The sequence below is a fragment of the Nonomuraea sp. ATR24 genome, assembly GCF_041950485.1.
In the GTDB taxonomy this organism is placed as follows: domain Bacteria; phylum Actinomycetota; class Actinomycetes; order Streptosporangiales; family Streptosporangiaceae; genus Nonomuraea; species Nonomuraea ceibae.
On record NZ_JBGNUU010000017.1, the window covers coordinates 1 to 55,448 of the forward strand.

Here is a 55,448-nt window from a genome sequence, read left to right on the forward strand (position 1 = left end):
TCACGTGATCGTCCAAGTAGACATAGAGTGCGGTCAGAAGGGCGTCCAAGTCTGTCTTCACACACCGACCATGGACGCCCTTCGTCACGCCCGCAGCCGATCACCAAATTTCACATCAGCGATCTAGCGGCTGACCAGGTCACGCAGCGCGCCGACCAGCCGGTCGACGTGCTCCTGGGTGGTGCCGATGCCGATGGAGGCGCGCACCGCCGAGGCCGTGTCGTCCTCGCAGCCGCCGTCGGCGGTGCCGAGCAGGTGCCGGACGAACGGATGGGCGCAGAACTTCCCGTCCCGCACGCCGATGCCGTACTCGCTCGACAGCGCCTCGGCGACCTCGCGCGCGCTGTAGCCGTCGACGGTGAACGACACGATGCCCACGCGCGGGTGCTCCGGCCCCCACAGCGACAGCTCCCGTACGCCCTCGATGCCGGCCAGGCCGGCGCGCAGCCGGGCGATCAGCCGCTCCTCCTCGCGCAGCAGCGGCGTCCAGCCGGTGGCGGTGAGGGCGTCGCAGGCGGCGGCCAGCGCGATCGCGCCGAGCACGTTCGGGGTCCCGGCCTCGTGCCGGGGCTCGGCGTCGTCGTGCCACTCGGTGCTCTCCCCGACCGAGCGCACCGCGCCGCCGCCCTTCAGGTACGGCGTGCCCGCCGACAGCCAGTCGCGCCGGCCGACCAGCACTCCGGCGCCGAACGGCGCGTACAGCTTGTGGCCGGAGAAGGCCACGTAGTCGAGGTCGAGCGCGGTCAGGTTGACCGGCCGGTGCGGCACGAGCTGGGCGGCGTCCACGAGGATGCGGGCGCCGTGCCGGTGCGCGATGTGGGCCAGCGCGGCGATGGGCCACAGCTCGCCGGTGACGTTGGAGGCAGCGGTGACGACGAGCAGCTTGGGTCCGTCGATCGCGGCCAGCGCGTCGTCGGCGGCGCGCACGGCCTCGCCGGGGAAGGCGGGCGGGGCCAGCCGCACGGCGTCCGGCCAGGGCAGCAGCGAGGCGTGGTGCTCGGTGTCGAAGACGACCACGGTGGTGCCCTCGGGCAGGCAGCCGGCCAGCAGGTTCGTGGCGTCGGTGGTGTTGCGGGTGAAGATGACGGCGTCGTCGGTGCGGGCGCCGACGAAGGCCCGTACGGTGTGGCGGGCCTGCTCGTAGCGGGCGGTGGTGAGCTGGGAGGCGTAGCCCGCGCCGCGGTGGACGCTGGAGTAGGCCGGGAGCGCGGCGGCGACGGCGGCGCTGACCGGCTCCAGACAGGGGGCGCTGGCCGCGTAGTCGAGGTTGGCGTAGCCGACGAGCTTGCCGCCCTTGACCGGCACCTCCAGGTCGGCGCCGACGACGGCGGGGATGGCGCGGGCCTGCTGGACGGGGGCCGGCTTCTCGGCGGCGGTGGTGCGGGCGGCGTTGAAGATCGTCAGGGTGGACACGGCGAACCTCCTCGGGGTCATCGGACCCCTGGAGCAGCCAGTGAGCCCGCGCTTGCCCGCCACACCTCGTGACGGACCAGGTCTTCACCCGGGGCACCCCGCCGCGGACGCGAGGGTTGCCGGCCAGCGAGCCGGGGCTTGGCGCTGGCACTCATGACCTACGTCGGCACTATAACCGACACCCACCCGTAAAACGCAACCGCGAACTTATCGGCCCGTTGACTCGTTGCTTCCTCGACATCCCCCGATAGCAGGAGGTAACCGATGTTGGACTGGGTGGCAGATCCCCAGATCTGGATAGGGTTCTTCACCCTTGTGGCCCTGGAGATCGTGCTGGGCATCGACAACATCATCTTCATTTCCATCCTGGCAGGGAAGCTGCCGCCGGAGCAGCGCGACAGGGCGCGGGTGCTCGGCCTGGCGGCGGCTCTGATCAGCCGGCTGCTCCTGCTGCTGGCCCTGTCGTGGGTGGTGCGGCTCACGGAGCCGCTGTTCGAGGTGCTGGGGCAGGAGATATCGGGACGGGACCTGATCCTGCTGCTGGGCGGGCTGTTCCTGCTCGCCAAGAGCGTCACCGAGATCGGCCACACGATGGACGTGGGCGAGAAGGACGGCAAGAAGGCCGTCGCGGCGTCGTTCGCCTCAGTGATCGCGCAGATCATGGTGCTGGACGTGGTGTTCTCGCTCGACTCGGTGATCACCGCGGTCGGCATGGTGGACGAGCTCGGCGTGATGATCGCGGCGGTGGTCGTGGCGGTGCTGGTGATGCTGTTCGCCTCCGGGCCGATCAGCCGGTTCGTCGACACGCATCCGAGCATCAAGATGCTGGCGCTGGCGTTCCTGGTGCTGATCGGCGTGGTGCTCATCGCCGAGGGGCTGGACCAGCACATCCCGAAGGGCTACATCTACTTCGCGATGGCGTTCTCGGTCATCGTGGAGCTGCTCAACATCCGGGTGAGGAGCAGGCGGGCGAAAGCTTCTAGTATTGAATAGTGCGCTTTGACCCGTGGAATCCGGATTTCGTCGCTCACCCGTACGGCGTCTACGCCGAGCTGAGGCGCGAGGCGCCGGTGAGCTTCTTCGAGCCGACCGGCCAGTGGCTGGTCGCCCGGCACGCCGACGTGAACGCCCTGCTCAGGGATCGCCGCCTGGGCAGGTCGTACCTGCACGTGGCGACGCACGAGGAGTTCGGCAAGGAGCCCGAGCCGGAGTTCCAGGAGCCGTTCTGGCGGGTGATCCGCGCGGGCATGCTCGACGTGGAGCCGCCGGTGCACACCCGGCTGCGCCGCCTGGTCTCCAAGGCGTTCACGCCCCGCATGGTCGAGTCGCTGCGCCCGCGGGTGCGCGCGATCGCCGAGGGCCTGGTCGACGCGTACGTGGAGCGGGGCGGCGGTGACCTGATCGCCGAGGTCGCCGAGCCGCTGCCGGTGACGGTGATCGCCGAGATGCTCGGCATCCCCGACGCCGACCGCCACCTGCTGCGCCCCTGGTCGGCCGACATCTGCGGGATGTACGAGCTGAACCCGTCGGAGCAGGCGCAGCACACCGCCGTCAGGGCGGCGTCGGAGTTCGCGGCGTATCTGAAGGAGCTGGCCCGCGAGCGCAAGGAGCGGCCCGGCGACGACCTGATCAGCGCGCTCGCGGCGATCGACGAGCTGACCGAGGACGAGCTGGTCGGCACCTGCGTGCTGCTGCTCAACGCCGGTCACGAGGCCACGGTGAACGTGACGGGCAACGGCTGGTGGTCGCTGTTCCGCAACCCGGGCGAGCTGGCGCGGCTGCGCGCCGACCGCTCGCTGCTGCCGACGGCCGTCGAGGAGCTGATGCGCTGGGACACGCCGCTGCAGATGTTCGAGCGCTGGGTGCTGGAGGACATCGAGGTCGGCGGCGTCGCCATCCCGCGCGGCGTGGAGGTGGCGCTGCTGTTCGGCTCGGCCAACCGCGACCCCGAGGTGTTCGACGACCCGGACCGGCTGGACGTGGGCCGGGTGGACAACCCGCACATCTCCTTCGGCGCGGGCATCCACTTCTGCCTGGGCGCGCCGCTGGCCAGGATCGAGCTCATCGAGTCGTTCGGCGCCCTGCTGGAGCGGGCGCCGAAGCTGGAGCTGGTCCGCGAGCCGGTGTGGAAGCCGGGGTACGTGATCCGCGGCCTGGAGTCGCTGGACCTCAGCGTCGCCTGACCGGCTCTGACCGTTTCACCGGTTCTGGTCGTTTTCACCGGCTCTGGCTGAGCCAGCCGAATCCGCCGAGGCCCCCCGGATCGATCAGCTCCGCCTCCTCGGAGGCGCGGGCCAGCGCGCGCAGATAACCCCGCGGATCGGTGCGGGCCAGGTCGAGGGGCGGGCGGTCGCCGGTGATGCCCAGAGCGCGCAGCGCGGCCCGCTGTGTGGACAAGCCTGTGGATATCCCGCCGGCCTTGCGGCCCGCCTCGGCGCACGCGTCGAGCGCGACGTGCGCCGTGATGTCGCAGGTGCCGTCGGGTACGGGCGAGACGACCGCTCCGTCACGGTATCCGGTGAGCGTGCCGTGCATCGGCCGGTTATCCACAGGGTGTGCATAATCGATGGCGATCGCCCGGCCTCTGGAGAGCCGGTTCAGCACCGCCGCCCAGGCGGCGTCGCGCGGCCAGCCGATCTCCGCCCGCGAGCCCACGCACGACAGCGGCCACCACCGCGCCAGCCACTCCAGGTCGGCCCCCTGCGGCGGGTCGCCGAGCCGCTCCTCGCCGGTCTCGGTGTCGACCATCACCAGTCTCGGCCCGTCGGACGTCTGCTCGGCCACGTCCAGCGGCACGTTGTCGAGCCACTCGTTGGCGATCGCCAGGCCCTGGATGCCGGACGGCAGCCGCGGCTGCCAGGCGATCCGCTCGGGCAGCTCGTCGGGCCGGGGCGACAGGTCGACGGCGGTGATGCGCAGCCGGTCGCGCAGCGAGGGGCCGGCCGCGTCGAGCACGCGGCGGACCAGCGTGCCCTCGCCGGCGCCGATGTCGACCAGGTCGAGCCGGTCGGGCGAGCCGAGCCCGGCGTCGACCTCCTCCAGCAGGGCCAGGACCGCGTCGGCGAAGGCCGCCGAGGCGCTGACCGAGGTGCGGAAGTGCCCGGAGGGGCGTTCGCGCAGGTAGAAGCCGCTCTCGCCATAGAGCGCGCGTTGCATGGCGGCGCGCCAGGTGAGCCACATCCCAGGACTATCTCACGACTCCGGGCGAACACGTGGCGCGATTTCTTTACTACGCGGTGTTGCGATCTTGCGCTACCGTTTACATACAGTAGTCGAGTGACTGCTGATTGTCAGCATCCGGCAGTCGTCCCGAAAAGGAGTCCCTCGTGTTCAAGAAAGCCATCGTCGTCGCGGGTGCGTTCGGCATGCTCTCGGTGGCCGCCCCGGCCTACGCCCACGGCCCCGGTCACGGCGACATCACCAGCGGACGCAGCGGCGTGCTGTCCGGCAACCAGCTCTTCCTGCCCATCACCGCGCCGATCAACGCCTGCGGCAACGGGGTGGGGGTCGCCGGTGTCGGCATCGCCGGCTGCAAGGGGGGCTCCAGCGCTCACGTGCATCGCTGACATGCCGGAGCTCGGACCGGTCCGAGAGTGAACCGGTCCGAGCCCCGTACCCGGGCCGGCCAGTCGGCGATGGCGGCCAGGGTGCACCTCCAAGGAGTTCGTCACAGTGCGGGCGTCGGGTCCAGCTCAGGACTCGGCGCCCGCTGAATGCGATGTACCCCTCTCCTCATCATCATTCCCGACAGGGGGTGCACGGTTTATATGCCCTTGTCCGTTTTGTCGCTAACGCAACATGCGGCAAAGCCCAGGTCACGCCCCCGTGGCAACTCGGCCGTTACGCTGGGCGGCAGCGTCTTCCGGGGTGCTCGACAGGGGTGGGACATGGACGCAGCAGATCGCCCGGCACGGCTGGCCGTCGGCGTGCTGGGATCGGGCAAGGTCGGCTCCGCGCTCGGCGCTGCCCTGGCGCAGGCCGGGCACCGGATCGTGGCTGCCAGCGGGGTGTCCGACGCCTCCCGGCGGTGGGCCGCCGACCGGCTCGGCGTCGAGCCCGTCCGCCCCGAGGAGGTCGTCGAGGCGGCGGAGCTCATCCTGCTCACCGTCCCCGACGACGCGCTGCCCGACCTCGTCAGCGGCCTGGCCGCCACCGGCGCCGGCCTCCAGGGCAAGCTGCTCGTCCACACCAGCGGCGCCTACGGCCTGTCCGTGCTGCGACCGGCCGCCGAGGCGGGCGCGCTGCCGTTCGCCCTGCACCCGGTCATGACGTTCACCGGCAGGGACGACGACCTCAACCGGATCACCGGCTGCTCCTTCGGCGTCACCGCGCCCGAGCCGCTGCGTCCCATCGCCGAGGCGCTGGTCATCGAGATGGGCGGCGAGCCGGTGTGGATCGCCGACGCCGACCGCGCCCTCTACCACGCGGCCCTGGCCAGCGCCGCCAACCACATGGTCACGCTCATCGCCGAGTCGTCCGACCTGCTGGGCCGCATCGGCGTCGAGCACCCGGGCCGCATGCTCGGGCCGCTGCTCGGCGCCGCCCTCGACAACGTGCTGCGGCTCGGCATCGGCGGGCTGACCGGCCCGGTGGTGCGGGGCGACGCGGGCACCGTGCGCAAGCACGTCGACGCGCTCATCCTGGCCGCGCCGGAGGCGGCCGACGCCTACGTCGCGCTGGCCCGGCTCACCGCGGACCGGGCGCTGGCCGCCGGCCTGCTCAAGCCGGAGGAGGCCGAACGCTTGCTCGACGCCCTGGGTGGCAACATATGGACGTGACCGTGACCGGCATGGCACGGATCCGCATGACGCCCCCGGAGGCCGCCTCATGGACCCCATCGTCGCCAGGAACCGCACCGACCTGATCAAGGCTCGCGGTGACGGCTCCGTCGCCCTCGTGCCCACCATGGGCGCCCTGCACGAGGGGCACCGCTCCCTCATCAGGGCGGCCCGCTCGCGCGCCGACCACGTGGTGGTCAGCATCTTCGTCAACCCGCTGCAGTTCGGCCCCGGCGAGGACTTCTCCCGCTATCCCCGTACGTTCGAGGCCGACCTGGAGGTGTGCCGCGCCGAGGGGGTCGAGGTGGTGTTCGCCCCGGCCGCCGAGGACATGTACCACCCGGACCGGCAGGTGAGCCTGCGGTCCGGCGAGATGGGCCGGGTCGTCGAGGGTGCGGTGCGGCCGGGGCACTTCGACGGGATGCTGACGGTGGTGCTCAAGCTGTTCAACCTGGTCCAGCCGGACCTCGCGGTGTTCGGGCAGAAGGACGCCCAGCAGCTCGCGCTGATCCGCCGCATGGTGGCCGACCTCGACGTGCCGGTGGAGATCGTCGGCGCGCCGACGGTGCGCGAGCCCGACGGGCTGGCGCTGTCGAGCCGCAACCGCTACCTGTCGCCGGCCGACCGGGAGGTGGCCCTGGCGCTGTCCCGGGCGCTGCGCGCGGGCGCGGCCGAGAGCGTGCCGTCGCGCGTGATAGCCGCCGCCCGCGAGGTGCTGGAGGCCGCCGCCCCCGAGCTGGCGCTGGACTACGTGGTGCTGGTCGATCCGGCCACGTTCGCCGAGGTCGCGGAGCCGTACACGGGTGAGGCGGTGCTCGCGGTGGCCGGCCGGGTGGGCACCACCCGGCTGATCGACAACGCGGTGCTGTCGTTCTAGGCGAACCCCGGGGAAGGGAAGCGGCGGCCGGGGCGTTATCGTCATATTGACGAGATTCCCTCCTCCGAGGAGACCCCATGAGTGCACCGGCCATTCCCCTGCGGCTGGCGGCGCCCGAACCCGGGTGGAACGTCGAGGCCGACCTGGTCGTGGTGGGCTCCGGCATCGCCGGACTGACGGTTGCGCTGCACTACGCCGAGCTCGAACCCAGGGCCAGGGTCCTGGTCGTCACCAAGGACGTGCTGTCGGCCGGGTCCACCCGGTGGGCCCAGGGCGGGATCGCCGCCGTCCTGGACCCGGCCGACACCCCCGACGAGCACCTCGGCGACACCCTGGTCGCCGGGGTGGGGCTGTGCGACGCCGAGGCGGTCCGCGCGCTGGTGACCGAGGGCCCGGGCGCGCTGCGGCGGCTGATGGGCCGGGGCGCCGAGTTCGACCGCACCCCCGACGGGCACCTCCAGCTCACCCGCGAGGGCGGCCACCGGCGTCACCGCATCGTGCACGCGGGCGGCGACGCCACGGGCGCGGAGGTGCAGCGGGCGCTGGTCGAGGCGGTGCGGGCGAGCGGGATCGAGGTGATCGAGCACGCGCTGGTGCTCGACCTGCTGAAGGACGCGAACGGCCGGGCCAGGGGCGTGACGCTGCACGTGATGGGCGAGGGCGCGGGCGACGGGGTCGGCGCGGTGCGCGCCCGCGCGGTCGTGCTGGCCACCGGCGGCATGGGCCAGGTCTACTCCTCCACCACGAACCCGGTGGTGTCCACCGGCGACGGCGTGGCGCTGGCGCTGCGGGCCGGGGCCGTGGTGCGGGACCTGGAGTTCGTCCAGTTCCACCCCACCGTGCTGTGGCTGGGCGCGGGCGCGACCGGCCAGCAGCCGCTGATCTCCGAGGCCGTACGCGGCGAGGGCGCGTTCCTGATCGACCACGAGGGCAACCGGTTCATGACCGGCGTGCACGAGCTGGCCGACCTGGCGCCGCGCGACGTCGTGGCCAAGGCCATCACCCGGACGATGCGCGAGAGCGGGCGCGAGCACGTCTACCTGGACGGCCGCCACTTCGGCGAGGACAAGTGGCGCACCCGGTTCCCGACGATCTACGCGGTCTGCCGCGAGCACGGCATCGACCCGGCCGCCGAGCCGATCCCGGTGGCTCCCGCCGCCCACTACGCCAGCGGCGGCATCCGTACCGACCTGCGGGGCCGTACCAGCATCGAGGGCCTGTACGCGTGCGGCGAGGCGGCGTGCACGGGCGTGCACGGCGCGAACCGGCTGGCCTCGAACTCGCTGCTCGAAGGGCTCGTCTTCGCCGAGCGCATCGCCGAGGACATCCATCGCGTACGGCCCGAACCGGGCGAGCCGGTGGTGTCCGGAGCGCCCGCCGGGCTGATCGACCCGAGGGCGCGCGGCCCGATCCAGGCGCACATGAGCGCCGGGGCGGGCGTGCTGCGAAGCCGCGCGTCGCTCACCGCCACCGCCAAGGCGCTGTACGACGCCCGGTGGACCCCGGTCCACGTGGCGTCGTGCACCGAATCGTGGGAGACGACGAACCTGCTCACCGTCGCGACCGTGCTGACCGGCGCGGCGGCGGCGCGGCAGGAGACGCGCGGCTCCCACTGGCGGGAGGATTTCCCCGACCTCGACGACGAATGGCTGGGGCACCTGGACGTGACCCTGACGGAGGAGGGCGTGCACATGACCTACACCCCGCACGGTGACGCGATGCCGCGGCGCCTGGCGCAGGAGCTGGCCGCCGCCGGCGTGGACCCGGCCGAGACCGACGCGGTGATCGACCGGGCGCTGGCGGAGGACCTGCAGGCGGCGGGCGACGTGACGAGCCTGGCGACGATCCCGGCCGGGCACCGCTCGGTGGCCGACGTGGTGGCGCGGGCCGACGGCGTGGTGGCCGGGCTGGCGGTGGCCGAGGCGGTGTTCGCGCGGTTGGGCGCGGGCCAGGCCGAGCGGCGGGTCAAGGACGGCGAGCGGGTGCGCAGGGGCGACGTGCTGATGACGGTGGAAGGCCCGACCAGGACCCTGCTGACCGCCGAGCGCACCGCGCTGAACCTGCTCACCCACCTGTCGGGCATCGCCACGCTGACCGGGCGCTGGGTGGCGGCGATCAGCGGCACCGGGGCGCGGGTGCGCGACAGCCGCAAGACGCTGCCGGGTCTGCGGGCGCTGGAGAAGTACGCGGTACGCTGCGGCGGCGGCGTCAACCACCGGATGTCGCTGTCGGACGCGGCCCTGATCAAGGACAACCACGTGGTGGCGGCCGGCGGGGTCGCCGAGGCGTTCCGCGCGGTGCGCGAGCGCTACCCGGACGTGCCGATCGAGGTGGAGGTCGACAGCGTCGAGCAGCTTGAGGAGGTGCTCGCCGAGGGGGCGGACCTGATCCTGCTGGACAACTTCACGGTGGAGCAGACCGCTCAGGCCGTACAAATCGCTAAAAATGGGGCGAAAAACGCGGTTGCGCTGGAGTCCAGCGGGGGATTGACCTTGGAATTGGCGCGTGATGTGGCCGAAACTGGCGTGGACTACCTTGCGGTGGGAGCGCTGACCCACTCGGCGCCCGCCCTGGACGTCGCACTGGATCTACGGGGGTAATCGATGCTGCTCACGATCGACGTCGGCAACACGCACACGGTGCTCGGGCTCTTCGAGGGCGAGGACGTCATCGAGCACTGGCGGCTGGCCACCGACGCCCGCCGCACCGCCGACGAGATCGCCGTCGTCCTGCAGGGGCTGCTCGGCCAGTCGCCCCTGCTCAAGGGCGCCGACGTGGGCGGCATCGCGATCTGTTCCACCGTGCCCAGCGTGCTCAACGAGATGCGCGAGATGTGCCGCCGCTACTACGGCGACGTCACCGCCGTGGTCGTCGAGCCCGGCGTCCGCACCGGGGTGCCGGTGCGGATGGACAACCCCAAGGAGGTCGGCAGCGACCGCATCGTCAACGCGCTGGCCGCCATCGACCAGTACGGCGGGCCGTGCATCATCGTCGACTTCGGCACCGCGACCTCGTTCGACGCCGTGTCGGCCAAGGGCGAGTACGTCGGCGCCGTCACCGCGCCCGGCATCGAGATCTCCGTCGACGCCCTCGCCGCGGCCGGGGCGCAACTGCACAAGGTCGAGCTGATCCGCCCCCGCTCGGTGATCGCCAAGAACACCGTCGAGGCGCTCCAGGCCGGCATCATCTACGGCTTCGCCGGCCAGGTCGACGGCATCGTCGAGCGGATGGCCGCCGAGCTGGCCGACAACCCCGACGACGTGACCGTGGTCGCCACCGGCGGCCACGCCGCGCTCGTGGTGGGCGAGTCGCGCTGCATCGACGTGCACGAGCCCTGGCTGACGCTCATCGGCCTGCGCCTGATCTACCAGCGCAACACCGCGTGAAAGCGGGCGGCCCCCCGCTCGGGAAGGGAGCCGCCCGCCGTCCGGGGTGGATCACTCGCTCTCGGCCGCGTACAGGTGGTCCCAGTGGCCGCACTTGCTCACCCAGTGCTTGTACGGGTGCACCTGGCAGACCTTGACCCGCAGCGCGGAGACGTCGTCGACGCTGAAGCCGAACTTCTTCGAGCCCGGGTAGCCGCAGTGCTTCCTGCTGTAGACCTCGTCCCACTCGTGGTCGAAGCCGGCGGCCTGGAACTTGACGTAGGCGCACCTGCCGCCCTGCCCGTAGCCGCGCGAGTCCAGGTCGTACAGCCGGCCCTTGACGTGGACGGTGTTGGACTCCTGGTGCTCGTCCCACTCGACGCCCACCCAGCCCTTGGCCTTGGCCAGGTGGTGCCTGGCGTGGACGGGGCCCCACTGGTCGCTCTGGTCGTAGGGGCCCGGCGAGGCGGCGGCGGCCGGCGCGGTCAGAGCCAGCGTGCCGGTCGCGGCGGCGGCGAGGAGCGCGATCGCGATCTTCTTGAACATGATCTCTCCTTGAGCTCCTTCCCGACCCGGCGCCCTACCGGTTCCGCTGAGCTCGTGAGTCATGGGTAACTCCGCGTGGTTGCAGCACCCCTTCACCGGGCCGACGAGAACTTGCAGGCGGCCGTATCCCCTACGCTTTGATGCTGTGAGCGACGAACTTCCCGAGCAGATGCGCATCCGGAGGGAGAAGCTCGACCGCCTTCGCAGCGAAGGCGTCGACCCTTACCCGGTGAACTTCCCCCGTACGGCCACCAACGCCGAGGTCCGGGAGAAATACCAGGGCCTGGAGCCCGACACCCAGACCGGTGACCGGGTGGGCGTCGCCGGGCGCGTCATGCTCAACCGCGTCGGCGGCAAACTCTGCTTCGCCACGCTGCGCGACGGCAGCGGCGACCTGCAGGTGATGATCTCGCTCGACAAGGTGGGCGAGGAGTCGCTGGCGGCCTGGAAGCGCGACGTCGACCTCGGTGACCACGTCGGCGTCGAGGGCGAGGTGATCACCTCACGGCGCGGCGAGCTGTCGATCCTCGCCGACAGCTGGCAGATCACCGCCAAGTGCCTGCGCCCGCTGCCGGAGAAGCACGTCGGCCTCACCGACCCCGAGGCGCGGGTCCGCCAGCGCTACGTCGACCTCATCGTCAACGACGAGGCCCGCGAGATGGCGCGCATCCGCAGCGCCACCGTGCGCGCGGTCCGCGACTTCTGGCACGAGGAGGGCTACCTGGAGGTCGAGACGCCGATGCTCCAGCCGATCCACGGCGGCGCGGCGGCCCGGCCCTTCAAGACCCACATCAACGCCTACGACATGGAGCTCTACCTTCGCATCGCGATCGAGCTCTACCTCAAGCGGCTCGTCGTGGGCGGCATCGAGAAGGTCTTCGAGATCAACCGCAACTTCCGCAACGAGGGCGCGGACTCCACGCACAACCCCGAGTTCACCATGATCGAGGCCTACGGGACCTACCTCGACTACAACGACATGGCCGACCTGACCCAGCGCATGTACCAGAAGGCCGTGGTGGCCGCGCTGGGCACGACCGTGGTGGTGCACGGCGGCGTCGAGGTCGACCTGGGGCTGCCCGAGTGGCCGAGGGTGAAGCTCTACGACCTGGTGTCCGGCGCGGTGGGCGAGGAGATCACCACCGATACGCCGCTGGAGCGGGTGCGCGCTTTGGCCGACAAGCACGAGGTGCACTGGGACGCCAAGTGGGGCCAGGGCAAGCTGGTCCAGGAGCTGTTCGAGGAGCTGGTCGAGCACACGCTGATCCAGCCCACGTTCGTCATGGACTACCCGCTGGAGACCTCCCCGCTGACCCGGCAGCACCGCGACAACCCGCTGCTCACCGAGAAGTGGGACCTGATCGGGTTCGGCACCGAGCTGGGCACCGCCTACTCGGAGCTGGTCGACCCGATCGAGCAGCGCCGCCGCCTGGTCGAGCAGTCGCTGCTGGCGGCCGGCGGCGACCCGGAGGCCATGCAGCTCGACGAGGACTTCCTCCAGGCGCTGGAGTACGCCATGCCGCCGACGGGCGGCATGGGCGCCGGCATCGACCGGATGATCATGGCTTTCACCGGCAAGAACATCCGCGAGACGATCCTCTTCCCGCTGGTCAAGCCCTCCCGTTGAGCCGCACCGGCAGGGTGGCGAGCCCGCGCAGCACCAGGTTTCCCTTGTACGGCGGCGCGGGCTCGGCCAGCTCCAGCTTCGGCGCCGCCTGAGCCAGGGCGCGCAGCGCGATCTCGCCCTCCAGCCTGGCCAGCGGCGCCCCGAGGCAGAAGTGGATGCCCAGCCCGAAGGCCAGATGCCGGCCCGGCGTCCGCTCCACGTCGAAGCGGTCCGGGTCGGCGAACGCGGCGGGGTCGCGGTTGGCGGCCCCGACCAGCGCCAGCACCGCGCTGCCGGCGGGCACGGCGGTCCCGGCCAGCTCCACGTCCTCCAGCGCCACGCGCATGGTGAGCTGCACGGGCGGGTCGTACCTGAGGACCTCCTCGACCACCTGCTGGGGCGCGTCGGCGGCGCGCCCGAGCACGCCGTGCCTGACCAGGTTGAGCACGCCGTTGCCGATGAGGTTGACGGTCGTCTCGTGTCCGGCCACGAGCAGCAGCACGCAGGTGCCGAGCAGTTCCTGCTCGGTCAGCTCCTCGACCTGGGCGAGCGCGCTGAGCAGGTCGTCGCCGGGCCGCTCGCGCCGCAGCGCGATGAGGCGGCGGAAATACGCGCGGAACTCCTCCCGGTCGTGCTCGGTCCGGGAGATCAGGTCCGGCGGCACGATCGGGTCGAGGCTCCTGGCGAGCGTCTCGCTCCAACCGCGGAAGCGCTCGTGGTCCTCTGGAGGCACGCCGAGCATCTCGCTGATCACCATGACGGGCAGCGGGTAGGCGAACGCGCTCATCAGGTCGGCCTCATCGGGCAGCGCGTCGAGGAGCCCGGCGGTGATGGCCTCGATCCGCGGACGCAGCCGCCTGATCATGCCCGGGGTGAAGGCCCGGCTGACCAGGCCGCGCAGCCGGGTGTGGTCCGGCGGGTTCATCATCAGGAACGAGCGGGGCGGCTCGCCGTCGGGCGGGGCGCCGTGGCCGAACCGGGCGTCACGCAGCACCGCGGAGCAGAGCTCGTGCGTGGTGGCGACGAGGAGCCCGCCGCGGGTCCGCAGCAGCGCGTCGCTCTCGCGCAGCTCGCGGTAACGGGTGTACGGGTCGCGCAGGAAGCCGGGGTCGGAGGGATCGAACCCGAGCATGTCCGTTGGCGTCAAAGGAGCGTAGTCAGGATCGCTGTGATCGATCATCATGCTCCGATAAGTGCCGACATATGGCGAGTACTTCACATACAACGGATCATGTCAACGGAAGAGGTCAAGTGCGGCGAATTTCGTGCTTGACGACGTTTCCTGGATGCGTTTACCGTCTGCGAGGATGTGCCGCTCCGGTCGGGCCCTAGACGTCTCCGGGTGGTGCTGGTGGGGGGAGGGCTCCCGATGGATGTGCTCACAGAAGGCGTTGAACTGAGCCGTGCCGATCTGGCGTTGCTGGCCGAACTGGCCAAGGGCGTCACCGTGGACCGGGTCGGCCGACGCCTTGACATCAGCGGTCGCACCGTGCGGCGAAGACTGCGCGGCATCTGCGACCGCATAGGCGTGGCCACCGCGATCGAGGCGGTGGCCTGGGCTGCCCGCAGGCAGCTCATCTAAGGCCGCTGGCCGGCTCTGGCGCCGCTAGTCGGCGATGCGGACGGCTCCGGCGAAGGGGCGCCGGGCGATGGACGCGATCCGCACCACGTCGCCGGTGCGCGGCGCGTGCACCATCATGCCGCCGCCCAGGTAGATGCCCACGTGGTGCAGGTCGTTGTAGAAGAACACCAGGTCGCCCGCGCGCAGCTCCTCCCTGGAGATGTGCCGGCCGGCGGTCCACTGGTCACCGGTGTAGTGCGGCAGCGAGATGCCCACCTGCTGGTAGGCGGCCATCACCAGTCCGGAGCAGTCGTAGCCGCGCGGCCCTTCGGCGCCCCAGATGTACGGCTTGAGCTGCTGGGTGAGCGCCCACTTGGCGGCCTGGGCGGCCTTGCCCGAGCCCGGGATCGGCAGGTTGACCTTGACCGCCGGGGTGCCCGGCCGGCCGGCCTCGCCGAGCGCGCGCCTGAACAGGTTGCTCTCGACCTTGCCGACGAGCTTGACGATCCGGTCGCGCTTGGCGTCGAGGTCCTTGACGATCTTCGAGACCTCGGTGATGCGGGCCTTGGCGCCGGCGCGGGCCCGCTCGGCCGCCTGCATCGCCTTGGTGAGCTGGAGGATCTCCTCGCCCTGCTGCTGCTGGATCGCGTAGTTGGTGGCCGCCAGGTCGAGGTAGCCCTCGGGGTCGTCGGAGTTGACGAACGCCAGGGTGCCCGACAGGCCGCCGTTGATGTAGGTGGTCTGCGCGAGCAGGATCGCCTTGGAGCGCTTGTCGGCCAGCTCGGCCTCGCTGGCGGCCAGCGTCTTCTTGGCGTTGTCGGCGGCCTTCTGGGCCGTCTTGAGCTTCTCCCGCTGGCCGTTGTACTGCTCGGCCAGCGTCTCGATCTCCAGGTGCATCTCCTCGACCTGCTCGGAGAGCTCCTTGAGCGAAGGCTTGGGGTCGGCGGAGGCTGGTGAGCCCAAGGGCAGAGCGAGGACCAGTGCGGCCACGGCGGCCAAGCCGACGACACCGAATCGCTTCTTGCCAGAGCGCCTGTCCAACCAAGCTCCTTCCGTTGACGCCTACCGGGTTAGCTGACGGGTTCGGGCCGGAGCAGCCCTACCGAGCGTGGCTCGGATTCACCCCTGGCAGCGGGTTGACGCCGCCGGCGGGTCCCCGGCTCCCCTCGCGGGGATTGGGCGTGTCGACCGCGCGGTGTGCGCGGGTGACATCGTCGCTGGACACTAATGCACTCCTGGTTCCTGCTCAACCGGAACTGCCGAGTCTGTAGAGGTTTCACAACCGACGGGTCACAAGGTGATCTCGTGGCGAGCCGTACAGAAAAGACTTTATGCCCTCTTTGCCCCAAGTTCGCCCGATCGTGAAACTGTAGGAATCGTGCAATCCGGAGCGTGCACGCACAGTGACGGTCCGGGAGTTTGGGGCGAGCCGTAATGGGGTCTGTACTCTGGATGGCCATGGAGCAGGTCGCCGAGCTAGCGGTCCCCGAGACCGAAGTGCTCGTCAGGCGCGCGCGGACCAGGGACGTCAGGGCGATCAAGCTCCTGGTCGACACCTACGCCGGCGTCGGGCGCAAGATGCTGGAGAAGGCCACCGTCACGCTGTACGAGGACGTCCAGGAGTTCTGGGTGGCCGAGCGGGGCGGCGAGGTCGTCGGCTGTGGCGCGCTGCACGTGCTCTGGGAGGATCTGGCCGAGATCCGCACCGTGGCCGTGCACCCCTCGGCCAGGGGTTTCGGCATCGGCCATCGCGTGGTCTCGGCTCTCATCAGGACCGCTCGGGAGCTTGGGCTGGAACGTGTATTTTGTCTCACTTTCGAGGTGGACTTCTTCGCGAGGCACGGGTTCCGTACGATCCAGGGCACGCCCGTCTCACCCGAGGTGTACGCCGAACTCCTGGCCTCGTACGACGAGGGCGTCGCAGAGTTCCTCGACCTCGAACACGTCAAGCCGAACACCCTGGGCAACACACGCATGCTGCTCCACTTGACATCGGGTGACGCGGACCTTGACTGCCGAGAAAGGTGATTGTTGATACCTATGTCGATACGTTGGGCAGGACAGGCATGTGCCCTGACACGTGCCACATGCGCACTCGAAGCGAGGTGACACGGTGAGCACAGGACAGCCGCCGTATCCACAGGACGATTCCCCCGAGAACTCCCCTGAATACGGCCAGAACGCAGGACGCCCCCAAGGGCAGCCCGACCCCGACGCGACGGTCGTCGGCTACCGCGTGGACGACCCCTACGGCCAGCAGCCCCCCTACGGTCAGCAGCCCCAGCAGGGTTACGGCCAGCAGCCCCAGTACGGCCAGCCCCAGCAGGGCTACGGCCAGCAGCAGGGCTACGGCCAGCAGCCGCAGTACGGCCAGCCGGACTACGGTCAGCAGCAGGGCTACGGCCAGCAGCCGCAGTACGGTCAGCAGCCGCAGTCCCAGCCGGGTTACGGCCAGCAGCCCCCGTCGGGCCAGCAGCCCCAGTACGGCCAGCCCGACTACGGCCAGCAGCAGCAGTATGGTCAGCAGCCGCAGTCCCAGCCCGACTACGGCCAGCAGCAATATGGTCAGCAGCCGCAGTCCCAGCCCGACTACGGCCAGGGTTACGCCCAGCAGCCGCAGTCGCAGCCGCAGTACGGCCAGCCGGACTTCGGTCAGCAGCAGGCTTACGCCCAGCAGCCGCAGTCGCAGCCGGGTTACGGCCAGCAGCAGTACGGTCAGCCCGACTACGGCCAGCAGCAGGGCTACGGGCAGCAGCAGTACGGCCAGCAGCCCCAGTACGGGCAGCAGCAGTACGGCCAGCCCGCCTACGGTCAGCAGCAGGGCTACGGCCAGCCCCAGTACGGGCAGCAGTACGGCCAGCCGGTGGGCATCCAGCCGCCCGGCGCCCCCGCGCCGCTGGCGGAATGGTGGCAGCGCCTGGTGGCGAGGATCGTCGACGGCCTGATCTTCGGCGTCGTCTACTTCATCATCAACCTCATCCTGGGCATCTTTTTTGTCGTCAGCTACAACTCGGTCACCGGCGTCACGACGGGTATCGCGAGCTCCCTCATCGTCGGCGTCATCCAGTACCTCCTCCTGGCCGCGCTCTACGTGGCCTACGACTTCTTCATGACGAAGATGAGCGGCCAGACCGTCGGCAAGATGGTCATGGGCATCAAGGTCGTCCAGGTGGGTCATGCGATGCCGTCCGGCGGGCTGCCCAACGACGCCGCGCTCAAGCGGGCCGGCGGGACCTGGGGCGGCTACGTCCTGGGCGTCATCCCGCTCCTCGGCCCGCTTCTCGGCGGCGTCCTCGTTCTGCTGAACGCGGCTTCCCAGCTCTGGGACAAGCCGCTGCAGCAGACGTTCGCCGACAAGTTCGCGAACACCGTGGTGGTCAAGATCAAGTAAGTCTCAGCAACAGCGAAACAGGGGCCGGCATCCCGCCGGCCTCTGTTTTGTGTGTACGAGCCGTACCAGAATGGGGGGACGCCGAGGGCCGCCGAACGGACGAGGTGAGGTTATGGCCGCGACACCCGAGACCGGCGTGCTGCCGGCGGAATGGTGGGAACGGCTCGTCGCCCGCCTCATTGAAGCGCTCGTGTTCGGAGTCTTCTATTACATTCTGTTCATTGCGCTATGGGGCGTCTTCCGGACTGTCGGGGTGCTGGACGCGTTCGAGGGGCGGTTGCCCGGCGTGTTCGCGTGGGTGGGCGCCGGCCTGGGTTATACGGTCTATGACTGGGTCGCACTTTCCCGGGGTGGGCGCACCTTCGGCAAGGCGATCATGGGGATTCGGGTGGACCCGGAGGGTCTTCCGGCGCGGGTCCGGCTGAAACGCGCCCTGCTCTATCCGGCGCCTGCCATGCTGATGGGCATTCCGGTGGCCAATCTGCTGGCCGGAATGTTCGTGTTTGGTGTCGGCCTGCTCATCTTGATCGACAAGCCGCTCCAGCGCGGGCCGCATGACAGGCTGGCCGGAACGCTGGTCGTAAAAGATCTTCGTTGAGGGTTCCGTACCTGCGCTGATGGCTTTTCGCAAAATTTCCGCTTGATCCGGTAAGGAGCCTGGAGAGACTGGCATTAGGCTATGAGGCGTCCGGGTTGCCGGATGTTGGGGCGCCTGCCAGGCTATGGGCATCTCTGTGCCGCTATGGTCGTGTGTGGGCGTCTGTCGCCTCGAGTGACACGAGGTCCGCCAGGCTCGCGCCGGCCCTGCAGCCTGTGTATAAAGCGCCCCTGAAACCCCGTCAGCCGTGGAGGCGAGGCCGAATGGAAGCCGTAACAGAGGTATTGTCAGCGCTCATCCCGCCCGTCGTCGTGGGCGGCGCCTTCATCTTTGGCGTCGTGAAGTTGGTGCGGCACGAGGGCTCCGGCCGGCGGCCAAACCGCCAGGATCAGGCCGACAACCGCAACTGATCGGCCGCTCAGCCGAATCCCGTGGCGCTGAATTGTCTTAACGTCTTTCCGGGTATATGTTTGGGCGAGCGAATGAAACAATGCTCCGGGAAAGGATTGCGTAGATGGCCAAGCAGATCCAGGAGATTCTCATCGATGACCTCGATGGGGGCGAGGCCAATGAGACGGTCAGCTTCGCTATTGACGGCTCCACCTATGAGATTGACCTCAGCGACCTTAACGCCAAGAAGCTGAGGGACGCTCTGACGCCTTTCGTGCAGCACGCCCGCAGGGCGGGCGCCGTATCCACGCGCCGTCGCGGGCGTGGCGGGCAGCGGGCGATGAGCCGCGAGAAGAGCGCCGAGATCCGTCAGTGGGCCAAGGCCCACGGCCTTCCGGTCAGCGAGCGGGGCCGCATCGCCTCCACCGTCGTCGAGAAGTACGAAGCGGCTCACTAAGGAGCCGATCTCCTGACCATGCGCTTATGCCGTTCGCCTAGGACCCCGGCGGCCGCCATAAGCGCATGATCATTTCTGCCATTATCTCAAATGGTGGACATCGGGATTTGTTGATCTTCTGATCCGCCCCTTAAGTGGGCGTTTGGGTCCATTTACGCGGGCGTGGTGCCGGTTATGTCCCGGCTCCGCGCCCGTACTGATCGGTAACGCGGCTGACCAGATGCCCCGTTCCGGTCATGCCCTGCCCGGCATTGCGCCCCCTGTTCCGGTCGCGCCCTGCCCGGCATTGCGCCCCCTGTTCCGGTCGCGCCCTGGCCGGCATTGCGCCCCCTGTTCCGGTCGCGCTTGGCCTGGCATTGGAGCAGGACATACGATGGAAGACAGGACGCGGCGTCCACCGCGATCGGGCGCGGCCGCCCCTGGCTCGCCCCCGCGTCCGCAGCCCATCCGTGCCGTTCCGGTCGCGCCGCTCCCGGCGAATTTCGAGCCACTTCACCCGGGCGCCCTAAACCTCGTTCGCTGGTGGCGTATCGGGAACACGTGACCCCCGAACAGTAGTTGGATGGAGGGTGAACGCCCTGCTCTCGGGGAACGTGTCTGCTATAGAGCGCGTCAGCGGCAGTGGGCACGGTTCGCCGAGCCAGGGCTAGCATGCGGGATGACGGGACCGGATTTACCGGCCTGACTGACCGCTCTGTGAGGAGCGACGAGATGTTCGAGAGGTTCACCGACCGAGCAAGGCGTGTTGTCGTCCTGGCCCAAGAAGAGGCCAGGATGCTCAACCACAACTACATCGGCACTGAGCACATTCTTCTTGGTTTGATCCATGAAGGTGAAGGCGTAGCCGCCAAGGCTCTGGAGAGCCTGGGCATCAGCCTTGAGGGTGTGCGTCAGCAGGTCGAGGAGATCATCGGCCAGGGCCAGTCGGCTCCGTCGGGGCACATTCCGTTCACCCCGCGGGCCAAGAAGGTCCTCGAGCTGTCGCTCCGTGAGGCTTTGCAGCTGGGTCACAACTACATCGGCACCGAGCACATCCTGCTCGGGCTCATCCGTGAGGGTGAGGGTGTGGCGGCTCAGGTGCTGGTCAAGCTTGGAGCTGATCTCAACCGTGTCCGGCAGCAGGTCATCCAGTTGCTCCACGGTTACCAGGGCAAGGAGCCGGCCGCAGCGGGTGGCCCGCAGGAGTCGGCCCCGTCGACCTCCCTGGTGCTCGACCAGTTCGGCCGCAACCTGACCCAGGCGGCCCGTGAGGGCAAGCTGGACCCGGTCATCGGCCGTGAGAAGGAGATCGAGCGGGTCATGCAGGTCCTCTCCCGGAGGACCAAGAACAACCCGGTTCTGATCGGCGAGCCCGGCGTCGGCAAGACCGCCGTCGTCGAGGGCCTGTCGCAGAAGATCGTCAGGGGCGAGGTGCCCGAGACGCTGAAGGACAAGCAGCTCTACACGCTTGACCTCGGTGCCCTGGTCGCCGGCTCGCGCTACCGCGGTGACTTCGAGGAGCGCCTGAAGAAGGTGCTCAAGGAGATCCGCACGCGCGGCGACATCATCCTGTTCATCGACGAGCTGCACACGCTCGTGGGTGCGGGCGCCGCGGAGGGCGCGATCGACGCCGCCAGCATCCTCAAGCCGATGCTGGCCCGCGGCGAGCTGCAGACCATCGGCGCCACCACGCTCGACGAATACCGCAAGTACCTCGAGAAGGACGCGGCGCTCGAGCGCCGGTTCCAGCCGATCCAGGTGGCCGAGCCGTCGCTCAGCCACACGATCGAGATCCTCAAGGGTCTGCGCGACCGCTACGAGGCGCACCACCGCGTGTCGATCACCGATGGCGCGCTGGTCGCCGCCGCGCAGCTGGCCGACCGCTACATCAGCGACCGCTACCTGCCCGACAAGGCGATCGACCTCATCGACGAGGCCGGTTCGCGGATGCGCATCCGCCGGATGACCGCTCCGCCGGACCTGCGCGAGTACGACGAGAAGATCGCCAACGTCCGCCGCGACAAGGAGTCCGCGATCGACGCGCAGGACTTCGAGAAGGCGGCTGCGCTCCGCGACCAGGAGAAGCAGCTCCAGCTCAAGCGCGAGCGGCGGGAGAAGGAGTGGAAGGCCGGCGACATGGACGTCGTCGCCGAGGTCACCGAGGAGCTCATCGCCGAGGTCCTCGCCACGGCCACCGGCATCCCGGTCTTCAAGCTCACCGAGGAGGAGTCGCAGCGCCTGCTCCGCATGGAGGACGAGCTCCACAAGCGGATCATCGGCCAGGACGACGCCATCAAGGGCCTGTCGCGCTCCATCCGGCGCACCCGCGCCGGTCTGAAGGACCCGCGGCGTCCCGGTGGCTCGTTCATCTTCGCGGGCCCGTCCGGTGTCGGTAAGACCGAGCTGGCCAGGACCCTCGCGGAGTTCCTGTTCGGTGACGAGGACGCGCTGATCTCGCTGGACATGTCCGAGTTCATGGAGAAGCACACCGTCTCCAGGCTGTTCGGCTCGCCTCCCGGCTACGTCGGCTACGAGGAGGGCGGCCAGCTCACCGAGAAGGTGCGGCGCAAGCCGTTCTCCGTGGTGCTCTTCGACGAGATCGAGAAGGCGCACGCCGACATCTTCAACTCGCTGCTGCAGATCCTGGAAGACGGTCGCCTGACCGACGCCCAGGGTCGCGTGGTCGACTTCAAGAACACGGTCATCATCATGACCACCAACCTCGGCACCCGCGACATCTCCAAGGGGATCGGGGTCGGGTTCGCGAAGTCCAACGACGCCGACTCCAACTACGACCGGATGAAGGCCAAGGTCCAGGAAGAGCTCAAGCAGCACTTCCGGCCCGAGTTCCTCAACCGTGTCGACGACATCGTGGTCTTCCACCAGCTGACGCCGAAGGAGATCATCCAGATCGTCGATCTGATGCTCACCCAGGTCAGCGCCCGGCTGAAGGACCGCGACATGGGGCTCGAGGTCTCCCCGGAGGCCAAGCAGCTGCTGGCGGACCGCGGTTACGACCCGGTCATGGGCGCCCGGCCGCTGCGCCGGACCATCCAGCGCGAGCTGGAGGACTCCCTGTCGGAGAAGATCCTCTACGGCGACCTCCGTCCCGGTCAGACCGTCAAGGTGACGATCGAGGGCGAGGGCGACGACGCCAAGTTCATCTTCACCGGCGAGAACACCGCCAAGGTGCCCGACTCGGCCGCGGCGATCGCGGGCTGACGTCACAGGTTCGCGCAGAACCCCTCGTGTGATCTCTCACACGAGGGGTTCTTCGTTTTCCCGGGCTTCGCCGGACAAAAATTCAAGATCAGGGCTACTGTTGCCGAATTGTTGAGCGGCCGGGTGTACCGCCACCAAGAGTAGTACTACACTACGTAGAGCAGAGTCGAAGTCCCCTCCAAGTGACCCGCAAGAGCGCGTCCCTACGGTGGGGCCTGCTCCCTGAGGTGTAGGAGGCAATCAACTCAGGGCTGACGCGTGAGCCCACCGGAAGCAGCCATGCTCGTCCGGGTCCGCGCGACACACCGCGCGGGCGGGGGCCGAACAACCAGTGCAAGCCGTGGAGGAAGTCGATGCGCCTGCGTCACGATGACGGAACGCTCGTTCACCTCGCCTACAACGCAGGCGTTCACCCCGCAGAAGACCTGGAGAACCTGATCGCCCACCTCACCCGTTACGCCGTGCCGGTGCGCAAGCGGCTCGGCGTGGACCGGATGGGCATCGGCCTGTGGCTCTCTCCCGCCGTCGCCGACCACCTCACCGCCGACCGCATCGAGCTCGTACGCCTGCGCCGCTCGCTGGACGAGCGCGGTCTCGAGGTCGTCAGCCTCAACGGCACCGGCGGCCGCAACCAGGACGTGCCCGGCCCCGACTGGGCCAAGCCCGAGCGCTACCGCTACACGATGGCGCTGGCCAAGATCCTGGCCTTCCTGCTGCCCGACGACGTACGGTTCGGCAGCATCTCGACGATACCGATCGGCTGGCGGCGCGACTGGCCCGCCGACCTGCACGCCATCGCCACCCGGCGGCTGGAGCGGCTGGCCCGCGAGCTGCGCGGCATCTACAGCGTCACCGGCAAGACCATCCGGGTCGGGTTCGAGCCGTGGCCCGGCTGCGTCCTGGAGACGACCGAGCAGGCGCTGGAGCGCGTCGGCGGCATCGACTCCGAGCACCTGGGCGTCTGCCTGGACGCCTGCCACCTGGCGGGCGGCGCCGAGGAGGCCGGCGAGGCCCTGCGCGGCCTGGCGGCGGCCGGTGCGCCGGTGGTCAAGCTCGGCCACGTGCACAACCACGGCGCCGGCACGCCCAACACCGGCGCGGTGCTGCACGACACCCTCGCCGCGATGCTGTCGGGAGCCGTCAGCGGCAGCGCCCACATCGAGGTCGAGACGCACAACCTGGCCGTCCCCGGCCGGGCCAAGGGGCCGGGCGCGCTCGTGTCGATGCTCGCCCAGGAGCTCGACTGGGCCCGTACCAGCCTGACCGGCCTCGGGCTGCAGCTCGCCGCCTGACCCGCTGATTCGCCCTACATCGTGCCGAACCAGCCCGGCACGTCCAGCCGCCAGAGGCCCTCGGGGGTGACCTTGCGCAGGTCGTCCTCCAGGGCCTCCAGGCGGTCCTGTCCCAGCTCCTCCGCCCAGCGGGCGCGCAGCGCGTCGAAGATGCGGGCCGACCTGGCCAGCGCGTCGACGCCGAACGGGGTCAACCGGACGATCTTGCGCCGCGTGTCGTCCGGGTCGCGGGTGCGCTCCACGTAGCCGGCGCGCTCCATGGTCTCGATCGTCTTGCCCGCCGCCTGCTTGGACACGCCCAGGACCCGCCCCAGGTCGACCGCCGTGGTGCCCCGGGAGCCGATGGCCTGCATGACGAAACCGTGCATGGGACGCATGTCCGGATGGCCCTGACGGGCCAGCTCCGCGTGCAGCTCGTCGATGAGCACACGGAAGGCCAGGAAGAGGCGGAGCGGCAGCTCGAAGCCCGGGGTCGCGCTTGGCACGCTGGACAGCCTATGCGTGGGGCAGCCGGTACGTCCCGTCGGGCAGGGGCTCCGCGAGCCCGTCAGCCACCAGGCCGTCCAGGGCCCGCTCCCGCTGCACCGCGTCGTCCCACACCACGTCCAGCGCCGCCTTCGGCACCGGCCCGTGGGCGTCCCGCAACACGGCCAGCAGACGGCCCCGGCACTGCCGGTCGGTCCCCGCGTACGTCTGCCCCTTGCGCGGCGGCCCGTCGTGCGGCGGCTTGCCCGCCAGCCGCCACGCGCACGCCGACGCGATCGGGCAGTCGGCGCACCGCGGCGCGCGGGCCGTGCACACCAGCGCGCCCAGCTCCATCACCGCCACACCCCACCGGGCCGCGCCCAGCTCAGGCAGCAGCGACTCCGCCAGCCGGCGCTCCGCCGCCGAGGTCGCGGTAGGCGGGTACTCCTCCGCCCGCACCGCCCTGGCGAACACCCGGCGCACGTTGGTGTCGAGCACCGCGTGCCGCCCCCCGTACGCGAAACTGGCCACGGCGGCGGCCGTGTACTCGCCGATGCCCGGCAGCCCGAGCAGCGTCGCGTGATCACTCGGCACCTCGCCGCCGTGCTCCTCCGTGATGGCCCGCGCGCACGCGTGCAGCCGCAGCGCCCGCCGCGGGTAGCCGAGCCTGCCCCAATGGCGTACGGCCTCCCCGGGAAGCTCGGCAGCCAGATCCTTCGGGGTCGGCCAGCGGGCCATCCACTCCAGCCACACCGGCAGCACCCTCGCCACCGGTGTCTGCTGCAACATGATCTCGCTGACGAGCACGCCCCACGGCGTCGCGTCCGCCGCCCGCCAAGGGAGTTCTCGGGCGTTGTTTTCGTACCACTCCAGAATGGGAATGTGTAGGAGTTTCGGCTCAAGCACGGGCCCCAGCGTATGCCGAGATGGCAAGGTGCGGCGTGTCGTCACGCTAGGTGGCCGCACCAATGAACATGCTGTGCGTATGGACCCGGATGCGATGCGTGACGACCCTGGATTCGGAGGCGACGTCTACTGGCGGCGGCGCATGAGCGTGCTCGTCGCGGTGCTCGTGGTGGTCGCCGTGGTGGCGTGGGCCTGTTCGAGCAGCGCCGGAGGGCCGGAACGCGCCTCCAGCGCCCAGACCTCGCAGACCCCGGCCCCGGCCGCCGACCCGCTCCTCGCGGGCCTGCGCACGCTGGCCCTCGGCACCGCCACACCCACGCCGACACCCAGCCCGGCCAAGGCCACCGAACAGGCGCGCACCCAGCGCCCCGGCGAACCCTGCGCCGAACGCGACCTGGTGCTGGGCCTCCAGGGCAAGCAGGAGATCTACGCCGGCGCCGCCCGCCCGAACTTCCTCATCACCGTCGTCAACACCGGCGACGTCATGTGCAAGGCCGACGTCGGCCCGCGCGCCATGGAGATCCGCATCACCTCCGGCGAGGACCGCATCTGGTCCACCTCCGACTGCGTCAGCGGCCCCGGCACCGAGGTCAAGGAGCTGCAGCGCGGCGTCCCGTACGTGCGCTCGCTCGACTGGGACCGCCGCCGCTCCAGCGGCGACTGCCGCGCCGACCCGCCCACCGCCCTGCCGGGCACGTACGTCGCGGTGGCCCGTATGGGCAAGCTCAAGAGCCCCAAGGGCGTCTTCCACCTGCGCTGACCCGCACGGCCACGCCCCAGGAGGCCGGGTCAGACGTAGCGCTCCAGGATGGACGACTCCGCCAGCCGCGACAGCCCCTCGCGTACGCTCCGGGCCCGCGACTCGCCGACGCCGCCCACCTCCTGGAGGTCGTCGATGCTCGCCGCCAGCAGCTTCTGCAGGCTGCCGAAGTGGTTGACCAGCCGGTCCACCACCGTCGCCGGCAGCCTCGGCACCTTCGCCAGCAGCCGGAACCCGCGCGGGCTCACCGGGCTGTCGAGCTTGTCCGTGCCGCCGTGCCCCAGCACGTTCGCCACCACCGAGAGGTCCAGCAGCTCGCTGCCCGACAACGCGTCCAGCTCCTGCATCGCCTCCGACAGCCGTCGCTGCCGCCGCCCCGCCGGAGCCGGCAGGTAGTCGCGGATCACCAGCTCCCGATCGGAGTCGACCCCCGCCACCAGCTCGTCGAGCTGCAACGACAGCAGCCTGCCGTCGGTGCCCAGCTCCACCACGTAGCCCTTGATCTCGTCGGAGATCCGCCGGACCATCTCCAGCCGCTGCGCCACCGCCGCCACGTCGCGGACCGTCACCAGATCCTCGATCTCCAGCGCCGACAGCGTGCCGGACACCTCGTCGAGCCGATGCTTGTAGCGCTCCAGCGTCGCCAGGGCCTGATTGGCCTTGGACATGATCGCTGCCGACTCCTCCAGCACGTAACGGATGCCGTCGAGATAGAGGGCGATGATCCGCATGGACTTGCTGATCGCGATGATCGGCAGCCCCGTCTCCTTGGCCACACGCTGCGCCGTACGGTGCCGCGTGCCGGACTCGTCCGTCGGAATCGCCGGATCCGGCACTAGATGCACCGCCGCTCGGACGATCTTGTGGTCGTCGCTGACCACGATCGCCCCGTCCATCTTGGCGAGCTCCCGGAGCCTCGTGGCCGAGAACTCCACATCCAGCTCGAACCCGCCGCTGCACACCTGCTCGACGACCCTGTTGTAACCGAGCACGATCAGGCCGCCGGTCTGACCGCGCAGGATTCGCTCCAGGCCGTCGCGCAGTGGAGTGCCCGGGGCCACAGCCGCCAGGGCTTCGCGACGGCGGTCGTCAAGACTCCTGTCGTTAGGCACCTGACCCCCGTGTCGAATAGTCAAGCCCAGCTTATCCCCGCCGCCCGAGATCCATCCCCCCTCTTCCACCCCAACCACCCCACCCACCCCGGCCTCCGGCACCCTCCAACCACCCCACCCACCCTCGCCTCTGACACCCTCCAACGCTCCCCACGCCCTCCCCCCTCCAACCGACTGGGACGCCCCTCCCCACCCCGGCCGCCACCGCCTACGGTGCCCTTCTTGCTCGCCGCCCGGCCCATCCGCGGCGCAGCCGCCTTCCGCCATAGGGGTCTCCCGGACGACCGGTCAATCCAACGACCACCCCTGAACGGCCGCCCTCCTGGAAATCCGCCATCGCTGTGGCGACGTCCGACTCTTGGCGAGGTTTGGTGCAGCGGAGCCTGGCTGCCGGCGAGGCCGGGTGCAGCGGAGCCCGCCTTGCGGCGACGCGAACCGCTCGTCGAGCCGCTCTGCTGACAGGCTCCCGCCTGCAGGGAGGGGGCGCTGTTGGAGCGGCCCCGCTACGGATGGCTGCGCCTCCGAGGCGGCCGACGGCTCAACAGACCCGACGCCTCCCAGGCCCCCAGCACCCTCGGGGCGGTTGCCCCTGCGTCAGCCGCCGCGCGCCGCCGCCTCGCAGGTGGCTGGCGTCGCAGGGCTGACGCCCTCGGGAGTGTCTGCATCGCGCCGGGGCCGCCGGAGGAGGCCGACGCCTCTGAGATGGCGCGGCCGACGTCCCTAGAGGGTGGGCGTCGCGGGGCTGACGCCTCCGGAGGGCCGGTGTCACGCCGGAGGGTTGGCGCGGAGGGCGGGCGCTTCCGAGGTGGAGGGGGCGACTCCGCCGAAGGGGCGGCGTCGCGTCAGGGGTGGCGCCGCGTCAGGGGTGGCGTCGCGTCAGGGGTGGCGTCGCGTCAGGGGTGGCGCCGCGCCGGCGCCTCCGGCGCGGTTGGCGCCCCACAGCGGGCTGGCCCTCGGCGGGAGGGCCGGGGCCGACGAAGCGCCCTTTGGGAGGGCCGGAGCCTAAAAGGCGCGGATCACGTACGGGCCGGAGCGTGGAAATGGGGTCAGGTCACGTGGGTCAGGGCGTCCCAGACGTTCTCGGCTTCGACGACTTCGAAGCCCGGGGCGAAGGCGACCGGGCCGACCGGGACGAGGGAACGCTGGCCGTTCGGCTTGCGGGTGCCTTCGTTGAGGGAGCCGGCCGGGACGAGGCCGCGTTTGAAGCCCATGCGGGCGGCCTCCGAGAGGCGGCGGCGGACGTCCTTGACCGGGCGGAGCTCGCCGGCGAGGCCGACTTCGCCCAGGGCGACGAGGCCGGCGGGAAGGGGCTTGTCCCCGGCGGCGCTGGCGACGGCGAGCATGACGGACAGGTCCACGGCCGGGTCGGCGAGCTTGATGCCGCCGACCGTGGCGGTGAACACGTCGCAGCCGCCGAGCCGGGCGTTGAGCCGGCGCTCCAGGACGGCGAGGATCATCTGCACCCGGTAGGTGTCGAGGCCCGAGGAGGTGCGGCGGGGCTGCTGGGCCTCGGTGCGGGCGACCAGGGCCTGGACCTCGGCAGGGAGGGGGCGGGTGCCTTCGACGGTGACGGTCACGCAGGTGCCGGGCACGGGGCTGCTGCGCCGGGAGACGAACAGGCCGCTCGGGTCCGTGATGCCTTCGATGCCGCGTTCGTGCAGGTCGAAGCAGCCGACCTCGTCGGTGGGGCCGAACCGGTTCTTGATCGCGCGCACCATGCGGAGCCGCGAGTGGCGGTCGCCCTCGAAGTTCAGCACCACGTCGACCAGGTGCTCCAGCGTGCGGGGGCCGGCGATCGAGCCTTCCTTGGTGACGTGGCCGACGAGCACGGTGGACATGTTGCGCTCCTTGGCGAGGCGGACCAGGTTGGCCGCCACCTCGCGCACCTGCGTGACGCCGCCCGGGACGCCGGTGGCCTGGGCCGAGCCGACCGTCTGGACCGAGTCGACCACGAGCATCCGGGGCTGGACCTTCTCGACGTGGGCGATCAGGGCCGACAGCTCGGTCTCGGCGGCCAGGTAGAGGTGGTCGCGGATGGCGCCGATGCGGTCGGCGCGCAGCCGCACCTGGGCGGCGGACTCTTCGCCCGTCACGTAGAGGACGGTGTCGCGCTCGGCGATGCGGGCCGCGGCCTCCAGCAGCAGCGTCGACTTGCCGATGCCGGGCTCACCGGCCAGCAGCACGACGGCGCCGGGCACCAGGCCGCCGCCGAGCACGCGGTCGAGCTCGCCGACGCCCGTCGTGCGCGCGGCCGCGATCTCGGCCTTGACCTGGCCGATCGGCATCGCCGGGGCAGTGGTGGCGCCGGCCTGGACGACGTGCGCGCCGCCCCGGGCGCCTTCCTCGTCGACCGTGCCCCACGCCTGGCACTCGCCGCACCGGCCCACCCACTTGGTGGTACGCCACCCGCATTCGGCACAGCGGTAACCGGGCTTCTGCGCTGTCTTGGCCATGCCGAGCAGGGTAGCGGCCAAGACCGACAATCGTCCCGGGTGGCAGGGCCGCCGACCGGCCTGCGATGTCCGGTCCGCGACCGTCCCGCGGTGCCCGGCCGCCGACTGCCTTGCGCAGCCGGGCCCCATGACCGGCCTGCGCCGCCGGCCAAAGACCGTCCCGCGCCCCCGGGAGCCCGCGACCGTTCCGCACCGCCCGGGGAGTTGAGGCTGGCGGCTCGTACGGGGCGCGGGCCGCCGATCCCCAACGACGACAGGGCGGCCCAGGGCGTTGAGGGCCCTGGGCCGGGTGAGGTGGGGGCGTTGGGGTCAGTGGGGCTGATGGGGTCGGTGCGTCTGTGGTGGTGGGGGCCGTGGTTAGAGGGGGTGGTCCTGGAAGACGGTGGCCAAGGGGTTCATGACGACGGTGTCGGGGGTGGGCTGGTAGCCGGGGAGGGACGGGAGGTCGTGGCTCTGCTCGAAGGCGCGGAGGCGGGCCGGGCCGGGGGGCAGGGTGAGGGTGACGCGCAGTTCGCCGGGTGGGGCGTGGTAGGCGAAGCCGGTGCTGGTCAGGTCGCGGCCGTTGACGGTCATGCGGGCGGGGGCGGCGCCGGGGGGCAGGCTGAGGCCGGTGACGGGGGCGTCGCCGGTCGGGGCCAGGCGCAGGGTGAGGGTGCGGCCGGTGGGGGTGGTCTGGTCGTCGAGCACCGACAGGGCCGGGGCGCGCAGGGGGGCGGGCTGGGCGGTGGTGGTCGTCCAGGCGCCGGTGGGGAAGAAGTGCTCGCTGCCGGGGGTGGCGGTGTCGGTGCGGGTGCCCCAGACGGCCCGCTTCTCGCCGGCGTCCATGGCGTACGCGAGCCGGAGCTGCCGGGGGTGCGCGGCGTCGAAGGGGTCGGCGAACAGCCCGGCGGCGAGGAGGGCGACGGCGGCGGCCACGGCCACGAGCGGCGGCAGGAAGGCCCGGCCGCGCCGCCCGGGGCTCGCGGCGTCGGCGGGAGGACTCTGCTTGAGGAGGGGGAGGAGGAGCAGGGCGAAGAGGGCGAAGTGGGGCGCGGCGATCATGCCGCCGACGCCGAGGCCGATGTCCAGGGAGGTCACGGCGTTGGCGGCGAGCAGCAGGACGGCGGGCGCCAGGCCGAGGGTGAGGGCGACGGCGGGCAGGGCGGTGCCCGGGAGGCGGCGGGCGATCAGCCAGCCGGCGGCGGCGAACAGGGCGGGCCAGGTGAACGTGTGGGAGCCGCCGGGGAGCAGCAGCGCCGAGAGCGTCCCCAGGACGGCGACCAGCAGCAGGGCGCCGGCGGCGAGCGCGGTGGCGCCGAGGCGGCGCAGGACCGCCCGCCAGGCCAGGACGACGGCGACGGTGAAGGTCAGCAGGGCCGCCTGGTAGAGCCAGGGGCGGTAGGGGTCGCCGGTGAACATCTGGTCGTATTCGGGCCTGATGAGGCCGAGCAGCGGCATCACGGCGAAGCCGGCGGCGGCCGACAGCAGGACGGGCACCAGCGCGAGCAGGACGGCGGCCAGGGTCCGGGGCAGTGAGGCGGAGCCGTCGCCGGCAGGGGAACGGGCTGGGCGGCGCAGGGTCCAGGTGAGGGCGACGGTCAGGGCGAGGGCGAGTGCGGCGATGGGGAGTTCGAGCCAGAGCGGGTAGCGGATCAGGGTGCCCGGAATCGTGAAATAGACCGAATCATCCCCGGTCCGCAGCTTGGTGAGGTCGGCGTCGCCGAGGGCGCGGGCGACGCCGAGGGTGTTGTCGCCCATCTGCTGCAGGCTGCTCAGGCTCAGGTGGGCGGGGTCGTCGAGCGGCGAGTGGTAGTAGGCGCCGCCGCCGACGAAGGCGGAGTCGAGGCCCAGCCAGCCGGCCTCGTCGAAGACGTGGAAGTCGGTGTTGTTGGGCAGGATGCTGAGCAGCGCGGCGAAGGCCGAGTCGGCCGACGGGTGCGGCGCGGCGGCGCCGTAGAGGTCGATGAGGGGTGCCGAGCCCGGCGAGGCGCGGAACATCTGGACGGCGCCGCGCACGCCGCGGGCCTCGTTGTTGACGACGACGACGGTGCCCTTGGCCAGCGGGTCGTCGCGGGCGAACGTCTCGGCGCCGAGCAGGCCCTGCTCCTCGCCGTCGGTGAGCAGGACGACGAGGTCGTTGCGCTGGCCGGGCGGCAGCGACCTGACGACCTCCAGGATGGTGGCCACGCCGGCCCCGTCGTCGGCGGCGCCGGGCGCGGCCGGGACGGAGTCGTAGTGTGCGGCCAGGATGACGCGGCCGGTCGAGTCGGTGCCGGGGCGGACGGCGACGATGTTGCGCATCGTGCCCATCGGGGTGACGCCGTCGATGTCGAGCGGCAGGACGCCGACGCCTTCCTGGACGCGGGTCTCCAGGCCGAGGGCGCGCAGCTCGGTGAGCAGGTGGTCGCGCACGCGGGTGTGCTCGGCGGAGCCGGTGGGGTGCGGTGCGCGGGCGATGGCCTTGACGTGCTCGTGTGCCCTGACGGCCTGGAAGCCTTCGCCGGAGTCGCGTGGCGATGGAGGTGCAAGGCCCGCGACGGTGAGCGCGAGCAGGGCGGCCAGCGTGAGCAGGCCGATCAGGGCGGAGCGGATCATGCGGCCAACCTAGGCCGCGGGGGTGGGGCGGCGAATCAGTCCAGGGAACGATTCGCCGCGTAGATCCTTGTGATTACGCGAGCCCCAGCTCGTTGACGAGCAGGCGCTTGGGCTTGGCGCCGATCACCTGCTTGACCGGCTCGCCGCCGTCGAAGAGCAGCAGCGTGGGGATGCTCATGACGCCGTAGCGGGCCATGATCTCGGGGTGCTCGTCGGTGTTGAGCTTGCCGATGGTCAGGCCGTGCTCGGCCTCGATCTCGGCCAGGACCGGCGCGACCATGCGGCACGGCCCGCACCATTCGGCCCAGAAGTCGACGAGCACCGGCTTGTCGGCCTTGAGCACCTGCTCCTCGAAGTTGTCCGTGGTCAGGGTGATCATCGCTTACCTCCAGAGAACGTGCAGGCGTCGGCGAGCTGGGCCGACACCTCGGCGCGGCGGGTGAGCAGGACGCGGATCTGCTCGTCGATCTCCGCCAGCTTGCGCTGGTAGACGGCGACCGACTCGGGACAGGACCCGCCCGTGCTGTGCCCGGCGCGCAGGCACGCGACGAACGGGCGGGTGTCGTCCAGCGTCAGCCCGACGGACAGCAGCATGCGGATCTCCGACACGAGCTTGACGTCGTCCTCGGAGTAGTCGCGGTAGCCGTTGGCGCTGCGGCGGGCGCTGAGCAGCCCCTGCTGCTCGTAGTAGCGGAGCGAGCGGGTGCTCACCCCGGTCCGTTCGGCCAGCTCTCCGATGCGCATGCCCTCAAGGTAAACGTTGACACTGACGTCAGGGTCAAGCCCGGTCAGTAGTAGCGCCAGCGCAGCACGTTCGGATAGGCCAGCTCCAGGCCGGACGTCTCGGCGATGGCCTGCTCGGCCACCTCGGGCGCGAACTCGATGCGCAGCACGGCCTCCAGGTCGGCCCGCCGTTCGAAGACCATCCGCAGGTCGAGCTCCTGCCGCTGCCATCCGTGGCGGACCCAGAAGTCCTCCACGGCTTTCGCCGAATACGTCGGCACCGTCCGCTGGAACCACCGGCCGAACGCGCCCCTGGTGGCGTCGAGGTCCACGACGAAGGCCGCCCCGCCGCGCCGTACGACCCGTGAGAGCTCGCGCAGGCCCGGCTCGCAGCCGGGCCCGAAGAAGTACGCCCAGCGCGCGACGGCGACGTCGGCCGAGGCGTCGGGGAGCGGCAGGTCCTGGGCGCCGGCGGCGTGCACCTGGACGGCGGGGAGCGCGGCGCAGCGGCGGCGGGCCATAGCGGCCAGGTCGCCGTGGGGCTCGACGCCGATCACCCGGGCGGCGTGGCGCGCGTAGATCGGTAGGTGGAAGCCGGTGCCGCAGCCGATGTCGAGCACGGTGGCGCCCTCCCACGGACGCAGCGCGCGCATGGCCGCGTCGGCGGCGCCTTCGGGATCGACGGCGCGATTCTCCAGCTCGTACACCTGCGGGGTGTTCCAGATGTTGGGACTGGGAATGGCGCCTTTCGCGATCCTGGGCATGGCCCAACCGTAGGGGGCGGCGCGCCATATCGCGTCAACCGGCTTAGGCTGGCAGCGTGGCTGATGTCATCCGCGTGCCCAATGCGAAGATCGCATTGTCCACCGCTTCGGTATATCCGGAACGCACTCCCGATGCGTTCGAGCTGGCGGCCCGCCTGGGCTACGACGGCGTCGAGATCATGGTCGGCGCAGACCCGGTGAGCCAGGACATCGACGTGATCGAGCGGCTTTCCGAGCACTACCAGGTGCCGGTCCTGGCCATCCACGCGCCCTGCCTGCTCGTCACGCAGCGGGTGTGGGGGCGCGACCCGTGGGCCAAGCTGGTCAAGGCGCAGAAGGCGGCCGAGCGGCTGGGCGCCTCGACGGTCGTGGTGCACCCGCCGTTCCGCTGGCAGCGGGATTACGCGCGCGAGTTCGAGACCGGTCTGGCCCGCATGCGCGACGAGACCGACATCACGTTCGCGGTCGAGAACATGTTCCCGCTGCGGGCCCGGGGCAACGACGTGGTGCCCTATTCGCCCGACTGGAACCCGACCGACTACGACTTCCCGCACGTCACGCTCGACCTGTCGCACACGGCGGTGTCCGGCAGCGACGCGATGGAGATGGCCACCAAGCTCGGCGACCGGCTGGCCCACGTGCACCTGGCCGACGGCCTTGGCGTCACCAACAAGGACGAGCACCTGGTCCCCGGCAGGGGCAACCAGCCGTGCGCGCCGCTGCTGGAGCGGCTGGCGGGCTCCGGCTACGACGGCCTGGTCGTGCTGGAGGTCAACACGCGCAAGGCGTCCAGCCGCACCGAGCGGATCGACGACCTGGCCGAGGGGCTGGCCTTCGCCCGGCTCCACCTGGCGGCCACGCGATGAGCGTGGGGCCGATGCGCGAGCTCGGCAAGGTGTTCGACCGGGTCGCCGACGCCTATGACGCGGCCCGCCCGACCTATCCGGACGAGCTGTTCCAGGCGCTGTCGGAGGTGTCGGGCGTCGACCTCGACGGCGCTACGGCGGTCGACGTGGGCGCCGGCACGGGCATCCTGACGCGTGCCCTGCGGGCCCGCGGCTCGCGGGTGGTGGCGGTCGACCCGGGCGCGGAGATGCTGGCCCGGCTGCGCTCGCGGGCCGGGTCCGGCGGTACGGCGGCCGTGCTGGCCGACGGCAACGCGCTGCCGCTGGCCGACGGCGTGGCCGATCTGGTGACCTATGCCCAGTCCTGGCACTGGCTCGACCCGGTGGCGTCGATCGCCGAGGCCAGGCGGGTGCTGCGGCCCGGCGGCGCGATCGCCGGCTGCTGGAACCTGGCGCACGCCGCGCAGGCGGGCTGGCTGGCGGCCTACGAGGAGCGGCTGGCCAGGTCGTGCCCGACGTATTGGGGTCCGGCGCTGGAGGAGTGGTCCGTGCCGCCGATCGCGGCCGCGTTCGAGGTGGTCGCGGAGCGGTGGATCCCGTGGACCCGGCTGGTGCGCGTCGAGGACTTCCTGCTCGACCTGCGCTCCCACTCCTACATGGCGGCGCTGTCCGCGGGTGCGGCCGACGAGCTGGTCGAGCGGCAGCGGGCGGAGCTGACGAGGGAGTTCCCCGGCGGCGTGCTGTCGGTGCCGATGCGCGTCTACCTGGCGGTGGGCCGGTGACGGTCAGGCGGGGGCCGGGGCGCAGGCCCGGGTCGGCCGACACGCGGGGCGAGATCCTCAGCGCGGCCAGGAAGGTGTTCGCGGAGAAGGGGTTCGACAAGGCGACGGTGCGCGGGATCGCGAGGGAGGCGCAGGTCGACCCGGCTCTCGTGCATCACTATTTCGACACCAAGGAGGGCATGTTCGCGGCGGCGATGCGGCTGCCGATCACGCCTGACGTGGTGATCCCGACGCTGCTCGACGGTCCGCGCGAGGATCTGGGCAAGCGGCTGGTCACGTTGATCCTGAGCGTGACGGCCGAGCCCGACACGCGCGAGCCGATGATCGCCCTGGTGCGCTCGGCCATGACGAACGAGCAGGCCGTGCCGATGTTCCGGGAGTTCATCACCAACGCGCTGCTGTTCAGGGTGGCCGACCAGCTCGACGTGCCGCATCTGCGGATCGAGGCGGCCTTCGCGCAGATGTTCGGCGTGCTCATGGCCCGGTACGTGCTCAAGCTGGAGCCGATGGCGAGCGCCGATCCCGAGGAGCTGGCCGAGCTGCTGGGACCGACGATTCAACGCTACTTCACCGGGTAGAGCATTGTTCTGGACGCGGGCCTGACCGTAAGGTGAGTAGCGGGTTACCCTGTGAATGTTACCGGCGGGTAGGATTCTGGGGAGGCCGGTCAATACGCTGAGGTGTTGGGAGGATCCGTGCTCTGGGTAGCCATCATCGGGCTCGTGATGACCGTCGCGGCGGTCGCCATGGCGGGCCGCCGGGCGCTGTTCCTGGTCAAGCTCGCCACAGTGGGCCCGCCCGCGCCCGAGCGGATCGCCTATGCCAAGGCCAACGTCGGGCAGGAGATCAAGGCCCAGCTCGTCGAGGTGTTCGGGCAGAAGAAGCTGCTCAAGTGGACGGCGTCGGGCGTCGCGCACTTCTTCGTCATGTGGGCGTTCTTCATCCTGCTGACCGTCTACATCGAGGCGTACGGCGCGATCATCCAGGGCGCCATCACCGGCAGGCCGAACTTCCACATCCCGCTGATCGGCACCTGGGGGGTCCTGGGCTTCCTCCAGGACTTCATCGCGGTCGCCTGTCTGCTCGGCGTGGTCGCCTTCGCCGTCATCCGGGTGAAGAACTCGCCGAAGACGCTCGGCCGGGGCTCCCGCTTCTCCGGGTCGCACCTGGGCGGCGCGTGGCTCGTGCTGTTCATGATCTTCAACATCATCTGGACGCTCTTCCTGGCCAGGGGCGCGGCGGCGGCCAACGGCAACTTCCCCTACTCCTCGGGCGCGTTCGTCTCGCTGGCGCTCGGCGACGTGCTGCCGCACAGCGAGCTGCTCGAGGAGATCGGGCTGCTGCTGCACATCGGCTTCATGCTGGTGTTCCTCGTCATCGTGATGAACTCCAAGCACCTGCACATCTTCACCGCGCCGCTCAACGTGCTGTTCTCCCGCCGCCCCGACGCCATGGGCGCGGCCCCCGAGCTGCGGGTCGACGGCAAGACCGTCGACTTCGAGGACGAGGACCTCGACCCGGAGAAGCTCGGCCGAGGCAAGATCGGCGACACCACGTGGAAGGGCTTCCTCGACTTCTACTCCTGCACCGAGTGCGGACGCTGCCAGTCGCAGTGCCCGGCGTGGAACACCGACAAGCCGCTGTCGCCGAAGATGCTCATCATCGACCAGCGTGACCACGCCTTCGCGGTGGCCCCGTACCTGATGGCGGCGAGCACCGAGCACGCCGGGCAGGACGTGCTGGCGCTGCTGGAGAAGCCGCTGGTCGGCGAGGACGGCGTGATCCACCCCGACGTGCTCTGGTCGTGCACCAACTGCGGCGCCTGCGTGGAGCAGTGCCCCGTCGACATCGAGCACATCGACCACATCCTCGACATGCGCCGCTACCAGGTGATGGTGGAGTCGTCGTTCCCGTCCGAGGCGGGAGTGATGGTGAAGAACCTGGAGAACAAGGGCAACCCGTGGGGCATGTCCGAGATGAAGCGGGCCGACTGGATCGAGGAGCTGGACTTCGAGGTCGAGCTCGTCGAGGACAAGATGCCCGAGGACGCCGAATACCTGTTCTGGGTGGGCTGCGCGGGCGCGCTGGAGGACCGGGCCAAGAAGACCACCAAGGCCGTGGCCGAGCTGCTGCACATCGCGGGCGTCAAGTTCGCGGTGCTCGGCCCGATGGAGGCGTGCACCGGTGACCCGGCCCGCCGTCTGGGCATGGAGTACCTGTTCAACATGCTGGCCCAGCAGAACATCGAGACGCTGAACGAGGCCGGCGTCAAGAAGATCGTCGCCACCTGCCCCCACTGCTTCAACACGCTGGCCAACGAATATCCGCAGCTCGGCGGCACGTACGAGGTCGTGCACCACACGCAGTTGCTGGCCAAGCTGGTGGACGAGGGGCTGCTCACGCCGATCACGCCGATCGAGGAGAAGATCACCTACCACGACCCGTGCTTCCTCGGTCGCCACAACAAGGTCTATTCGCAGCCGCGCGACATCATGTCGAAGGTGCCCGGCGTGCAGACCCAGGAAATGCACCGGCACAAGGACCGCGGCTTCTGCTGCGGCGCCGGCGGCGCCCGGATGTGGATGGAGGAGCGCATCGGCAAGCGCATCAACACCGAGCGAGTGGACGAGGCGCTGACCACGAATCCCGACACGGTGTCGACCGCGTGCCCGTTCTGCATGGTGATGCTCGGCGACGCCATCAACGAGAAGAAGAACAGCGGCGAGGCCAAGGAGTCGCTGGAGGTCGTGGACGTGGCCCAGCTCTTGATCAAATCGGTCAAGAGCCCTTCCTGACCGGGATAGTCGGACTCCTCCACAGCCGTCTGTGGAGGAGTTTCGCACGTCAGAAGGGACGATCCCCGTAAATCTGCCATCCACATAACGGGAAAATCACGGTAACCTCAACGTCGCATGGCTCTATTCGACGGGGAGGGGGCACGCATGAGCGTCGTCGTGACGGATGCGGAAGTCACCCTGGCCGACGTGCTCTCCCTGCGCCTGGCCATGCGCGAGCCGCTGAAGGCCGGCACCGAGCTGGTGCTGCGCCACCGCACCAGCGGCGTCGAGCGTGACGTGCTGCTCGGCACCCCGGGAGCCGTGGCCCGCGAGGCCAGCCTGGCCGTGTCGCTGGCCCCGCTGCTGCTCAGCGCCGGACGCTGGGACGCCTACCTGCGCCACGACGGCAAGCGGGTGCGGCTGCGCAGCATCGACCCGGGCTTCTCGCTCGACCACCTCGACGCGTACGCGCTGTGCAAGCGCACGCTCGCCTACCGCTCCTACCGCACCCGCAACGGCTATCTCGCGCTGAAGATCGACGACGCGGAGCCGGTGGCCGAGGTGCGCGCGGTCTGGTTCAGGGAAGGCCGCTTCGAGGTCACCGGCCTGCTCGCCTACACCGGGCTGGAGGACGACGACTCCCGCCACGAGGCCATGCTGGCCCTGCAGCGCAGGCAGACGGGCGCGCGGGTGTGCGCCACCGCCACCGTGCAGGGGGTGCGCTTCCACGCCGCCTTCTCGCTGGTGGACGTGCTCGCGGCCGACCCCGAGGGGTCCGGCACCTGGGAGCCGTCGCTGGAGGTCGACGGCGTGCCCGAGCCGCTGCGGCTCGGCGCCTGGCTCGACGACGTCGACGGCAAGCGCCGCCGCCTGCACTACCCGTCGGCGCGGGTCGACGGCATCCCGATCCGGCCCTCCTACACGGCCGACGACGAGCTCCGCATCGAGGTGGGCGGGTGAGAATCAGCCTGATCCTCTCCTCCGCGTACGGCATGCGCGGCGACGTCCGGTCCACGCTCAACCTGGCCACGGCGCTCGCCCAGCGGCACGAGGTGGAGGTGATCAGCCTCAGGCGGCAGAAGGAGAAGCCGTTCTTCCCCGTCGGCCCGAACGTGACCATGCGCTCGGTCATCGACGCCAGGCCCGGCGTGCGCCACCTGTTGCCACGCGGTCAGGTGCGCACCGAGGTGGCGCTGTGGCGCGCGTTGCGTGGGCTCAAGAGTGACGTTCTCATCACCACCAGGCCCGGACTGAGTGTCCAGGCCGCCAGGCACGCGCCGCGCGAAATCCTGCGCATCGCCCGCGAGTGGGCCCGCCCCGCCGTTCCCGGCCCGGTCAGGAAGCTCTACCCGCGCCTCGACGCCGTCGTCACCGCCACCGAGTCGGCGCAGGAGGAGTGGCGCAGGCTGCTCGACGGCGGCCCGTCCGTGCACAGCGTGCCCGACGCGCTGCCCATCGCGCCCTGGCCGCGCTCCCGGATGGACAACCGCATCGTGGCGGCCGGCGGGCGGTGGGTGCCCGCCAAGGCGTACGACCGGCTGATCAACGCCTTCGCCATCGTCGCCGACAAGCGCCCCGACTGGCGGCTCAGGCTGTACGGCGGCGGTCCCGAGGAACGCAGGCTGCGCGCCCTGGTCAGCGAGCTGGGCCTGCACAACCACGTCTACTTCATGGGCACCACGCCCGACCTGGCGGGGGAGTTCGCCAAGGCGTCGATCGTGGCCAACAGCTCGCGCAGCGCCGACCTGGGCATGACCGTGCTGGAGGCGATGGGCTGCGGGGTGCCGGTCGTGGCGTTCGAGGGAGCCAGGGGGCCGGCCGAGTTCGTGGCGACCGGCTACAACGGCGTGCTCGTGCCCGAGTCGGCCGGCGAGGCCGAGATGCTGGCCGCCGCGCTGCTGTCACTCATCGACGACGAGCGCAGGCGGCGCTCGCTCGCGGCCGGCGCGCTCGACACCGCCACCAGGCACGCGGCCGACGAGGTCAGCGTGCAGTGGGAGAAGCTGATCGCGGACCTCCGCTGACCATACGGGTAACGGGTACCGTAGAACCATGCATGGGTACAGCGGAGACAAGCAGGCTTATCTCACCCGGCTCAGGCGCATCGAAGGCCAGATCAGGGGCCTGCAGCGGATGGTTGACGACGACGCCTACTGCATCGACGTCCTCACCCAGGTCTCCGCCGCCACGCGCGCGCTGCAAGCTGTGGCGCTCGGGCTGCTGGAGGAGCACATCTCCCACTGCGTGGCCGACGCCATCGCCACCGGTGGGCCGGAGGCCGACGCCAAGGTCAAGGAAGCGTCGGCGGCCATCGCGCGGCTCGTACGGTCCTGAAAGAACTAGTCAGGATGAGCCATTCCAGATAAGCACTGTCCCGGACCCCTGGGGAGTCCGGGACCAGGTCATGTCATCTTCTTCAGCGGCTCGCCGAAGTCCGCAATCCGAGCGCGTCGTCGAGCTCATCCAAGGTAAGCCGCCGCTCGCTTACAGCGACGGCGGTGAGCACCTCGGCGTAGAGCGCAATCTCGTCCAACGCGACACGGTCGTGGACCCGAGAGTCCAGGTCATCGTGCCCCACCGCGTCGTCCTTCCTTCCGCAGCCCACACCCTCTTCGAGGTTACGGTGCGGTCCCTTCAGGCGACATGGCCCATCGGAGTCATTCCTTCCGGCGCCACCCGGGCCACAGGAGGGTCATTTCCCCAAACCCAGATCACAATTCAGCGAATGGTCGGTTCGATGGAGTGATTGGGGGATATAGGCGGGGTTGGAGTGAAAAATTGGGATTAGTGGTTTAGGGGTGGCTCGTCGTCCCGTTCGTGGATGAGCCTGCGCACCAGCGCCGCCGCCCCCGCGAACCCCCGCTCCGGCACCCGCGCCCCCGACACCCTGCTCCAGGCGAGCCCCACGGCGTACGCCGCCCCCAGCACCGCCGCCACCCGCCCTCGATCCCCGCCCTCCCCCAGCACGGCGTACGGGCCCGTCCCGGTGGCATGCCCCAGAGCGGGCGGGCGGATGGGGAAGCCGTCGGGCTGCGTGCGCTCGGCGGCCGAGGTGCTGGTGAGGCCGGCGCGGTGGAGGTCGTCGTAGGCCTGGCGCAGGCGGTGGTCGAGGCGGCCCGGCAGCAGGCCCCGAGAGTCGGACAGGTCGGCCAGGTGGGCGGCGGCGGCCCGGGCCGGGTCGGGGGTGTGGGCCAGGGCTTCGAGCAGGTCGTAGACGGTGTGGGCGAGGTGCGCCTCGGGGTCGGTGTCGCGCAGGAGGGCGCGGGCCAGGCGGGGCGGGCAGCGGGCGAGCCAGGCGCTCCGCAGGGCCTGGTCGTCGAGGAGGTGGTCGTCGAGGCCGGGCTGCTGCAGGGCGGGCTCGGTCATGGTGAGCAGCGCGAGCGCGCGGGGCCGGAAGCGGGGGTCGGCGAGCAGGAACTGGGCGGTGTCGGCGATGAGCGCGGTCAGGCGGAGGGCGGCGCGCGGGTGGCCGGCGCGCTGGCGTTCGGCGACGAGGTGGACGAGGTCGGCGAGCGGCGGCGCGGGCAGCCAGCGCACCCACTCGTCGCCGGGCAGCGGCCGGCGCAGGAACTCCCCGAAGGCTGTGAGCAGCCGCTCGTTGCCGTCGAACGCGGGCGCGTAGGCGCACCACATGATCGTGCCCCAGACGGCGGCCACGGTGCTGGGCACGTCGGCTGCGAAGATCTCGCCGAAGGCGGTCAGCGGGTATTCGGGCTCGGACTTGCCGCAGTTGGCCCGCAGCAGCTCACGGATGTGCCCGCACAGCCGGTCGGGCACGTCGGGGCCGACGAACGCCTGGGTGGAGCCGGGCTCGGCGGCGAAGTCGGGGCCGCGCGGGACGAGGTCGGCGGGCAGCGCGGCGGCGGCGTGCCTGACCCGGCGGGCGGGCAGGTGGCGGGGCGGCGGCGCGGGGTGCCAGCGGCCTCCTGCCGGGTCGTGCAGGTGCCAGCGGGCGTGGGCGGCGAACAGCCATCGGTCGCCGTCGGCGGTGACGAGGGCGCGGGAGGCGATCTGGTGGGCACGCGCGGGCTCCGGGAGCTCCGGCCAGCGTGGGCCGGTGACCACCGCGCGGACCTCCGCCTCCACGGCGGTGAACGCATTCCACGGGCGCACGGCGGCCATCGTACTGGGCGAACTCGAATCAACCACGTCCGGAACACGGCAGAATGGCCGCTATGAGGGCAAAGATGGCGGGGAGCGTGATGGCCTTGTGCGTCCTGGCGGGGTGCGGCACGGCGACGACGGCACAGCCGCCGACGCCCACCCTCGGGGTCCTCACCCTCGCCAAGGCCTCGCCCCCGGCGCCCGGCGGTGAGGTGGGCGGAGCCTCGACCGAGTTCGGGGCCGCCACCGACCTGTCGATGTGGACCAAGCTGAGCGACACCGAGAAGGACGTCGACCGGATCGCGGTCCTCGACGTGAACAAGACCGCCAAGGGCGCCCTCTACCTGGAGCCGAAGACGTCCGCCTGGTTCGACGGCTTCCGCGGCCCGTTCGTCTACCAGGAGCTGGCCGGCGACATCGTCATGCACGCCCGGGTCAAGGTCGAGGGCAAGCGGGGCGGCAAGCCCAAGCGCAAGTTCTCCCTCGGCGGCCTGATGGCCCGGGTGCCGGGCTCGTACGAGAACCCGAACTGGATGTCCGTCACCACCGGCACCGGCGACAAGAGCAGCCAGGTCGAGGTGAAGTTCACCAGGGACGGCAGCTCCAAGCCGCAGGAACTGGCCGTCAAGGGCGCCTGGGTGGAGCTGGTGCTGGCCCGGGTGGGCCGGGTCGCGGTCGCCCTCTACAAGGACGAGGGCGGCGCGTGGAAGGTGGGCAGCCGCTGGCCGTCGGAGCTGCCCGAGGTGCTGCAGTGGGGGGTGACCGCCTACACGGACTGGGACAGCTACAGCACGCTCAAGAAGGACGTGACCAAGGGCAACGCCAAGCAGGTCAGGGGGCTGCCCGACCTGAAGCTGACCGTGGACTACGTCCGCTTCCTGCGGCCGGAGATGCCCGAGTACGCCGACCCGCTCAACACCGCCTCGGTGTCGGACGAGGTCCTGATCAAACTGCTGACGCCTGCCGGTGCCTGAGAGCCTTGGCCATGTAGTTGTCCGGCGTGCGGGCGAAAGACGCCCGGTCGTCGTCGGTGAGCTCGCGCACGATCTTTCCGGGCACGCCGGCGACCAGCACGCCGGACGGGATCTTCTTGCCGGGGCCCACGAGGGCTCCGGCGGCCACCAGCGTGCCCGCGCCGATGCGGGCGCCGCCCAGCACGATGGCCCCGATGCCGATCAGCGCGCCCGACTCCACGTGGGCGCCGTGGACCATCGCCTTGTGCCCCAGGCTGACCCGCGACTCCAGGATCGCGGGCTCGCCCGGATCGGAGTGCAGGCAGCACAGGTCCTGCACGTTGCACTCCTCGCCGATCTCTATCCGCTCGTCGTCACCTCGCAGAACGGAGCCGTACCAGATGCTCGACGCCCTGCCGATCGAGACCCTGCCGACCACGACCGCACCGGGGGCGATGTAGGCCTGAGAATGGATGTCCGGAACAGCGTCGCCGTCCAATGCCGCGATGTACATCTGCCCCATCGTAATTCCCGTCTCTCCTCAGGCGTTCCGGTTGCGGAGGGGGGCAGATGGCAGGAAAGTCGATTCTTAACGTCTCGTCGTCAGACCCTCACAACCCGCAGTTTTCCCCGCCTTACGCAACCCCTTAGGTAGAGCATGACAAACCGGCACGAGAGCATTCCCGATCTGATGCAAGAGGACACGTTCGAAGTCGTGATGCGCGGCTACAACCGCCGTCAGGTCCACGACTACATGATCCGCACCCGTAACCAAATCAGGGATCTCGAAGAGCGGCTGGCGCGCGCGATCGACCAGGCCGAGCAGGGCCGGATCGAGCTCGCGGAGGCCAGGCGGCAGATCGCCGAGGTGCCGCAGAACTTCAATCCCAGCACCCGGCTGGAGCAGATTCTGAAGCTGGGCCAGGAAGAGGCGACGGCGATGCGCGAGGAGGCCGAGGCCGAGGCCAAGGCGCTGCGCGACGCCGCCAGGTCGGAGTCCGAGCGGATGACGAGCACGGCCCGCGAGACGGCCGACAAGATCCTCACCTCGGCGCAGGCCGAGGCCGAGCGGCGCGTGGGCGAGGCCACCGAGGCCGCCGAGCGGATGCTGGCGCAGGCGGGCGCCGACGCCGAGGAGACCCGAGGCGCCGCCCGCGCCGAGGCCGAGAGCCGGCTCCGCGAGGCGCACGCCGAGGCCGAGCGCATGGTGACGTCGGCGCAGGCCGAGGCCGAGCAGACGGTCGGCGGCGCCCGCGCCGAGGCGGAGCGGCTGATCACCACCGCCCAGGCGGAGGCGGACAAGCTGGTCAAGGCGGCGAACGCGGAGGCCGAGGCGGCGCTCCAGGCCGCGCAGCAGCGGGTCGCCGCGCTGGACGAGCACGCCGGCCGGCGGGTGGAGTATCTGACCAACACCCACACCGAGGTGGTGCGCCGGCTCAACGAGGTCACCAGCGTGCTGGGCGACCTCATGCGCAACGAGGCCGCCGCGGGCGCCCTCATCGCCGACGCCACCCAGCCGGCGGTGGGCCCGGCCCCGCAGGACGACGTGCGGATCGTCGTCGAGCGGGAGGACGTTCGGGAGGACGTTCAGGAGGAGCCGCAGAGCGCCGACGACACGGACGTGAACCTCGGCCGGCTCTCCGAGGCCCGCAAGTAGGACAGAAGGATCGAAGTGGAAGCCTCCGCCCCCGATCGGGTCGGAGGCTTCCACGTCAGTGGCCCCGTTTGGTTGCCCGGTGCCGGGGCCGCCGAGACGCTGGACCCGGCACCGGGCGGCTCTAGGGCGTGGACCGGCCAGCACCGGCCCACGCCTCAGGGAGGGGCGCGCCCCTCCTCCTCGCCTGCGCGCCTCTCCTGGTCCCGGAGCTGCTCACGGAGTTGCTCCGGGTCGTCCGCGTCGATGGTCATCGCGCATCCGGCGTCGCGCTGGGCCGCGTCCAGCGGGTGGTGACGGGTGGCCCACCAGCGGCCGGCGTCGCTACGCCAGATGGTCCACTTCGGGTACTCCCGGGCGATCTCTGCTAGATGCCGGTCAAAGGTCATCCGGTTCAACCTTCCAGGGGCCCCTGTACGAGGTTCCATCTCCTTCGAAGGTGCGCCACATCTCTAGAGACGTCAATGATCGGGAAGGACAGGTCAGCGTTGCCTTCTTGACTCAGGCGTCGAAGTCGTACTGGAGCACGTAAGCCGCCGAGTCGAGGACCATCTCGTTGAGCTCGACGGGGAGGCCGCCGGCGGTGTAGGCGGTGCGGTCGATGACGATCACGGGGGTGCCGCCGGGCAGGCCGAGCATGACGCTCTCGCGGGGGCGGGGCATGCGGGCGCGGACCTCCTCGGTGAAGTGGGCGGGGGGCAGGCCGAGGTCGCCCAGCCTGGCGTAGACGCCGCCGGGCCCGGTCTCGGCGGCGGTGATGGCGCTGCCCTCGACGAGCTGCGCCGGGAAGTAGGAGGTGGCGAGCTGCACGGGCCGCGAGTCGACGGAGTAGCGCCGGCGGCGCACCCAGACCTCGCGGCTCTCCAGCACGCCGGCTATCTCGTCGGGGGCCTGTTCGCGGGCCACCTCGACCTCGTCGACGGTGAAGGGGCGGCCGCGGGTGTCGGCCTCCCAGATGGATCGTCCCTGGCCCCACTGCTCGCGCGCCAGACGGCGGGAGCCGTGCCGGCGGATCGGTTTGAACAGTCTCACGTAGACCCCCGAGCCTCGCTTCGGCACCGCCAGCCCTTCGTTGATCAGTACCGCAAGCGCCTGCCTGGCGGTGGCCCGTGCGATTGCGTAGTCGGCCATGAGCGCGTTCTCGCCCGGCAGCCGTTCCCCGTCGCGCAATTCGCCGGACAGGATCCGGGAGCGGAGGCCGTCGGCGATGCGTCGATAGATAGGGGGCTCGTGGGGTACCGGGGATTCAGACACTGTTTGATCACCCTCTGTCACCAAGCGGGTTTGGCGTCTCCAGAGAACTTGCCCCGTCTTGTCCACGATCGCACAGATACGGAGGTTGGTCCCGAGCATTCTTTTGAGCGGTGTGTGCCTGTGTGTCGATTAGTGCCCGTTTTTAATGGCCTATTTATCGGGAATTCGGGCCGACCGAAATATGAGACGCCCACCAGCGGCGAGTAACCAAAGCCGCCGCCGCCGCGCCCAGCGTGTTGATCAGCACGTCGTCCACGGACGAGAACCTGCCGAGCCGCAGCGCATACTGGAGCACCTCCACGAGCGCGGAGGCTCCGGCCGCGACGGCGGCCACGCGGGCCGCGGAGGCCATCCTGGCGGTGCGCACGGGCAGCAGCGCCCCCAGCGCCGCGAACACCAGCAGATTGCCTCCGACCTGCACGAACGCTGTCTCCCACGGCGCGCTCGCGATCCAGGCGAGGTCCTTGAACGGGACGAGACTGACACCTTCCTGACCGGTGGCCGGGGTGAGGATCATCCAGATCCACGGCGCGGTGCCGACCACGATCCCCACGTCGGCGAGCGCGGTGCGCAGCGGCGCGGGGTGGCCTCGGCGGGCGCGGCGCCGGGCGAGGAGCATGATGGCGAGCACGCCGAAAAACAGCGCAAAGGTACCAGCAATAATGACGTTTCCCCACAAAACCCACGTCTGCCTCACCGGACCATGATGTCGGCCGATTCGTGGCTACGAGAAGATGACTCCCAGGACAGGTCTCCGCGATCATGCAGGAGCGGCATGGCGCGGCGCCCGCCGGCGAGAGACGATGCAGAGCGAGGAGGCGAGCTCGGTGCTGAACCACTTCATCGGCGGCCGGCGGGTGGCCCAGGGGCCGGCGTTCGGCGTCCATGACCCGATGACGGGCGCGCGGGCCGGCGAGGCGCGCGAGGCGGACGAGGAGGTCGTCCGGCAGGCCGTCGAGGCCGCCGCCGCGGCCGCTCCCGGCTGGGCGGCGTTGCCCGCGGCCGAGCGCGCCGGGTGGATGCGCAGGCTCGCCGACGGCATCGAGGCCCGCTTCGACGACCTGGTGGCCGCCGAGATCGCCGACACCGGGAAGCCGCTGGAGCAGACCCGCACGCTCGATATCCCGCGCGGCGCCGCCAACTTCCGGGCGTTCGCCGAGATCGCCGCGCAGCGCCCCGACGAGGCGTTCCACCTGCCCGGCGTGCTCAGCTACACGATCCGCAGGCCGCTCGGCGTGGTCGCGGTGGTCGTGCCGTGGAACCTGCCGTTCCTGCTCATGACCTGGAAGCTCGCGCCCGCGCTGATGGCGGGCAACACCGTGGTGGTCAAACCGTCGGAGAACACCCCCGGCTCGGCGTCGCTGTTCGCCGACATCTGCGCCGACGCCGGCCTGCCCGACGGCGTGGTCAACGTGATCTTCGGGTACGGGACCAGCGGCCGGCTCCTGGTCGAGCACCCCGGCGTCGACGGCGTGACGTTCACCGGCTCCACCCGCACCGGCACGGCCATCATGCGCTCGGTGTCCGACCGGGTCAGGCCGGTCTCCTTCGAGCTCGGCGGCAAGAACGCGGGCCTGGTGTTCGCTGACGCCGACCTCGACAGGGCGGTCGAGGGCTGCGCCAGGTCGGTGTTCACCAACGGCGGCCAGGTCTGCCTGTGCACCGAGCGGCTCTACGTCGAGCGGCCGGTGTTCGAGGAGTTCTGCGCTCGGCTGGCGGCGCGGGCGCGCGAGGTGGAGCCGCAGCCGATGATCTCGGCCGAGCACCGGGACAAGGTGCTCGGCGCCTACGCGCTGGCCCGGGACGAGGGGGCCACGTTCGTGACCGGCGGCGGCGTGCCGGAGTTCGGCGACGCGCGCGACGGGGGCTACTTCGTGGAGCCGACCGTGGTGACCGGGCTGCCGGAGTCGTCGGCGTTCAACCGCGAGGAGATCTTCGGGCCGGTCTGCCACGTCGCGCCGTTCGACACCGAGGGCGAGGCGGTGGCGCTGGCCAACGACAGCGACTACGGGCTCGCGGCCACCGTGTGGACGGCGAACCTCGACCGGGCGCACCGGGTGGCGCAGCGGATCGAGGCCGGGCTCGTCTGGGTCAACACCTGGTATCTGCGCGACCTGCGCACCCCGTTCGGCGGCGTCAAGCTGTCGGGCATTGGCAGGGAAGGTGGGACACGGTCGCTCGACTTCTATTCCGAGCCCACCACGATTACGATCAAGCTGGAGTACCCCGATGCACGATGAATGGTCGCAGGCAGTCGATGCGCGTGGACAGGCCGCCGACCGACTGCTGGAGGCGGCCCGGTCGGGCAAGCCGTGCGCGCCCATCCGGGACCTGGTCAGCACCCTGGCCGAGGGCTACGCCGTACAGGAGATCAACACAGCCCGGGCGCTGGACGAGGGGCGGCGGCTGGTCGGGCGGAAGATCGGCGTGACGAATCCGCTGATGCAGAAGCAGTTCGGGATCGACACACCCACCTACGGCATGCTTTATGCGGATATGTCCTACCTTGATGGGCTGCCCGTGCCGGTGAGCAGGTTCCTGCAGCCCCGGGCCGAGGCGGAGATCGCCTTCGTCATGGGCGCCGACCTGGTGGGCGGGCCGTTCACCGTCGCGGAGGTCATCCGGGCGGTCGACTTCGTGCTGCCCGCCGTCGAGATCGCCGACTCGCGCGTGGCCGACTGGGACATCACGCCGGCCGACACCGTCGCCGACAACGCCTCCGCGGGCGCTTTCGTGCTGGGCAACACGCCCGTCCCGCTGGCCGGGACCGACCTGCGGCTGGCCGTCATGCGGATGACGCGCGCCGGGCAGGAGGTGTCGGCCGGGTCCGGCGCGGCCTGCATGGGCCACCCGCTCAACGCCGCCGTGTGGCTGGCCGGGGCCCTCGGCCGCACCGCGCACCCGCTGCGCGCCGGTGACGTCGTGCTGACGGGCGCGCTCGGCCCCGTCGTGCCGGTGGAGCCCGGCGACGCCTTCGAGGCGCACATCGACGGGCTGGGCTCGGTGCGGGCGGTGTTCTCCCAGTGAGCCTTGATCGGGGCGAGGCACTGCAGGTGCGTGGCAAGGCGACACCGCTCGGCAGGTTCCCGCACGTGAAGCGGGCAGGCGACTTCCTGTACGTGTCGGGCACGAGCTCGCGGCGGCCCGACAACACCTTCGTCGGCGTGCGCGTCGACAAGCACGGCGCGCCGGAGCTCGACATCCGCGAGCAGACCAGGGCGGTCATCGAGAACATCGGCGACATTCTCAAGGCCGCCGGAGGCTCGCTGGCCGACCTCGTACAGATCACCACGTACCTGGTCAACATGAACGACTTCAAGGGCTACAACGAGGTCTACGCCGAGTTCTTCGACGAGGAGGGCCCGACGCGGACCACGGTCGCGGTGCACCAGCTGCCGCACCCCCACCTGCTGATCGAGATGCAAGCCGTCGCCTACCACCCCCAGGAGCGATCATGATCCCGCCCATCGACTTCACCAAGTGGATCGACGAGCACGCCCATCTGCTCAAGCCCCCGGTCGGGAACAAGGTGGTGTTCGAGGGGGCCGAGGACTTCATCGTGATGGTGGTCGGCGGGCCCAACGCGCGCACCGACTTCCACATCGACCCGTACGAGGAGCTGTTCTACCAGGTCCGCGGCAACATGCACGTGAACGTGATGACCGACGACGGGCCCGACACCGTGCACATCCGGGAGGGGCAGATGTGGCTGCTGCCGCCAGGGATGCCCCACTCGCCGCAGCGGCCCGAGGAGGGCTCGGTCGGGCTGGTGGTGGAACGGGTGCGGCCGGAGGGGGTCCTGGAGCGGTTCCAGTGGTACTGCCCGCAGTGCGCCGCGCTGGTGCACGAGGTCGAGCTGCAGGTGCGTGACATCGTCAAGGACCTGCCGCCGGTCTTCAACGCCTTCTACACCGACGAGAAGGCGCGCACCTGTGACTCCTGCGGCACGCTCCATCCTGGCAAGGGCTGATGATCACCGACATCCACACGCACCACGTGCCCCGAGGCTGGCCGGAGCTGGGCTGGCCGGGGGCGCCCCGGTTGCGGATCGAGTCGGAGCGCGAGGCGACCATCCTCGTCAACGACCGGGACTTCCGGAAGATCCAGGATGACTGCTGGAACCCCGACGTCCGCCTGGCCGCGATGGACCGCGACGGCGTGGACCGGCAGGTCGTCTCGCCGACGCCGGTGTTCTTCGCCTACGACAGGCCCGCCGCCGAGGCCGTACGGGTCGCGAGGATCTTCAACGACCTCGCGCTGGAGATCTGCGACGGCGACCGGCTGATCCCGTTCTGCCAGGTGCCGCTCCAGGACCCCGACCTGGCCTGCGCGGAGCTCGACCGGAGCATCGCGGCCGGGCACCGGGGCGTGGAGATCGGCAACCACGTCGGCGACCGCGACCTCGACGACGCCGGGATCGTGCAGTTCCTCCAGCACTGCGCCGAACGCGGCGTGCCGGTCTTCGTGCACCCGTGGGACATGCCCGGCGGCCCGCGCGTCGAGCGGTGGATGGCGCAGTGGCTGGTCGGGATGCCCGCCGAGACGCACCTGTCGATCCTGGCGCTGATCCTCGGCGGCGTCTTCGACCGGGTGCCGGATACGCTGCGGATCTGCTTCGCCCACGGCGGCGGGTCGTTCGCGTTCTGGCTGGGCCGGTTCGAGAACGCCTGGCACCGGCGCGACGACCTGGTCGGCGTCTCGGAGCGGCCGCCGTCGGCCTACCTCGGCAGGTTCGCGGTCGACACCGTGGTCTTCGACGAGCGGGCGCTGCGGCTGCTCGTCGACACGATCGGCGAGGACCACGTGATGCTCGGCTCCGACTACCCCTACCCGCTCGGCGAGTCGCCCGTCGGCGCGCTGGTCCGCAAGGCGGGCTTCCTGTCCGACGAGGCGCGGGCCAAGCTGCTCGGCGGCAACGCCGGGGCGTTCCTGGGCTGACGAAGGGAGCACCCATGCGCCTGCCCGTGGCCGGGTTGCTGGTGCTGCTGGCCGCCGGCTGCGGCGGGCCGGCCCCGACCGAGGCCCGCGACGACGGCGAGCTCACGGTGGGCGCGATCATCTCCCAGACCGGCGTGTACGCGATGCTCGGCGACGAGATGGAGGCCGCCATGCGCCTCTACCTGGACGAGCACGGCGGCAGGCTGGGCGGCAGGCCGGCCCGGCTGGTCGTGGCCGACGACGCGGGCGCCGCCGACCGGGGTGGGCGCGAGGCCCGGCGGCTGGTGAGCCAGGAGCGCGCCGACGTGATCACCGGGCTGCTGGCCTCGCCGGTCGCCGTGTCGGTCGCCGAGGCGGCGGACGGCACGCCGGTGGTGATCGCCAACGCGGGCGCCGACGAGCTGGGCGGCCCCGGTGTCTTCCGCGTCTCCTACACCAACCGCGAGCAGGGCGAGGCGGCCGGCCGCTACGCCGCCGAGCGCTACGGGCGGACCGGCGTGGTGCTCATGGCCTCCGACTACTCGGCGGGCGTGGAGACGCTCGACGGGTTCGAGGAGGGGTACGGCGCGGGCCCGCTCACGCGCATCCTGACGCCGTACGGGAAGGTCGGGGACCTGGAGCCGTACCTGGAGCGGATCCCGCCGGAGGCGGAGCTGCTGTACGCGTTCTACGCGGGCGGGGAGGCGGTCACGTTCGTCAAGGCGTTCAGGCAGCTCGGCTACGACGCCCGGATCGAGCTGCTGGCCTGCCAGCAGCTCGTGGACGAGGACGTGCTGGCGGCGATCGGCCGGGACGCCGAGGGCATCACCAGCGTCGGCAGCTACTCGCCGGCGCTGGACAACCCGGCCAACACCGCGTTCGTCGCCACCTGGCGGGCGCGCACCGGCAAGAACCCGTCGGTGGTGGCGTTGCAGAGCTGGGACGCGATGCGGCTCATCGACCGGGCGGCGGCGCGTGGCGGTGATCTGGGGGAGGCGCTGGCCGGGGTGGGGGAGCTGGAGAGCCCGCGCGGCAAGCTCAGGCTCGACGACACCTCGCACAACCCGGTCCAGAACTGGTATGCCAGACAGTACGAAAATGGCATCAATCGGGTGATTGCCACAATCCCCCCGAAGGAGTGACGCGTTGCAGGACCGTGACCGCTGCCTCGCCCTGGACGCCGACGACCCGCTGCGCGACTTCAGGGACGAGTTCGCGCTGCCCGAAGGCGTCATCTACCTCGTGGGCAACTCGCTGGGCGCGCTGCCGCGCCGCACTCCGGAACGGGTCAACCAGGCCGTGACCGACGAATGGGGCGTCCAGCTCGTCGGCGGCTGGAACAGCGCGGGCTGGTACGACCAGCCGCTGCGCGTGGGCGACCGCATCGCGCCGCTCATCGGCGCCGGGCCCGGCCAGGTCGTGGCCGGCAACACCACGTCCATCGCGGTCCACCAGGCCGTCTCGGCGGCCCTGCGGCTGCGCCCGGACCGCCGCGTGATCGTCTCCGACGTCAACAACTTCCCCACCGACCACTACATGATCGAAGGGCTGGCCGCCGGCTACGAGATCCGCGACTTCGCCGAGGGCCGCTTCGACGACGCGGCGGTGGTGCTGCTGTCGGAGGTCGACTACCGCACGGCGGAACGGCACGACGTCGCCGAGGTGACCGCCCGGGTGCAGGCCGCGGGCGCGCTCATGGTGTGGGACGTGTGCCACAGCGTCGGCGCCCTGCGCGTGGACGTCTCGGCCGCCGACTTCGCCGTCGGCTGCACGTACAAGTACCTGAACGGCGGCCCCGGCGCCCCCGCCTTCCTGTACGTGAATCCGCGCCACCATGCGACGGCCGTGAACACGCTGTCCGGATGGCACGGCCACGCCGACCCGTTCGCGTTCGAGAGCGGATACCGCCCGGCCGAGGGCATCAGGCGGTTCGCGATCAGCACGCCGCACGTGCTGTCGTTCGCGGCGCTGGAGGCCGCCCTCGACATCTGGGACCGGGTGCCGCTCGACCAGCTGCGGGCCAAGAGCGTGGCGCTCGGCGAGCTGTTCGTCGAGCTCGTCGGCGACGCGCTGGAGCTCGCCTCGCCCGCCGACCCGGAACGGCGCGGCAGCCACGTCAGCTTCCGCCACCCCGACGGCTACCCGGTCATGCGGGCGCTCATCGACCGGGGCGTGCAGGGCGACTTCCGCGCCCCCGACATCCTGCGCTTCGGCCTCGCGCCGCTCTACACGCGCTACACCGACGTGTACGACGCGGCCACCACGCTGCTGGAGGTGCTGGAGAAGGAGCTCTGGCGCGACGACCGATACGCGCGGCGGCTCGCGGTCACCTGACCAGGTAACATCGGCTTGCCCACAAGGCACTTCACCGATGTTCGCCCGCGTCACCGTGCGGCCTGCGCACGAGCGGGTCGACCGGAGCGCGCCTCCAGCTCCGGGAGACCCCCGCCATGCTGCTGACCTTCGTGGTCACCACGCTTGTCATGATCATGATTCCCGGGCCCGACGCGGCCCTGATCATGCGCAGTTCGCTCGCCCACGGCCGGATGGCCGGGCTGCTCACCATGCTCGGCGGCCTGCTCGGCCTGTCCGTGCACGCCGCCGCCGCCGCGATCGGCCTGTCGGCGCTGCTCGTGGCCTCGCCCACGGCCTTCACCGTGGTGCGCGGGCTGGGCATCTGCTACCTGCTCTGGCTCGGCGTCCACGCGCTGCTGTCGAGCCGCGGCAAGGCCGCCGAGACCGCCGAGGCCGCCGAGTCGGCGCCCGGCGGCTCGCCGCTCGTCCACGTACGCAGGGGCCTGCTGTCCAACCTGCTCAACCCCAAGGTGCTGCTGCTGTTCGTGACGTGGCTGCCGCAGTTTCTCCCGTCGCACGGCGACACGCTGAGCAGCGCGCTGCTGCTGTCGGGCATCATCGCCGTGCTCTACGCGCTCTGGTTCAGCCTCTACAACCTGATCGTCGACCGGGTCGGCGCGCTGCTGCGCACGCCCCGGGTGCGCGCCCGGGTCGAGCGGGTCACCGGCGTGCTGCTGGTCGGCTTCGCGCTACGGCTGGCCGTCCAGTAGCTTGACCGCCCGCTTGGGGGCGATGGCCCGGTAGCTCTCCTCGACCCAGTCGAGCAGCACCTCGGTCTCCGGCAGCTCGGCCAGGAACGGCACCGTCACCCAGCCGGCCTTGCCGAGCCCGTAGCCGCTCGGCGCCGCCCCCGGCACGGTCAGTGCGTGCCCGTGCGTCTCCGACAGCAGCTTGACGCCGAAGGTCGGGTCCCACTTCTCGGTCCGCTCGTCGATGCCGAGGAACAGGAACACCTTCTTGTTCACCTTGATCACGGTCTCGCCCCACGGGTGGTCCTCGTGGGTCTCGGGGAGGCCGAGCGCGAACGCGCGCAGCTCCTCGCGGATGTCGTGCCAGTCGGTCATGTCCGGAACTCCTCAAGCTTGCGGTCGATCGCGGCCCTGATCCGGTCTCGGGCCACCATACGAGGCACCCCCGACATAAGCAGCTCGTCGTAGTCGGTGTCGCGATGACGGATGGACGCGATCACGGCCAGCGTGATCGCGTTCTCGTCCAGGACCTTGGCCGCCGCCGTGCGGCCCACCCGGCCGCTGCCGCGCAGCCCCGCGTGCTCGGCGATCTCCCGCGCCCTGTCCGGCGGGCAGCCGGGGAACAGCCGGGCGATCTCCGCCGCCATCCGCGCCTGGAACTCCACGTCCTGCTCGGCCCGGCGCACCGCGTCACGCTCGCGGCGGCGCAGCCGCACCTCCTCGTCGGCCAGGCAGCGCTCCTCGGCCCGCGCCAGCGCCTCCTCCTCCACCAGCAGCCCGGCCCGCTGGTAGACCTTGCGCCGCCGGTTGTAGCGGACGACCACCGCCGACAGCCGGCTCTCCTGCTTGGCCCGGCGGCTCAACGCAGCGTCACCCGACGGCAGGAACGTCAGATGATCCAGATCCGCGCACGTCAGGCAGTGCGGCCGGTCGTCCTCCATGATCAGATAAGGCCCGGTGTCGCGGCACGACGCGCACGTCCACGCCTCCAGCGGCGCGACCACCACCAGATCAGGCGCCTTGCTCTGCCGCTCGGTGAGCTGCCGCACCCGCGCCTCGCTCAGGTCCGGCGACAGCCAGTGCACCCGGAACGCCTCCTGCCCGCCCCCGCCCGTGAACCGCAACGGCCGCCGGTCACGGCTGCCCGACACGTACGGCGTCTCCACCGGGCGCAGCCCCCTGGCCCGCGCCCAGTCGCCGAGCAGCGCGGCCGTGGCCACCAGGCGGTCCTCGTCGACGGCGGCTAGTTCCGCCAGCGTGGCCGCCCGGCCCTGCCGCCAGGTGTCGACATGACGCGAATGCAGCCAGCGCAGACCCGTCACCACGTCCAGGAACGTCACGTACTTGTTGCGGGTCAGCGCGAGCTCGGCGGCTTCGGCGACCCTGCGGGCCAGGTTCGGCTTGCTCACGCCCCTTAGTGTGCCGCGCCTTTGTCAGCAGGTGGGCATGCCTTGTGGTGATCCCGGCAAGGAAGCGGGCGGATCTCGCACCGGGAGGAATCGTGCGCCTGCTCTGGCCCGCCGTACTCGTGCTCGCCACCTCCTGTGGCGTCGCCGACAGCGGCACGCTGCCCGTCGTCGCCGGCCCCGTCGGCGCCCCGCCCGAGGTCACCATCCCGCCCGGCAAACCCGGACGCACGCCTCGGGTGGTCCTGCTCTCCCACGGCGCCGGACGGCGCACGATGCCCGGGGACGTGGTGCTCGCCGACGTCGAGATCCGCCGCTGGTCGGGCAACGAGCCGCACCTGAGCACGTACGAGGCCAACCAGCCCGTCACCGTCGTCTTCGACGGGCGCGCGGTGCCCCGCACCTGGCAGGAAGCCCTCATCGGGCGGGCGGCGGGCAGCCGGGTGCTGCTCGTCGGCCCCGCCGTCCAGACGCTCGGGC

Annotated in this window: 55 protein-coding genes and 2 riboswitches (1 of these 57 running past the window's edge); of the genes, 34 read left to right on the forward strand and 21 right to left on the reverse strand. The window is 70.8% G+C overall.

Annotated features, from left to right (window positions below):
* Positions 1-123: 123 nt before the first annotated feature.
* Entirely contained in the window at positions 124-1,413 is a 1,290-nt protein-coding gene (locus ACBI99_RS32795) for an aminotransferase class V-fold PLP-dependent enzyme (protein WP_219501388.1), read from the reverse strand.
* Between the two features lie 43 nt (positions 1,414-1,456).
* Positions 1,457-1,572: riboswitch (SAM riboswitch) on the reverse strand.
* Positions 1,573-1,677: 105 nt separating this feature from the next.
* Between ACBI99_RS32795 and ACBI99_RS32800 the strand changes: the two genes are divergently transcribed.
* Both ACBI99_RS32800 and ACBI99_RS32805 read left to right on the forward strand, forming a co-directional pair.
* Positions 1,678-2,406, forward strand: coding sequence for a TerC family protein (locus ACBI99_RS32800; RefSeq protein WP_219501390.1), 729 nt, complete (start codon positions 1,678-1,680; stop codon positions 2,404-2,406).
* The gene (locus ACBI99_RS32805; protein ID WP_219501392.1) at positions 2,406-3,596 is read left to right on the forward strand and encodes a cytochrome P450; all 1,191 of its coding nucleotides are present in this window, start codon (positions 2,406-2,408) and stop codon (positions 3,594-3,596) included. The genes ACBI99_RS32800 and ACBI99_RS32805 overlap by 1 nt, the downstream gene beginning before the upstream one ends.
* Positions 3,597-3,630: 34 nt before the next feature.
* Here the strand turns inward: ACBI99_RS32805 and ACBI99_RS32810 are convergent, their stop codons facing one another.
* On the reverse strand, positions 3,631-4,593 hold the full coding sequence (locus tag ACBI99_RS32810) for an SAM-dependent methyltransferase (RefSeq protein WP_364171200.1): 963 nt from the start codon (positions 4,591-4,593) through the stop codon (positions 3,631-3,633).
* A 146-nt stretch (positions 4,594-4,739) separates the two neighbouring features.
* On the opposite strand from ACBI99_RS32810, the gene ACBI99_RS32815 reads away from it, so the two are divergent.
* From ACBI99_RS32815 to ACBI99_RS32835, 5 genes are all read left to right on the forward strand, one after another.
* Positions 4,740-4,979, forward strand: coding sequence for a chaplin family protein (locus ACBI99_RS32815; protein ID WP_308125631.1), 240 nt, complete (start codon positions 4,740-4,742; stop codon positions 4,977-4,979).
* 321 nt (positions 4,980-5,300) lie between these two features.
* On the forward strand, positions 5,301-6,191 hold the full coding sequence (locus ACBI99_RS32820) for a DUF2520 domain-containing protein (RefSeq protein WP_364171204.1): 891 nt from the start codon (positions 5,301-5,303) through the stop codon (positions 6,189-6,191).
* A gap of 49 nt (positions 6,192-6,240) precedes the next feature.
* Entirely contained in the window at positions 6,241-7,068 is an 828-nt protein-coding gene (gene panC / locus ACBI99_RS32825) for a pantoate--beta-alanine ligase (protein WP_375074246.1), read from the forward strand.
* Positions 7,069-7,145: 77 nt separating this feature from the next.
* A complete protein-coding gene (locus ACBI99_RS32830; protein WP_375074247.1) occupies positions 7,146-9,668 on the forward strand; it encodes an L-aspartate oxidase in 2,523 nt (840 codons plus the stop codon).
* 3 nt (positions 9,669-9,671) lie between these two features.
* On the forward strand, positions 9,672-10,454 hold the full coding sequence (locus ACBI99_RS32835; RefSeq protein ID WP_375074248.1) for a type III pantothenate kinase: 783 nt from the start codon (positions 9,672-9,674) through the stop codon (positions 10,452-10,454).
* A gap of 51 nt (positions 10,455-10,505) precedes the next feature.
* Here ACBI99_RS32835 and ACBI99_RS32840 read toward each other — a convergent pair whose 3' ends face one another.
* Positions 10,506-10,979: a hypothetical protein gene (locus tag ACBI99_RS32840; RefSeq protein WP_357583105.1), complete on the reverse strand. Its 474-nt coding sequence runs from the start codon at positions 10,977-10,979 to the stop codon at positions 10,506-10,508.
* Between the two features lie 169 nt (positions 10,980-11,148).
* Between ACBI99_RS32840 and lysX the strand changes: the two genes are divergently transcribed.
* Positions 11,149-12,606, forward strand: coding sequence for a bifunctional lysylphosphatidylglycerol synthetase/lysine--tRNA ligase LysX (lysX, locus tag ACBI99_RS32845; protein WP_357583695.1), 1,458 nt, complete (start codon positions 11,149-11,151; stop codon positions 12,604-12,606).
* On the opposite strand, the gene ACBI99_RS32850 is transcribed toward lysX, so the two are convergent.
* Positions 12,590-13,717, reverse strand: coding sequence for a cytochrome P450 (locus ACBI99_RS32850; protein WP_357583107.1), 1,128 nt, complete (start codon positions 13,715-13,717; stop codon positions 12,590-12,592). The genes lysX and ACBI99_RS32850 overlap by 17 nt on opposite strands.
* 237 nt (positions 13,718-13,954) lie before the next feature.
* Here ACBI99_RS32850 and ACBI99_RS32855 point away from each other — a divergent pair, with 237 nt between their 5' ends.
* Positions 13,955-14,167 (forward strand): LuxR C-terminal-related transcriptional regulator, encoded by a 213-nt coding sequence (locus ACBI99_RS32855; protein ID WP_219501411.1) that lies wholly within the window; start codon positions 13,955-13,957, stop codon positions 14,165-14,167.
* Positions 14,168-14,191: 24 nt separating this feature from the next.
* On the opposite strand, the gene ACBI99_RS32860 is transcribed toward ACBI99_RS32855, so the two are convergent.
* Positions 14,192-15,187, reverse strand: coding sequence for an NlpC/P60 family protein (locus ACBI99_RS32860; protein WP_357583109.1), 996 nt, complete (start codon positions 15,185-15,187; stop codon positions 14,192-14,194).
* Between the two features lie 3 nt (positions 15,188-15,190).
* Positions 15,191-15,338, reverse strand: a riboswitch (cyclic di-AMP (ydaO/yuaA leader).
* A gap of 266 nt (positions 15,339-15,604) precedes the next feature.
* Here ACBI99_RS32860 and ACBI99_RS32865 point away from each other — a divergent pair.
* From ACBI99_RS32865 to ACBI99_RS32890, 6 genes are all read left to right on the forward strand, one after another.
* Complete coding sequence (locus ACBI99_RS32865) at positions 15,605-16,174, forward strand: amino-acid N-acetyltransferase (RefSeq protein ID WP_219501412.1); 570 nt, start codon at positions 15,605-15,607, stop codon at positions 16,172-16,174.
* An 85-nt stretch (positions 16,175-16,259) separates the two neighbouring features.
* Complete coding sequence (locus tag ACBI99_RS32870; protein ID WP_375074249.1) at positions 16,260-17,537, forward strand: RDD family protein; 1,278 nt, start codon at positions 16,260-16,262, stop codon at positions 17,535-17,537.
* A gap of 112 nt (positions 17,538-17,649) precedes the next feature.
* Entirely contained in the window at positions 17,650-18,135 is a 486-nt protein-coding gene (locus ACBI99_RS32875; RefSeq protein WP_219501414.1) for an RDD family protein, read from the forward strand.
* A gap of 514 nt (positions 18,136-18,649) precedes the next feature.
* Complete coding sequence (locus ACBI99_RS32880) at positions 18,650-18,982, forward strand: Lsr2 family protein (protein WP_219501415.1); 333 nt, start codon at positions 18,650-18,652, stop codon at positions 18,980-18,982.
* A 711-nt stretch (positions 18,983-19,693) separates the two neighbouring features.
* A complete protein-coding gene (locus ACBI99_RS32885; protein WP_219501418.1) occupies positions 19,694-22,183 on the forward strand; it encodes an ATP-dependent Clp protease ATP-binding subunit in 2,490 nt (829 codons plus the stop codon).
* Positions 22,184-22,536: 353 nt separating this feature from the next.
* Entirely contained in the window at positions 22,537-23,475 is a 939-nt protein-coding gene (locus ACBI99_RS32890) for a TIM barrel protein (RefSeq protein WP_219501420.1), read from the forward strand.
* 14 nt (positions 23,476-23,489) lie between these two features.
* Here ACBI99_RS32890 and ACBI99_RS32895 read toward each other — a convergent pair whose 3' ends face one another.
* Together ACBI99_RS32895 and ACBI99_RS32900 are read right to left on the reverse strand one after the other, a co-directional pair.
* Positions 23,490-23,960 (reverse strand): MarR family winged helix-turn-helix transcriptional regulator, encoded by a 471-nt coding sequence (locus ACBI99_RS32895; protein ID WP_375074250.1) that lies wholly within the window; start codon positions 23,958-23,960, stop codon positions 23,490-23,492.
* Positions 23,961-23,970: 10 nt separating this feature from the next.
* Positions 23,971-24,729, reverse strand: a complete 759-nt coding sequence (locus ACBI99_RS32900) for an A/G-specific adenine glycosylase (RefSeq protein WP_364171984.1) — start codon at positions 24,727-24,729, stop codon at positions 23,971-23,973.
* Positions 24,730-24,925: 196 nt separating this feature from the next.
* Between ACBI99_RS32900 and ACBI99_RS32905 the strand changes: the two genes are divergently transcribed.
* Positions 24,926-25,606 (forward strand): hypothetical protein, encoded by a 681-nt coding sequence (locus ACBI99_RS32905; protein WP_219501426.1) that lies wholly within the window; start codon positions 24,926-24,928, stop codon positions 25,604-25,606.
* Positions 25,607-25,635: 29 nt separating this feature from the next.
* On the opposite strand, the gene disA is transcribed toward ACBI99_RS32905, so the two are convergent.
* From disA to ACBI99_RS32935, 6 genes are all read right to left on the reverse strand, one after another.
* Positions 25,636-26,718 carry a DNA integrity scanning diadenylate cyclase DisA gene (gene disA, locus ACBI99_RS32910; protein ID WP_219501428.1) on the reverse strand — a complete coding sequence of 361 codons (1,083 nt, stop codon included), beginning with the start codon at positions 26,716-26,718 and terminating at the stop codon, positions 25,636-25,638.
* A 1,046-nt stretch (positions 26,719-27,764) separates the two neighbouring features.
* A complete protein-coding gene (gene radA, locus ACBI99_RS32915) occupies positions 27,765-29,171 on the reverse strand; it encodes a DNA repair protein RadA (protein ID WP_219501430.1) in 1,407 nt (468 codons plus the stop codon).
* Positions 29,172-29,528: 357 nt separating this feature from the next.
* Positions 29,529-31,745: a M28 family peptidase gene (locus ACBI99_RS32920; protein WP_375074251.1), complete on the reverse strand. Its 2,217-nt coding sequence runs from the start codon at positions 31,743-31,745 to the stop codon at positions 29,529-29,531.
* Positions 31,746-31,818: 73 nt separating this feature from the next.
* Complete coding sequence (gene trxA, locus ACBI99_RS32925) at positions 31,819-32,124, reverse strand: thioredoxin (RefSeq protein ID WP_219501434.1); 306 nt, start codon at positions 32,122-32,124, stop codon at positions 31,819-31,821.
* Complete coding sequence (locus tag ACBI99_RS32930; protein ID WP_219501436.1) at positions 32,121-32,489, reverse strand: MerR family transcriptional regulator; 369 nt, start codon at positions 32,487-32,489, stop codon at positions 32,121-32,123. The genes trxA and ACBI99_RS32930 overlap by 4 nt, the downstream gene beginning before the upstream one ends.
* Positions 32,490-32,533: 44 nt before the next feature.
* On the reverse strand, positions 32,534-33,232 hold the full coding sequence (locus ACBI99_RS32935; protein ID WP_219501438.1) for a class I SAM-dependent methyltransferase: 699 nt from the start codon (positions 33,230-33,232) through the stop codon (positions 32,534-32,536).
* A 56-nt stretch (positions 33,233-33,288) separates the two neighbouring features.
* Between ACBI99_RS32935 and ACBI99_RS32940 the strand changes: the two genes are divergently transcribed.
* The 7 genes from ACBI99_RS32940 (at position 33,289) to ACBI99_RS32970 (ending at position 39,970) form a co-directional block, all read left to right on the forward strand.
* Positions 33,289-34,098, forward strand: coding sequence for a sugar phosphate isomerase/epimerase (locus tag ACBI99_RS32940; protein WP_219501440.1), 810 nt, complete (start codon positions 33,289-33,291; stop codon positions 34,096-34,098).
* 11 nt (positions 34,099-34,109) lie between these two features.
* Positions 34,110-34,859: a class I SAM-dependent methyltransferase gene (locus ACBI99_RS32945; RefSeq protein ID WP_219501441.1), complete on the forward strand. Its 750-nt coding sequence runs from the start codon at positions 34,110-34,112 to the stop codon at positions 34,857-34,859.
* Positions 34,856-35,437 carry a TetR family transcriptional regulator gene (locus tag ACBI99_RS32950; protein WP_219501443.1) on the forward strand — a complete coding sequence of 194 codons (582 nt, stop codon included), beginning with the start codon at positions 34,856-34,858 and terminating at the stop codon, positions 35,435-35,437. Before ACBI99_RS32945 ends, ACBI99_RS32950 begins: the two co-directional genes overlap by 4 nt.
* Before the next feature lie 117 nt (positions 35,438-35,554).
* The gene (locus ACBI99_RS32955; RefSeq protein ID WP_375074252.1) at positions 35,555-37,654 is read left to right on the forward strand and encodes a (Fe-S)-binding protein; all 2,100 of its coding nucleotides are present in this window, start codon (positions 35,555-35,557) and stop codon (positions 37,652-37,654) included.
* Between the two features lie 147 nt (positions 37,655-37,801).
* Positions 37,802-38,596, forward strand: coding sequence for a hypothetical protein (locus ACBI99_RS32960; protein WP_219501447.1), 795 nt, complete (start codon positions 37,802-37,804; stop codon positions 38,594-38,596).
* Entirely contained in the window at positions 38,593-39,660 is a 1,068-nt protein-coding gene (locus ACBI99_RS32965; protein WP_375074253.1) for a glycosyltransferase, read from the forward strand. The genes ACBI99_RS32960 and ACBI99_RS32965 overlap by 4 nt, the downstream gene beginning before the upstream one ends.
* Before the next feature lie 28 nt (positions 39,661-39,688).
* Positions 39,689-39,970 carry a metal-sensitive transcriptional regulator gene (locus tag ACBI99_RS32970; protein WP_049560737.1) on the forward strand — a complete coding sequence of 94 codons (282 nt, stop codon included), beginning with the start codon at positions 39,689-39,691 and terminating at the stop codon, positions 39,968-39,970.
* Positions 39,971-40,052: 82 nt separating this feature from the next.
* Here ACBI99_RS32970 and ACBI99_RS32975 read toward each other — a convergent pair whose 3' ends face one another.
* On the reverse strand, positions 40,053-40,214 hold the full coding sequence (locus tag ACBI99_RS32975) for a hypothetical protein (protein ID WP_020540796.1): 162 nt from the start codon (positions 40,212-40,214) through the stop codon (positions 40,053-40,055).
* Positions 40,215-40,420: 206 nt separating this feature from the next.
* Complete coding sequence (locus ACBI99_RS32980) at positions 40,421-41,758, reverse strand: hypothetical protein (protein WP_375074254.1); 1,338 nt, start codon at positions 41,756-41,758, stop codon at positions 40,421-40,423.
* Between the two features lie 53 nt (positions 41,759-41,811).
* On the opposite strand from ACBI99_RS32980, the gene ACBI99_RS32985 reads away from it, so the two are divergent.
* Complete coding sequence (locus ACBI99_RS32985; RefSeq protein ID WP_219501453.1) at positions 41,812-42,714, forward strand: hypothetical protein; 903 nt, start codon at positions 41,812-41,814, stop codon at positions 42,712-42,714.
* On the opposite strand, the gene ACBI99_RS32990 is transcribed toward ACBI99_RS32985, so the two are convergent.
* A complete protein-coding gene (locus ACBI99_RS32990; protein WP_219501455.1) occupies positions 42,686-43,207 on the reverse strand; it encodes a gamma carbonic anhydrase family protein in 522 nt (173 codons plus the stop codon). The two genes, ACBI99_RS32985 and ACBI99_RS32990, sit on opposite strands and share 29 nt — an antisense overlap.
* 177 nt (positions 43,208-43,384) lie before the next feature.
* Between ACBI99_RS32990 and ACBI99_RS32995 the strand changes: the two genes are divergently transcribed.
* Complete coding sequence (locus tag ACBI99_RS32995) at positions 43,385-44,350, forward strand: hypothetical protein (protein WP_357583125.1); 966 nt, start codon at positions 43,385-43,387, stop codon at positions 44,348-44,350.
* Between the two features lie 155 nt (positions 44,351-44,505).
* On the opposite strand, the gene ACBI99_RS33000 is transcribed toward ACBI99_RS32995, so the two are convergent.
* From ACBI99_RS33000 to ACBI99_RS33010, 3 genes are all read right to left on the reverse strand, one after another.
* Complete coding sequence (locus ACBI99_RS33000; RefSeq protein ID WP_219501459.1) at positions 44,506-44,736, reverse strand: hypothetical protein; 231 nt, start codon at positions 44,734-44,736, stop codon at positions 44,506-44,508.
* A gap of 112 nt (positions 44,737-44,848) precedes the next feature.
* A complete protein-coding gene (locus ACBI99_RS33005) occupies positions 44,849-45,601 on the reverse strand; it encodes a GntR family transcriptional regulator (protein ID WP_308125632.1) in 753 nt (250 codons plus the stop codon).
* Between the two features lie 154 nt (positions 45,602-45,755).
* A complete protein-coding gene (locus ACBI99_RS33010; protein WP_375074255.1) occupies positions 45,756-46,298 on the reverse strand; it encodes a VanZ family protein in 543 nt (180 codons plus the stop codon).
* A 106-nt stretch (positions 46,299-46,404) separates the two neighbouring features.
* Between ACBI99_RS33010 and ACBI99_RS33015 the strand changes: the two genes are divergently transcribed.
* From ACBI99_RS33015 to ACBI99_RS33050, 8 genes are all read left to right on the forward strand, one after another.
* On the forward strand, positions 46,405-47,841 hold the full coding sequence (locus ACBI99_RS33015) for an aldehyde dehydrogenase family protein (protein ID WP_219501465.1): 1,437 nt from the start codon (positions 46,405-46,407) through the stop codon (positions 47,839-47,841).
* On the forward strand, positions 47,831-48,628 hold the full coding sequence (locus ACBI99_RS33020) for a 2-keto-4-pentenoate hydratase (RefSeq protein ID WP_219501467.1): 798 nt from the start codon (positions 47,831-47,833) through the stop codon (positions 48,626-48,628). The genes ACBI99_RS33015 and ACBI99_RS33020 overlap by 11 nt, the downstream gene beginning before the upstream one ends.
* 26 nt (positions 48,629-48,654) lie before the next feature.
* Entirely contained in the window at positions 48,655-49,059 is a 405-nt protein-coding gene (locus tag ACBI99_RS33025; RefSeq protein WP_308125642.1) for a RidA family protein, read from the forward strand.
* Positions 49,056-49,571 (forward strand): 3-hydroxyanthranilate 3,4-dioxygenase, encoded by a 516-nt coding sequence (locus ACBI99_RS33030; protein WP_219501471.1) that lies wholly within the window; start codon positions 49,056-49,058, stop codon positions 49,569-49,571. Before ACBI99_RS33025 ends, ACBI99_RS33030 begins: the two co-directional genes overlap by 4 nt.
* Positions 49,571-50,539: an amidohydrolase family protein gene (locus ACBI99_RS33035; protein ID WP_375074256.1), complete on the forward strand. Its 969-nt coding sequence runs from the start codon at positions 49,571-49,573 to the stop codon at positions 50,537-50,539. The genes ACBI99_RS33030 and ACBI99_RS33035 overlap by 1 nt, the downstream gene beginning before the upstream one ends.
* 14 nt (positions 50,540-50,553) lie before the next feature.
* A complete protein-coding gene (locus ACBI99_RS33040) occupies positions 50,554-51,660 on the forward strand; it encodes an ABC transporter substrate-binding protein (RefSeq protein ID WP_219501475.1) in 1,107 nt (368 codons plus the stop codon).
* 4 nt (positions 51,661-51,664) lie between these two features.
* The gene (locus ACBI99_RS33045; RefSeq protein WP_219501477.1) at positions 51,665-52,852 is read left to right on the forward strand and encodes a kynureninase; all 1,188 of its coding nucleotides are present in this window, start codon (positions 51,665-51,667) and stop codon (positions 52,850-52,852) included.
* Positions 52,853-52,968: 116 nt separating this feature from the next.
* Positions 52,969-53,583, forward strand: a complete 615-nt coding sequence (locus ACBI99_RS33050; protein ID WP_219501480.1) for a LysE family translocator — start codon at positions 52,969-52,971, stop codon at positions 53,581-53,583.
* On the opposite strand, the gene ACBI99_RS33055 is transcribed toward ACBI99_RS33050, so the two are convergent.
* Both ACBI99_RS33055 and ACBI99_RS33060 read right to left on the reverse strand, forming a co-directional pair.
* A complete protein-coding gene (locus tag ACBI99_RS33055) occupies positions 53,563-53,937 on the reverse strand; it encodes an MmcQ/YjbR family DNA-binding protein (protein WP_219501482.1) in 375 nt (124 codons plus the stop codon). The two genes, ACBI99_RS33050 and ACBI99_RS33055, sit on opposite strands and share 21 nt — an antisense overlap.
* Positions 53,934-54,971 (reverse strand): DUF2293 domain-containing protein, encoded by a 1,038-nt coding sequence (locus ACBI99_RS33060; RefSeq protein ID WP_219501484.1) that lies wholly within the window; start codon positions 54,969-54,971, stop codon positions 53,934-53,936. The genes ACBI99_RS33055 and ACBI99_RS33060 overlap by 4 nt, the downstream gene beginning before the upstream one ends.
* Positions 54,972-55,063: 92 nt before the next feature.
* On the opposite strand from ACBI99_RS33060, the gene ACBI99_RS33065 reads away from it, so the two are divergent.
* Positions 55,064-55,448, forward strand: partial view of an FKBP-type peptidyl-prolyl cis-trans isomerase gene (locus ACBI99_RS33065; protein WP_357583133.1) — the 5' portion only. It continues 419 nt past the right edge of the window; the window shows 385 of its 804 coding nt (coding positions 1-385); its start codon is at positions 55,064-55,066; the stop codon falls past the right edge of the window.

What these genes read in the sequence shown, in the direction of transcription:
- panC (WP_375074246.1), top strand. Translation starts at nt 6,241, where the DNA reads ATGGACCCCATCGTCGCCAGGAACCGCACCGACCTGATCAAGGCTCGC.
- ACBI99_RS32980 (WP_375074254.1), bottom strand. Translation starts at nt 41,758, where the DNA reads ATGGCCGCCGTGCGCCCGTGGAATGCGTTCACCGCCGTGGAGGCGGAG.
- ACBI99_RS32935 (WP_219501438.1), bottom strand. Translation starts at nt 33,232, where the DNA reads ATGCCCAGGATCGCGAAAGGCGCCATTCCCAGTCCCAACATCTGGAAC.
- ACBI99_RS32835 (WP_375074248.1), top strand. Translation starts at nt 9,672, where the DNA reads ATGCTGCTCACGATCGACGTCGGCAACACGCACACGGTGCTCGGGCTC.
- ACBI99_RS32960 (WP_219501447.1), top strand. Translation starts at nt 37,802, where the DNA reads ATGAGCGTCGTCGTGACGGATGCGGAAGTCACCCTGGCCGACGTGCTC.
- ACBI99_RS33040 (WP_219501475.1), top strand. Translation starts at nt 50,554, where the DNA reads ATGCGCCTGCCCGTGGCCGGGTTGCTGGTGCTGCTGGCCGCCGGCTGC.
- ACBI99_RS32855 (WP_219501411.1), top strand. Translation starts at nt 13,955, where the DNA reads ATGGATGTGCTCACAGAAGGCGTTGAACTGAGCCGTGCCGATCTGGCG.
- ACBI99_RS33035 (WP_375074256.1), top strand. Translation starts at nt 49,571, where the DNA reads ATGATCACCGACATCCACACGCACCACGTGCCCCGAGGCTGGCCGGAG.
- ACBI99_RS32970 (WP_049560737.1), top strand. Translation starts at nt 39,689, where the DNA reads ATGCATGGGTACAGCGGAGACAAGCAGGCTTATCTCACCCGGCTCAGG.
- ACBI99_RS33015 (WP_219501465.1), top strand. Translation starts at nt 46,405, where the DNA reads ATGCAGAGCGAGGAGGCGAGCTCGGTGCTGAACCACTTCATCGGCGGC.
- ACBI99_RS32995 (WP_357583125.1), top strand. Translation starts at nt 43,385, where the DNA reads ATGCAAGAGGACACGTTCGAAGTCGTGATGCGCGGCTACAACCGCCGT.
- ACBI99_RS32920 (WP_375074251.1), bottom strand. Translation starts at nt 31,745, where the DNA reads ATGATCCGCTCCGCCCTGATCGGCCTGCTCACGCTGGCCGCCCTGCTC.
- ACBI99_RS32905 (WP_219501426.1), top strand. Translation starts at nt 24,926, where the DNA reads ATGGACCCGGATGCGATGCGTGACGACCCTGGATTCGGAGGCGACGTC.
- ACBI99_RS32900 (WP_364171984.1), bottom strand. Translation starts at nt 24,729, where the DNA reads ATGTTGCAGCAGACACCGGTGGCGAGGGTGCTGCCGGTGTGGCTGGAG.
- ACBI99_RS32985 (WP_219501453.1), top strand. Translation starts at nt 41,812, where the DNA reads ATGAGGGCAAAGATGGCGGGGAGCGTGATGGCCTTGTGCGTCCTGGCG.
- ACBI99_RS32930 (WP_219501436.1), bottom strand. Translation starts at nt 32,489, where the DNA reads ATGCGCATCGGAGAGCTGGCCGAACGGACCGGGGTGAGCACCCGCTCG.
- ACBI99_RS32810 (WP_364171200.1), bottom strand. Translation starts at nt 4,593, where the DNA reads ATGTGGCTCACCTGGCGCGCCGCCATGCAACGCGCGCTCTATGGCGAG.
- ACBI99_RS32830 (WP_375074247.1), top strand. Translation starts at nt 7,146, where the DNA reads ATGAGTGCACCGGCCATTCCCCTGCGGCTGGCGGCGCCCGAACCCGGG.
- ACBI99_RS32840 (WP_357583105.1), bottom strand. Translation starts at nt 10,979, where the DNA reads ATGTTCAAGAAGATCGCGATCGCGCTCCTCGCCGCCGCCGCGACCGGC.
- ACBI99_RS32875 (WP_219501414.1), top strand. Translation starts at nt 17,650, where the DNA reads ATGGCCGCGACACCCGAGACCGGCGTGCTGCCGGCGGAATGGTGGGAA.
- ACBI99_RS32880 (WP_219501415.1), top strand. Translation starts at nt 18,650, where the DNA reads ATGGCCAAGCAGATCCAGGAGATTCTCATCGATGACCTCGATGGGGGC.
- ACBI99_RS32820 (WP_364171204.1), top strand. Translation starts at nt 5,301, where the DNA reads ATGGACGCAGCAGATCGCCCGGCACGGCTGGCCGTCGGCGTGCTGGGA.
- ACBI99_RS32865 (WP_219501412.1), top strand. Translation starts at nt 15,605, where the DNA reads ATGGAGCAGGTCGCCGAGCTAGCGGTCCCCGAGACCGAAGTGCTCGTC.
- ACBI99_RS32850 (WP_357583107.1), bottom strand. Translation starts at nt 13,717, where the DNA reads ATGCTCGGGTTCGATCCCTCCGACCCCGGCTTCCTGCGCGACCCGTAC.
- ACBI99_RS33030 (WP_219501471.1), top strand. Translation starts at nt 49,056, where the DNA reads ATGATCCCGCCCATCGACTTCACCAAGTGGATCGACGAGCACGCCCAT.
- lysX (WP_357583695.1), top strand. Translation starts at nt 11,149, where the DNA reads ATGCGCATCCGGAGGGAGAAGCTCGACCGCCTTCGCAGCGAAGGCGTC.
- ACBI99_RS32890 (WP_219501420.1), top strand. Translation starts at nt 22,537, where the DNA reads ATGCGCCTGCGTCACGATGACGGAACGCTCGTTCACCTCGCCTACAAC.
- ACBI99_RS32945 (WP_219501441.1), top strand. Translation starts at nt 34,110, where the DNA reads ATGCGCGAGCTCGGCAAGGTGTTCGACCGGGTCGCCGACGCCTATGAC.
- radA (WP_219501430.1), bottom strand. Translation starts at nt 29,171, where the DNA reads ATGGCCAAGACAGCGCAGAAGCCCGGTTACCGCTGTGCCGAATGCGGG.
- ACBI99_RS32885 (WP_219501418.1), top strand. Translation starts at nt 19,694, where the DNA reads ATGTTCGAGAGGTTCACCGACCGAGCAAGGCGTGTTGTCGTCCTGGCC.
- ACBI99_RS33020 (WP_219501467.1), top strand. Translation starts at nt 47,831, where the DNA reads ATGCACGATGAATGGTCGCAGGCAGTCGATGCGCGTGGACAGGCCGCC.
- trxA (WP_219501434.1), bottom strand. Translation starts at nt 32,124, where the DNA reads ATGATCACCCTGACCACGGACAACTTCGAGGAGCAGGTGCTCAAGGCC.
- ACBI99_RS33000 (WP_219501459.1), bottom strand. Translation starts at nt 44,736, where the DNA reads ATGACCTTTGACCGGCATCTAGCAGAGATCGCCCGGGAGTACCCGAAG.
- ACBI99_RS32800 (WP_219501390.1), top strand. Translation starts at nt 1,678, where the DNA reads ATGTTGGACTGGGTGGCAGATCCCCAGATCTGGATAGGGTTCTTCACC.
- ACBI99_RS33055 (WP_219501482.1), bottom strand. Translation starts at nt 53,937, where the DNA reads ATGACCGACTGGCACGACATCCGCGAGGAGCTGCGCGCGTTCGCGCTC.
- ACBI99_RS33050 (WP_219501480.1), top strand. Translation starts at nt 52,969, where the DNA reads ATGCTGCTGACCTTCGTGGTCACCACGCTTGTCATGATCATGATTCCC.
- ACBI99_RS32990 (WP_219501455.1), bottom strand. Translation starts at nt 43,207, where the DNA reads ATGTACATCGCGGCATTGGACGGCGACGCTGTTCCGGACATCCATTCT.